The sequence below is a fragment of the Roseibium sp. RKSG952 genome, from assembly GCF_009711355.1.
The window spans coordinates 24684-82354 of sequence record NZ_SMMF01000957.1 but is presented as its reverse complement, the minus strand read 5'-3'; the positions used below and the strand labels follow the sequence as shown (position 1 = coordinate 82354).

At 55.6% G+C, this 57671-nt stretch carries 44 protein-coding genes (1 of these 44 only partly in view); 14 read left to right on the top strand and 30 right to left on the bottom strand.

The genetic code is table 11. The features are described from left to right. The 9 genes from E1297_RS38675 to napF all read right to left on the bottom strand — a co-directional run. Positions 1-1410, bottom strand: the 5' portion of a protein-coding gene (locus tag E1297_RS38675; RefSeq protein WP_155147708.1) for a GMC family oxidoreductase. It extends 210 nt beyond the left edge of the window; only the first 1410 of its 1620 coding nucleotides appear in the window; the start codon lies at positions 1408-1410; its stop codon lies beyond the left edge, outside the window. A gap of 209 nt (positions 1411-1619) precedes the next feature. Beyond that, positions 1620-1877 (bottom strand): hypothetical protein, encoded by a 258-nt coding sequence (locus E1297_RS38670; protein ID WP_155147706.1) that lies wholly within the window; start codon positions 1875-1877, stop codon positions 1620-1622. Positions 1878-1892: 15 nt separating this feature from the next. After that, a complete protein-coding gene (locus tag E1297_RS38665) occupies positions 1893-2594 on the bottom strand; it encodes a NapC/NirT family cytochrome c (protein ID WP_155147703.1) in 702 nt (233 codons plus the stop codon). 29 nt (positions 2595-2623) lie between these two features. Beyond that, positions 2624-3067, bottom strand: a complete 444-nt coding sequence (locus E1297_RS38660; RefSeq protein ID WP_155147702.1) for a nitrate reductase cytochrome c-type subunit — start codon at positions 3065-3067, stop codon at positions 2624-2626. A gap of 19 nt (positions 3068-3086) precedes the next feature. Beyond that, a complete protein-coding gene (gene napH / locus E1297_RS38655; RefSeq protein ID WP_155147699.1) occupies positions 3087-4010 on the bottom strand; it encodes a quinol dehydrogenase ferredoxin subunit NapH in 924 nt (307 codons plus the stop codon). Further along, positions 4007-4876 carry a ferredoxin-type protein NapG gene (gene napG, locus E1297_RS38650; protein ID WP_155147697.1) on the bottom strand — a complete coding sequence of 290 codons (870 nt, stop codon included), beginning with the start codon at positions 4874-4876 and terminating at the stop codon, positions 4007-4009. The genes napH and napG overlap by 4 nt, the downstream gene beginning before the upstream one ends. 29 nt (positions 4877-4905) lie before the next feature. Next, complete coding sequence (gene napA / locus E1297_RS38645) at positions 4906-7407, bottom strand: nitrate reductase catalytic subunit NapA (protein WP_155147695.1); 2502 nt, start codon at positions 7405-7407, stop codon at positions 4906-4908. Between the two features lie 16 nt (positions 7408-7423). After that, the gene (locus E1297_RS38640; protein WP_155147693.1) at positions 7424-7693 is read right to left on the bottom strand and encodes a chaperone NapD; all 270 of its coding nucleotides are present in this window, start codon (positions 7691-7693) and stop codon (positions 7424-7426) included. Further along, the gene (napF, locus tag E1297_RS51415; RefSeq protein ID WP_155147691.1) at positions 7687-8205 is read right to left on the bottom strand and encodes a ferredoxin-type protein NapF; all 519 of its coding nucleotides are present in this window, start codon (positions 8203-8205) and stop codon (positions 7687-7689) included. Before napF ends, E1297_RS38640 begins: the two co-directional genes overlap by 7 nt. Positions 8206-9024: 819 nt before the next feature. On the opposite strand from napF, the gene E1297_RS38630 reads away from it, so the two are divergent. Then, a complete protein-coding gene (locus tag E1297_RS38630) occupies positions 9025-10059 on the top strand; it encodes a glycoside hydrolase family 99-like domain-containing protein (RefSeq protein ID WP_209016263.1) in 1035 nt (344 codons plus the stop codon). A gap of 217 nt (positions 10060-10276) precedes the next feature. On the opposite strand, the gene E1297_RS38625 is transcribed toward E1297_RS38630, so the two are convergent. The 7 genes from E1297_RS38625 to E1297_RS38595 form a co-directional block, all read right to left on the bottom strand. Beyond that, on the bottom strand, positions 10277-11326 hold the full coding sequence (locus E1297_RS38625; RefSeq protein ID WP_155147688.1) for an AI-2E family transporter: 1050 nt from the start codon (positions 11324-11326) through the stop codon (positions 10277-10279). A gap of 123 nt (positions 11327-11449) precedes the next feature. Beyond that, entirely contained in the window at positions 11450-12223 is a 774-nt protein-coding gene (locus E1297_RS38620) for a TIGR03084 family metal-binding protein (protein WP_155147686.1), read from the bottom strand. A 15-nt stretch (positions 12224-12238) separates the two neighbouring features. Then, a complete protein-coding gene (locus E1297_RS38615; protein ID WP_155147684.1) occupies positions 12239-13369 on the bottom strand; it encodes a nitronate monooxygenase in 1131 nt (376 codons plus the stop codon). Further along, positions 13370-15343, bottom strand: a complete 1974-nt coding sequence (locus E1297_RS38610) for an acetyl-CoA carboxylase biotin carboxylase subunit (RefSeq protein ID WP_155147682.1) — start codon at positions 15341-15343, stop codon at positions 13370-13372. 3 nt (positions 15344-15346) lie between these two features. Continuing rightward, the gene (locus E1297_RS38605; protein ID WP_155147680.1) at positions 15347-16141 is read right to left on the bottom strand and encodes an enoyl-CoA hydratase/isomerase family protein; all 795 of its coding nucleotides are present in this window, start codon (positions 16139-16141) and stop codon (positions 15347-15349) included. Positions 16142-16143: 2 nt separating this feature from the next. Beyond that, a complete protein-coding gene (locus E1297_RS38600) occupies positions 16144-17763 on the bottom strand; it encodes an acyl-CoA carboxylase subunit beta (RefSeq protein WP_155147678.1) in 1620 nt (539 codons plus the stop codon). Further along, on the bottom strand, positions 17763-19547 hold the full coding sequence (locus E1297_RS38595; RefSeq protein WP_209016262.1) for an acyclic terpene utilization AtuA family protein: 1785 nt from the start codon (positions 19545-19547) through the stop codon (positions 17763-17765). The genes E1297_RS38600 and E1297_RS38595 overlap by 1 nt, the downstream gene beginning before the upstream one ends. A 114-nt stretch (positions 19548-19661) precedes the next feature. Here E1297_RS38595 and E1297_RS38590 point away from each other — a divergent pair, with 114 nt between their 5' ends. Together E1297_RS38590 and E1297_RS38585 are read left to right on the top strand one after the other, a co-directional pair. Next, positions 19662-20303 (top strand): TetR/AcrR family transcriptional regulator, encoded by a 642-nt coding sequence (locus E1297_RS38590; protein WP_155147677.1) that lies wholly within the window; start codon positions 19662-19664, stop codon positions 20301-20303. Beyond that, complete coding sequence (locus E1297_RS38585) at positions 20300-21457, top strand: acyl-CoA dehydrogenase family protein (protein ID WP_209016261.1); 1158 nt, start codon at positions 20300-20302, stop codon at positions 21455-21457. Before E1297_RS38590 ends, E1297_RS38585 begins: the two co-directional genes overlap by 4 nt. A gap of 8 nt (positions 21458-21465) precedes the next feature. Here E1297_RS38585 and E1297_RS38580 read toward each other — a convergent pair whose 3' ends face one another. Then, positions 21466-22461: an AraC family transcriptional regulator gene (locus E1297_RS38580; RefSeq protein ID WP_155147675.1), complete on the bottom strand. Its 996-nt coding sequence runs from the start codon at positions 22459-22461 to the stop codon at positions 21466-21468. A gap of 98 nt (positions 22462-22559) precedes the next feature. Here E1297_RS38580 and E1297_RS38575 point away from each other — a divergent pair, with 98 nt between their 5' ends. Then, a complete protein-coding gene (locus E1297_RS38575) occupies positions 22560-23768 on the top strand; it encodes an acetyl-CoA C-acetyltransferase (RefSeq protein ID WP_155147673.1) in 1209 nt (402 codons plus the stop codon). Between the two features lie 15 nt (positions 23769-23783). After that, positions 23784-25925, top strand: a complete 2142-nt coding sequence (locus E1297_RS38570; protein WP_155147671.1) for a 3-hydroxyacyl-CoA dehydrogenase NAD-binding domain-containing protein — start codon at positions 23784-23786, stop codon at positions 25923-25925. Between the two features lie 113 nt (positions 25926-26038). Here the strand turns inward: E1297_RS38570 and E1297_RS38565 are convergent, their stop codons facing one another. Beyond that, positions 26039-27001 (bottom strand): LysR family transcriptional regulator, encoded by a 963-nt coding sequence (locus tag E1297_RS38565; RefSeq protein ID WP_155147669.1) that lies wholly within the window; start codon positions 26999-27001, stop codon positions 26039-26041. A gap of 41 nt (positions 27002-27042) precedes the next feature. Between E1297_RS38565 and E1297_RS38560 the strand changes: the two genes are divergently transcribed. Beyond that, a complete protein-coding gene (locus E1297_RS38560) occupies positions 27043-28608 on the top strand; it encodes a trimethylamine methyltransferase family protein (protein ID WP_209016259.1) in 1566 nt (521 codons plus the stop codon). On the opposite strand, the gene E1297_RS38555 is transcribed toward E1297_RS38560, so the two are convergent. After that, positions 28602-29345, bottom strand: coding sequence for a hypothetical protein (locus E1297_RS38555; protein WP_196223499.1), 744 nt, complete (start codon positions 29343-29345; stop codon positions 28602-28604). The two genes, E1297_RS38560 and E1297_RS38555, sit on opposite strands and share 7 nt — an antisense overlap. 47 nt (positions 29346-29392) lie before the next feature. Here E1297_RS38555 and E1297_RS38550 point away from each other — a divergent pair, with 47 nt between their 5' ends. The 3 genes from E1297_RS38550 to E1297_RS38540 are packed head-to-tail and all read left to right on the top strand — an operon-like array spanning position 29393 to position 35444. Beyond that, positions 29393-31759, top strand: coding sequence for an FAD-dependent oxidoreductase (locus tag E1297_RS38550; protein WP_155147663.1), 2367 nt, complete (start codon positions 29393-29395; stop codon positions 31757-31759). Continuing rightward, positions 31756-34134: an FAD-dependent oxidoreductase gene (locus E1297_RS38545; RefSeq protein ID WP_155147661.1), complete on the top strand. Its 2379-nt coding sequence runs from the start codon at positions 31756-31758 to the stop codon at positions 34132-34134. Before E1297_RS38550 ends, E1297_RS38545 begins: the two co-directional genes overlap by 4 nt. Continuing rightward, positions 34131-35444, top strand: a complete 1314-nt coding sequence (locus E1297_RS38540; RefSeq protein WP_155147659.1) for an aspartate aminotransferase family protein — start codon at positions 34131-34133, stop codon at positions 35442-35444. Before E1297_RS38545 ends, E1297_RS38540 begins: the two co-directional genes overlap by 4 nt. Positions 35445-35633: 189 nt before the next feature. On the opposite strand, the gene E1297_RS38535 is transcribed toward E1297_RS38540, so the two are convergent. The 6 genes from E1297_RS38535 to E1297_RS38510 form a co-directional block, all read right to left on the bottom strand. Beyond that, positions 35634-36320 (bottom strand): ABC transporter ATP-binding protein, encoded by a 687-nt coding sequence (locus tag E1297_RS38535; RefSeq protein WP_155147657.1) that lies wholly within the window; start codon positions 36318-36320, stop codon positions 35634-35636. Continuing rightward, positions 36317-37066, bottom strand: coding sequence for an ABC transporter ATP-binding protein (locus E1297_RS38530; protein WP_155147655.1), 750 nt, complete (start codon positions 37064-37066; stop codon positions 36317-36319). The genes E1297_RS38535 and E1297_RS38530 overlap by 4 nt, the downstream gene beginning before the upstream one ends. After that, positions 37059-38045, bottom strand: coding sequence for a branched-chain amino acid ABC transporter permease (locus E1297_RS38525; protein WP_155147653.1), 987 nt, complete (start codon positions 38043-38045; stop codon positions 37059-37061). Before E1297_RS38525 ends, E1297_RS38530 begins: the two co-directional genes overlap by 8 nt. Further along, positions 38042-38962, bottom strand: a complete 921-nt coding sequence (locus E1297_RS38520; RefSeq protein WP_155147652.1) for a branched-chain amino acid ABC transporter permease — start codon at positions 38960-38962, stop codon at positions 38042-38044. Before E1297_RS38520 ends, E1297_RS38525 begins: the two co-directional genes overlap by 4 nt. 51 nt (positions 38963-39013) lie before the next feature. After that, on the bottom strand, positions 39014-40144 hold the full coding sequence (locus E1297_RS38515; protein WP_155147650.1) for an ABC transporter substrate-binding protein: 1131 nt from the start codon (positions 40142-40144) through the stop codon (positions 39014-39016). Between the two features lie 556 nt (positions 40145-40700). Then, positions 40701-42296, bottom strand: a complete 1596-nt coding sequence (locus E1297_RS38510; RefSeq protein ID WP_155147648.1) for a GMC family oxidoreductase — start codon at positions 42294-42296, stop codon at positions 40701-40703. 109 nt (positions 42297-42405) lie between these two features. Here E1297_RS38510 and E1297_RS38505 point away from each other — a divergent pair, with 109 nt between their 5' ends. The 4 genes from E1297_RS38505 (at position 42406) to E1297_RS38490 (ending at position 46531) form a co-directional block, all read left to right on the top strand. Continuing rightward, the gene (locus E1297_RS38505; RefSeq protein ID WP_155147646.1) at positions 42406-43644 is read left to right on the top strand and encodes a TRAP transporter substrate-binding protein; all 1239 of its coding nucleotides are present in this window, start codon (positions 42406-42408) and stop codon (positions 43642-43644) included. 66 nt (positions 43645-43710) lie between these two features. Next, positions 43711-44376, top strand: coding sequence for a TRAP transporter small permease (locus tag E1297_RS38500; protein ID WP_155147644.1), 666 nt, complete (start codon positions 43711-43713; stop codon positions 44374-44376). After that, positions 44376-45734, top strand: coding sequence for a TRAP transporter large permease (locus E1297_RS38495; protein WP_155147642.1), 1359 nt, complete (start codon positions 44376-44378; stop codon positions 45732-45734). Before E1297_RS38500 ends, E1297_RS38495 begins: the two co-directional genes overlap by 1 nt. An 11-nt stretch (positions 45735-45745) precedes the next feature. After that, positions 45746-46531, top strand: coding sequence for an IclR family transcriptional regulator (locus E1297_RS38490; RefSeq protein WP_155147640.1), 786 nt, complete (start codon positions 45746-45748; stop codon positions 46529-46531). 278 nt (positions 46532-46809) lie between these two features. Here the strand turns inward: E1297_RS38490 and E1297_RS38485 are convergent, their stop codons facing one another. The 3 genes from E1297_RS38485 to E1297_RS38475 all read right to left on the bottom strand — a co-directional run bounded on the left by E1297_RS38485 (position 46810) and on the right by E1297_RS38475 (position 50950). Further along, positions 46810-48387: a serine hydrolase gene (locus tag E1297_RS38485; RefSeq protein ID WP_155147638.1), complete on the bottom strand. Its 1578-nt coding sequence runs from the start codon at positions 48385-48387 to the stop codon at positions 46810-46812. Positions 48388-48727: 340 nt separating this feature from the next. Continuing rightward, complete coding sequence (locus E1297_RS38480) at positions 48728-50662, bottom strand: RiPP maturation radical SAM C-methyltransferase (protein WP_155147635.1); 1935 nt, start codon at positions 50660-50662, stop codon at positions 48728-48730. Positions 50663-50668: 6 nt separating this feature from the next. Beyond that, positions 50669-50950, bottom strand: a complete 282-nt coding sequence (locus E1297_RS38475; protein WP_155147633.1) for a hypothetical protein — start codon at positions 50948-50950, stop codon at positions 50669-50671. Between the two features lie 172 nt (positions 50951-51122). Between E1297_RS38475 and E1297_RS38470 the strand changes: the two genes are divergently transcribed. Continuing rightward, the gene (locus E1297_RS38470) at positions 51123-54029 is read left to right on the top strand and encodes an AAA family ATPase (protein WP_155147631.1); all 2907 of its coding nucleotides are present in this window, start codon (positions 51123-51125) and stop codon (positions 54027-54029) included. Positions 54030-54477: 448 nt separating this feature from the next. Here the strand turns inward: E1297_RS38470 and E1297_RS38465 are convergent, their stop codons facing one another. Further along, complete coding sequence (locus E1297_RS38465) at positions 54478-56103, bottom strand: N,N-dimethylformamidase beta subunit family domain-containing protein (protein WP_155147630.1); 1626 nt, start codon at positions 56101-56103, stop codon at positions 54478-54480. 9 nt (positions 56104-56112) lie between these two features. Then, on the bottom strand, positions 56113-57671 hold a 1559-nt coding region (locus tag E1297_RS38460), incomplete at its 5' end, for a CoA transferase (protein WP_196223498.1).

The following is a 57671-nucleotide window of genomic DNA, read 5'->3' as shown; positions in this document are numbered from 1 at the left end:
GGCGATGTCACCGACCGCCTCGACAAGCTCTGCATCGCTTTGAAACTTGGGTCCGGGCAGGATCTCTTCAGGCTGATACGGCTCAAGCGCCTTTGCTGTCATTATCTTGCGTGCCTGCTTGACCGATTTGACTGCAATAGCTTGATCCCGCGAGGCTGAGAGGTAGTTGAGCCGGATATCAGGCTGAATATCACAATCCTGGGTCGTGATATGGCTGCTGCCGATACTGTCCGGACGCAGATTACAGACCGAAACAGTGATTGCCGGGAACGGATGCAGCGGATCACCCAGCTTGTCGGTCGACAATGGCTGAATGTGGTATTCAAGATCCGGCGTTTCCATAGAAGGGTCCGATTTGGTGAACATGCCGAACTGGCTCGGGGCCATAGACATCGGCCCTGACTGCGTCAGCCCGTATTGCAGCGCGATCCGAGCCTTTCCCAACAGGCTATTGGCAATCGTGTTCAGCGTCTTGGCATTCTGCACTCGAAACACGGTACGTATCTGCAGATGGTCCTGAAGGTTTTCGCCAACTCCGGCGCTTTCATGCCGGACTGGGATTCCCAGATCGGTCAACAGATCGCCTCGCCCAATACCGGACATTTCGAGTATTTTGGGCGAATTGATTGACCCGGCTGCCAGAAGCACTTCACCATTGGTCATCGCGTCCAGAACCTTGCCCCTGTGACGAAAGCGAACGCCTCGGACAGTTTTACCGTCAAGGATCAGATGCTCGGTCATCGCTTCGGTCAGGACGCGCAGGTTCGGACGCTTCATCGCTGGTCGCAGAAAGCCCTTAGCAGTATTCCAACGCACGCCATTGTTCTGGTTGACTTCGAAGAATCCCGAACCTTCGTTGTTGCCATCATTGAAGTCATCACGTGGGAGAATGCCAAACTCTTTTGCGCCGTCCTGTACTGCCTGCAGGATATCCCAGCTCAGTTTTTGCTTCTGGACTTTCCATTCACCACCACTGCGATGCATCTCGCTGTCACCGGCATGGTGATCTTCGGACTTCAAGAAATATGGCAGCACATCATCCCAGCCCCAGCCTGTGTTCCCAAGCTGCCGCCAGTGGTCATAATCCGCCGCCTGCCCGCGCATATAGATCATGCCATTGACTGAACTGCAGCCGCCCAACACTTTGCCGCGTGGATAAGTCAATGAGCGGCCGTTCAGGCCGGCCTCGGGCGCGGTCTTCATCATCCAGTCGGTACGGGGATTTCCGATGCAATAAAGATAGCCGACCGGGATATGCACCCAGTGATAATTGTCGGACTTTCCCGCCTCCAACAGCAGGACACGGGTTTTGGGGTCTTCTGTAAGCCGGTTCGCCAGTACGCATCCGGCTGTACCCGCACCCACGATGATATAATCATAGTCGCCAGCTAGGCGCGCTGCATCCTTCATATGACGTCTCAGCATCTTCTTTTCAGGCTCATGATCTGTGCCCGAAACTGGCAAAGCCTGATCATAGGGATTTGTGTTGGTCAGTGCGGTTTGTATGCGCTGCCTTCAGACTAAACAGCAGGTTCACAGAATACACCAGCCCCTAAGGTTTGGCGTATAAACAATTTTTCCCACAGCAGAGAATTCTGAGCGCCAGCTCGACGAGGTGATCAGGCAGAAGCACCCTTGAGACGAATGGCGCACCCCAAGCTGCCTGCGATGACGCCAACGATAATTGCAATCACCAACTCCATCGTTTCGATCTGGTCGAATTTCCAACCTGAGAAGACAAGCGTTTCGACAACGCCAACAAGTCCACCCATCAGCGCGCCTAACCACAAGCGTCGTGTCATCATGCCAAGTGCCAGCCCGAGGATGCCCGGAAGGCTCAGGATATTGCCGCCGATTGTTCCAAGTATTTCAAGCATCTTATCACCTGTTTCCTATTCCGAGCGACTGTCGAGGAAAGACTGAATTGCAGTGCCATCTGCCGAGGCTTCCGCACGTATTGCAATCGGGTCATCGAAGCTCAGCGATCCGACCACATTCTGGTACTCTTCAAGGTAACCGGGTGGCAGGCTGTGAGCGATACCCTGGTGGCAATCGATGCAGGTCATGTTGTTGTCAATTGCACGCTGATGTTCGGACGCGGCGCGTGTCTCCTGAAGGGTAAAGTCCATGTAGTCGAAGTTGTGGCAGTTCCGGCATTCGCGGCTGTCAGAGGCTTTCATCTTCTTCCAAACCGCGGCAGCCATCTGCAGACGGTGATCCTCGTACTTTTCGGGCGTACTGATCGTGCCTGCCAGTTCGTGGTAGACATCTTTGACCGCCATAATCTTGGCTTTGATCTTGTGGTTCCATTCTTTCGGAACGTGACAATCGGAACAGATGGCCCGCACGCCTGAATGGTTGTTGTAGTGGATCGTTTCGCGGTACTCGCCAAGATTGGTTTCCATCGTGTGGCACGACACACAGAATTCTTCGGTATTGGTCAGTTCCAGTGTCCAGTGGAACCCACCCCAGAAAAGGATACCGCCCAGAAAGCCTGCAATCAGCAGAAAGCCGGTGCTGAACAGGGCTGCGGGTGTCCAGAACCAGGTCCAGATGCGGCGAAGCCAGCCATGATTTTCAGGAGAGTCTGCCATTTCGGTGCTCCTTTCAGACGTGCGCTAGGTTAGTTGCCGGAAGAAGGCTGAAAGACGTTGTCAATCAGCGCTGGCGCATCTGCCTGAGGCACATGGCATTGATTGCAGAAGTACCGTGTACCTGCGACCTGATCCAATTCGACACCGTCACGATCCAGATAGTGGGTCATGGACAAGGTGGGGGCATTTCGCTCACCTGCTTTGGTCCAGTCATGACAGGACAGGCACTGGTTGGTGCGCAGGTCAATTTGATATTGTTCCACCTTGTGCGGGATCAGCGGCGGTTGTTGGCGATAGTTACGCTGCATCCGCCCTTCGACATTGCGGTGAACCTGGTCAAGGGCGACAGGTTCGTCGATATCTGCACCGCGCAAAGAATCCACCTGCGAACCGGTAGATTGCGCAAGAGCGATACCCGCAGCGGCAGTCAGTGCCGCGGCAGCGAGGGCGCTGAATATGGCGTTCTTGTTCATGAGAAACTCCGTTGTTTGCTCAGGCGGCGCGACTGGCCCCGGATTTCGATAAAGGTTTCGAACGGGCCACGCGTCCTGGCGCTGAGGCAGTGTCGAAACGGTGAGAGAATTTGAAAACGTCAACCGCGCAGACGTCGATGCAACGTCCGCAATTGGTACAGTCCGGTGACAGGATCAGGGGTGTATCAGCGGTCTTTCCACGCAGCGCTGGTGAGATCACATGCATCTCGGGGCAGACCGCAAAGCAATCCATGCAATCGTCACAAGCCGCTCGGTTGACCGCGCTGACACGTAACAACGCCTTCTGACCTAAAAGACCGTAGAATGCGCCTACGGGGCAGATATGGCCGCACCAGCCTCGGCGCGAGACAAAGACATCGAAAACAAAGACAGCCAGCACAAAAGTCCAGGCGAAACCAATCCCGAAGATGAGACCCCGATGCAACATCGAGATCGGATTGATGACTTCCCACGCGATTGTTCCGGTTGCCGCGGAAACCAGCAACACGGTTCCCAAGATCCAGTAGCGGGTGGTTCGTTTCGGCTGCCAACCTTTTTGCATGCCCAATTTGTCGTGCACCCAGTGTGCGCCGTCTGTAATCGGATTGATCGGGCACACCCAGCTGCAATAAACCCGCCCACCGATTACTGCGTAGGCACCACCGACAATCAGAGCGCCGATGAGGGCAGTCATCTCTGGCCAATGCTGAGCGAACATTCCTTGCAATAGAACGAAGGGGTCAGTCAGAGGCAGCGTGTCAAAGGTTAAAGAACCATTGAGATTGCCCTTGACCCACCAGATACCGAACCAGGGGCCTAACAGGAAAAGTCCGAGAAACGTAAGTTGGGCAAGGCGGCGCATTATGAGGTACTTGTGCGCCCCCATCCAGCCCTTGGCTTCAATGGCCTCCTGTCCAACTGGCAGATGCACAGCACCACTCATTGTCCGACACTCCCGGTATCAGGCAGCGAGAAGCTGGGGGTGAAGCCGCCTTCCATTGAAGGGTCGGGCAGTGCTTCCGTCCCGTTTATGTATCCGCCGGGTGCGGCAAGGTTATCTGTTCCGGGTCCGGGCAGTCTGTCCGGCAGGTCAATCAACTCGTCGACCAATGGATCGCGGTCTTCCCATCCGAGTTTGTAATGATCCGCTGCCTCGGCCATTGCAATCCGGCGCGGCAGAACCTTGATCGCGGATTCTCCGGGCAGAACGCAGGATTTTTCACATTTCCCGCAGCCTGTACAAGCGTCCGAATGGACCACCGGCATGAAAATGGCGTGATGGCCCGAGCGTTCATTATGGCGGCGCTCAAGTGTAATGGCTTCGTCGATAACCGGACAGACCCGATAGCAGACGTCACAGCGCAGCCCCAAAGCGTTCAGGCATCTTTCCTGATCAATCAGAACGGCCAGCCCCATGTCGGCGTCATCGATATTGGTCAGTGATGGGTCGAGAGCACCGGTCGGACAAGCGACAACGCAGGGAATATCCTCGCACATTTCACAAGGCACTTCGCGGGCCGTGAAATACGGCGTGCCGGTGGCCGGTCCATCAACTCCCAGTTCCGCCAGCTTCAAGGTGTCATAAGGGCAATCGCGGACACACAGACCACACCGAATGCAGGCGGCCAGAAACTTGTCTTCATCCAATGCCCCGGGTGGCCGTATCGCCTGCGCCGGCAGGGCGCGGGCATCCAGCGTCAGGTAGGCAAGAAAACTGCCCGCCACGGCACAACCCGCCGTGACCCGCGCTGTATCCTGAAGGAAACGGCGCCGGTTCACGGGGCTTGATGTTGTGACGTTAGCGGGCATCTGGCTTGCTTACATTCTAAATGGTTGTGTCAGGCGCGTTCGACCTTGCAGGCACATTTTTTGAAGTCCGTCTCTTTCGAGATCGGGCAAGTTGCGTCCAACGTCAGCTTGTTGGTCAGCTGGCCTTCATCGAACCATGGGAAGAACACCACGCCTTTGGGCATCTTGTTGCGCCCGCGTGTCTCAACCCGCGACAGCACATCACCGCGTCGAGTTGATACGTTGATCTCTTGCCCACGCCGCAGACCGCGCTCTTTCGCGTCTTCGGGGTGCATGAAGACTACTGCAGCAGGGAACGAACGGTGCAGTTCCGGGACACGACGGGTCATCGAACCCGAATGCCAGTGTTCCAGAACGCGACCTGTAACCAGCCACAGATCATATTCTTCATCCGGAACCTCCGGCGCCGGTTCGTATGGCGCGAAGATGATGCTCGCTTTGCCGTCCGGCTTGCCGTAGAATTTTACCCCTTCACCTTCTTTTACATAGGGGTCGTACCCTTCGCGGAAGCGGTAGAGAGTCTCCTTGCCGTCAACCACAGGCCAGCGCATCCCGCGTGCCTGATGGTAAACGTCGAAATCAGCCAGATCATGCGCCTTGCCGCGTCCAAATGAGGCGTATTCCTCGAACAGACCCTTCTGGACATAAAACCCGAAATGATTGGCTTCCTGATTGTTGAAACCTTCGGCGGTATCCGACAGCGGGTATTTGTTGACCTTGCCGTTTTCGTAAAGAATTTCGTACAGGGTCTTTCCGCGGTACTCGGGCATCTGGGCGATCAGCTCTTCGGGCCAGACATCCTCGACCTTGAAGCGTTTCGAAAACTCCATCACCTGCCAGACATCCGAGCGAGCCTCACCCGGTGCATCGACTTGCTGGCGCCAGAACTGGGTGCGGCGTTCAGCGTTGCCATAGGCACCTTCTTTTTCAACCCACATTGCCGTGGGCAGGATCAGGTCGGCTGCCAGCGCGGTAACCGTGGGATAAGGATCAGAGACCGTGATGAAGTTATCCGGGTTGCGATAGCCCGGCCATCCTTCTTCATTGATGTTAGGAGCGGCCTGCATGTTGTTGGTGCACTGAACCCAGTGACAATTCAGATCGCCGTCCTTCAACCTGCGGTGTTGTTCCACCGCGTGGTAGCCGGGTTTGGGCGGGATAGTCCCTGCAGGCAGCAGCCACTTGTCTTCAGCGATCTCGCGATGCTTTTCGTTGGCCACGACCATGTCTGCAGGCAGGCGGTGCGCAAAGGTGCCCACTTCGCGCGCAGTGCCACATGCCGATGGCTGACCAGTCAGCGAGAACGGTGAGTTGCCTGGCTCGGAGATCTTACCCATCAACAGATGCACATTGTACATAAGCGAGTTCACCCACGACCCGCGGGTGTGTTGGTTAAAGCCCATGGTCCACAGGCTCATGATCTTGCGGTCGGGGTCGGCGTATTGCTGAGCCAGACGCTCCAGCTGTGCAGCGGGCACGCCAGACAGCTCGGACACGTATTCCAGCGTATAGGGTGCTACATATTCCTTGTAGGCTTCGAAATCGATCTGTTCGAGTTTGCCGTGCTTGCCCTCGTGGGCTGGATTGGCCGCTGCCTGTTCCAGTTCATGCTCAGGACGCAGGCCATAGCCGATGTCGGTGGCCGTTTTTGTGAAGTTGACGTTCTTGTTGACGAAGTCCCAGTTCACCGCATCGTTCTGAATGATGTAGTTGGCGATGTAGTTGAGGATTGCCAGATCGGTTTGCGGCACAAATATCATGCCGTTGTCGGCCAGCTCGAATGAGCGGTGTTCGAAAGTCGAAAGCACATGCACTTCGGCACCCGGTTTGGTCAGACGGGTGTCAGTCAGCCGCGACCAAAGGATCGGGTGCATCTCGGCCATGTTCGAACCCCACAGCACGAACGTGTCGGCATGTTCGAAGTCGTCATAGCAGCCCATCGGCTCGTCGATGCCGAATGTGCGCATGAAGCCGGCCACAGCTGATGCCATGCAATGGCGTGCGTTCGGGTCGATATTGTTCGAACGCAGACCGGCCTTCATGAATTTTGCGGCTGCGTAGCCTTCCCAGACGGTCCATTGCCCTGAACCAAACATCGAAACCGCGGTTGGGCCTTTTTCCTTGATGGAGGCCTTCCATTTCTCGGCCATCACGTCGAAGGCTTCGTCCCAGCTGACCGGTTCGAACTCACCATTCTTGTCGTAGGCTCCGTTTGACTTGCGCAATAACGGAGTGGTCAGACGGTCGGAGCCGTACATGATCTTAGACAAGAAATAGCCCTTGATGCAGTTAAGGCCGCGGTTCACCGGCGCCTCGGGGTCGCCCTGGGTGGCCACAACGCGACCGTCTTTTACACCGACAAGAACAGAACAACCCGTGCCGCAGAAGCGACAGGCTGCTTTGTCCCAGCGAATGTCTGGAGCCCCGATCTGAGCAGAAGCACTCTGAGGCAGGGTGATACCGGCGGCCGAAGCCGTTGCAGCGGCAGCGGTCGCCTTAAGGAACGAGCGGCGGGACGTTGGCAGAGTCATGGCTATTTTCTCCCGTTCAGGCAGAGGGTTGCGAATGAGCTTCGTTCTCGGCCGGAAGCTCTTCGAAATGGTGGTAAGTCAGGGTGACAGTCAGCACGCCGGGGATCTGGTGCATATCCATAATCTGATCAGATGCCCGCGTTGTTTCGGTGTCTTCGACGGTGACAACAATGCGCCCGTTTTCACAGGCGTGAACCTCACAGCCTTCGGCCGCATTTATGGATTTGATCACGCTGTCAGTCGTTTCGGGCATCGCGTGGACAAGGCAGCCGCAAATGTTCAGCATGTCTGTGCCTCCGTTGTTTGAAGCATTTGGACCATTTGGATTGCACCTACTGGGCAAGGCGCGACGCAGCCGCCACAACCCGTGCAGGAGGTTTCATCGATTTGTGGCTCGGCTCGGCCCTGCGTCATCAATCGGAACCGGATGGCGGACTCATCGCAGTGGTCCTCGCAACTGCGACACTGCACACCATTCTTGGCGAGGCAGGTGTCGGTGGTATCTGCACGCCAGTGCCAGGGTTGAGATTCCTCCAACGCGCCTGTCTGGCAAGCATTGATGCAATCACCGCAGAAAGTGCAAGCGCCTTTGTTGAAATCGACGACCGGCGATCCGTCCGGGGCCGATAAGATGATGCCTTCCGGGCAGGCCCGTACACAATCACCACAGCTTGAGCAGATCTCAGAAAAGCGAGAATCCCCGATCGCCCCAAATGGCCTCGGGGCGGGCGGTTCATTCTCTGCGGGCGTCGAGAATCTTCCCCGCAAAAAACTGCGTCGAGTGGCTTGGGGCGTCATGATGCGCGCGTCCTAGCTTACAAAGTTACTTTCCTTGCGTTCAGCAGCCTATTTGGTTTTTTGGATCCCAGACTTGATTTATATCATGTTTGACCAGTTAGTCTTGGAATTATATTATTCATATATGTTATGCACTTACCAAGTATTGCGAGCGCGATCAGCGAAAGGCACCGCCATCGAAACGATGAAACTACATTCTGGATCGCTGTGTGAAAAATGCGGTTTTGGAGTTTCACCACAACCTTGGTTGGTGTTTTGCCTGAAGCCCTGATGACAACATCTATCCTGAGGTCAGAGCAGAAGCTTGAGCCCTGATTTGGCCCCAACATGCACCATGTTGCCAGAAGTCTTCCATTGGTAATTCGTACCTTGGTGGACTGACCCAGACGCATCGTTGCAGCGGCTACTGCCTCTGGAATTAGGGATTGCGGAATAGCGCCATATTATTTAGCAGCAAACTCGATAGCATCATTTGAGCATGACGGAAGCATTCCTATAAGCGATTGGCATGCTTACAGCGGAAGGGCCACTTCCTCGCAGTCAGCGTCAAACGCCGTAGAATGAGAAATTTGCATGTCGATCAAAGATACCCTGCTTTTCTACCTGCTTTCAGCTGCTTCCAAATGCAGCCCTCCTCTATCCTCACGAACGGCAAGGCGATTTCGCAATTCGGCTAAGAAGCGTGATCCGAGACGGGGCTGGAATACTCAAGGCCAATCACAGCGGCAAAGTTTCGAAGCAATCGGTCGGTCTGACGAGTTTGTGCCCTTCAACCCACCTGCAGCGGCTGAACCGGCAGTCAAAGCAATCGCACATTACTTGCCCCAATTTCATCCATTCAAGGAAAACGATGAATGGTGGGGTAAAGGTTTTACCGAGTGGACCAACGTCGGAAAGGCGGTCCCAAACTATCCGGGCCATTATCAGCCGCATTGTCCAATTCACCTGGGGTATTATGATCTGCGATTGCCTGAGATCATGGTCGAGCAGGCACAGATGGCCAAAGCCTATGGGATAGGCGGATTTTCATACTATTTCTATTGGTTTGGCGGAAAGACCCTGTTGGAGCATCCGCTGGAGCAGATGCTTGCCAACCCCGACGTTGACATGCCCTTTTGTTTGACATGGGCAAACGAAAACTGGACCCGTCGTTGGGATGGGCGAGAACATGACATATTGATCGGGCAAAATCACTCCATCGAAGATTCCGTGAATCTGCTGCGACATGTGCGCAAATACATGGAAGATCCGCGCTATATTCGGATAGACGGAAAACCCGTATTTATTGTTTATCGCGCCAATATCATTCCCGATATCCGGGAAACAACGAAAGCCTGGCGAGAAGAAGCACAGCGTTGGGGTGAGCAGGGTCTCTATCTTGTCGCCGCACAGACCTTCGATATCGGAGACCCCGAAAAACTGGGCTTTGATGCCGCGATGGAGTTTCCGCCTCAACAGGTACAGCGTACTGATATCACCGACGAAATGGGCGTCTACAATCCTGAATTTACAGGTATGATCATGGATTACGAAGCGGTGGTTGAAGCCCAAATCCAAAAACCGGAACCGGATTACAAGCTGTTCCGATCTTCTACGCTGTCATGGGACAATACGGCACGCAATCAGGATGCACCCCGTATCATGGGTCGATTTTCCATCGACGCATACAAGCGCTGGACGGAACAGTTGTGCAATCAGGTTCTGGCACGGGACAAATACAGCGCTAACGAAAAAATCGTTTTCATCAATGCTTGGAATGAGTGGGCCGAGGGAACTCACCTGGAACCGGATCAGCGTTACGGGTTTGCCTATCTTCAGGCGACCTATGATGCGCTACCGAAAAAGGACGGATAGGCCCCCATCAGGGGTTGGAGCAGAGCAAATTCTGCGCAGCCGATGCCCTGCAAATAATACAGGGTCAACTGCGTCGGCATCCCTGCGCTCTGGAAGCAATACGTTGCTCAGAAAAAGGATGCTCGACATATCGAGAGCTAACTGGTGTTCGCAGGCATCGTTCCAGTTATACCGTGAACCACAATGCATGGAAACTGGGGGCTCAAAGCATGCACTCTCAATCGATTTCTCCGTTTTCGGACATGAGGATCGCGATTGGGCGTGTTGACTGGATCTGAGACAGGATGATCATCACGACCGCGGTCAGAGGTGCGGCCAGGATTGTGCCTGCGAGTCCCCACATGGCGGTCCAGATTGCCAGCGAGAACAAAACCATGAACCCGCTCAGGTTCACGGAATTGCCAACCAGCCGTGGCTCCAGCACGTTGCCGACAAACAGCTGTGCCGCCATAAGCGCCACAAAGGCAATCCCGGCATGCCAGAGGTCAGTGAACTGCACCAGACTCAGCATGACCGGAAACAGCACGCCCAGGATGGATCCGAGGTATGGAATGTAGTTCAAAAGCCCGATCAGGATGGCCCAGAACAACGCAAACTCGATCCCCAAAAGAAGCATGATCACGAAAGAGATCGTCGCCAGAATGACATTGATCAGTGTTTTAGCGCTCAGATAGCTGCCGATTTTCTGGTTGATCTGGCCAACTATTTTCAGCGACCGGCCGGCGGTTTCTGCGTTGCCAAAAGCTTGCTGTACCTTTGCTGGCATACCGTCCAGATCGGTCAGGATGAACACCATGTAGAGGATCGCCATGAACAGGATTGTGCCAAAACCCTGCACGGTGGTCAGTGCCCCTTGCAGGAAACCCATGACATCAAATTTGTCCGAAAGGGTTTTCTCGATCGTGGACCAGTCCGGCAGTTTCTCGACACCCAGAGAACCCATGATGGTTTCGACTAACGTGTTCAGGTTGCTTTGATAGCGCGGCATGTTCTCAGCAACTGCTTGCGCGTTTGCCTCAATGAACATGGCCATCAGGAAAACGATCAGGAATATCGTCAGCAGGGCAAGCAGGCGCCGCAGCCGTCGCGGTATACCACGCAACCCGGGAACGCGACCAACCGCCGAAGCGGTGGAATCCAGAACATAGATGCCGATGATGCCCAGAAGCACCGGTAACAGGATGCTTTTTCCAAGAACCAACAGCCAGCCCACCAACACAGCGATGATTAGGCCAGCGGCCAGTTTTGTCACATCAAACTGTAGCATATCCGTATTCTCTGTCCGCTTCTGCGTTCGTGTCTGACGCGTTAACAACGTATCGTCAACTTGAGCCCACTAAACCGTGCGACTCCAACAATCACGGCTAGCCAACCAACAACGCTTCTGGCGTTAGGATCGGTGACGCGTACCCACAGCAGGGGGCTTTTCCACCCCACCCGCAAAACACTGAGCGATCGACATCCACTCTGTCGCTATTGCACCTTCCACTTTCAGGGAAGTATCTCCGATGTTGCGCGTCTGGGCGGAAACCTGAGCAAACTCTACGGCAGAGCCTGTGATCTTGTTTTCACCCGGCTCACCAAACTCCCAAACTGCCCCTGATGGCGCGGTCAACTCCAATCGCGGCATCGCATCGGGTACGGGCCGACCATTGACCTTATAGGCCCAACCAAAAGTGTTCACACACAACACAACGACGTTCCTGATACGATCATGCTCGCTGCGCACAAGACCCAGAATGTCGAACACTTCCTGACCGTGTGCCCAGGTCTCCATCTGCCGGGCAGTAATTGAGGAACGTACCGACATATCCGGACCCGCCCATTTCACCCTGTGCTTGGGATCGAGATCCACCCAACGTGCACCAATGTCGGTATAAAGCGACCGCCAGGCCGCGCGCAATTCTGCCCCGCGTTCTGAGATCACCTCATTCTCTGCCGCGCGCAGGCCTTCAACCTTGGCCTTGGCGAACAATGCCCCAATTCGGGCGGTAAAGGCGTCAGGATCGTTAAGGGACAGGTCAGCCATTTGGTTCCAATAGTGCAGATGCACGAGCACATCGTTCAGCGTCCATCCCTTGAATTGGGTTACAGTTTCCCATTGATCGCCTGATACATCTGCCAAAACCGCCTGCAAAGCGTCGCTTTCTTCTAGAAAATCCATTGCCTGTTGCACTGCTTAGCCCTCCAACGTTGAATTCAGACGGTCGATAGCGGCCAGATAATCCTGCTTGAATTCCTGAACGACTGCCGTAGCCGAGGTTACCTGGTTCATCAGACCGACCCACTGTCCGACCCAGTAAGTTGAGAGCTTCTCCGCCCCCTCATGTCCGGACTGCGCCAGTTTCTCGACCTTGCGCAAAGCCGGTTCTGAAACCAGCGACTGATAGGGCATCGCAAGTGGATCCGGCCCATCAGTCTCCCACGCATCCGTCCAAGCGGATTTGAGTTGGCGGGAATGCTTGCCGGTGCGTGAACGGCTCCGCACGGTGTCGGCTGATGTCGCTGCCAGCATCTTGTCCTTGATCTGTTGTGGAGGTTCGCCCTCGGCTGTTGTCAACCAGACCGAGCCGCACCAGGCGCCCGCAGCGCCCATTGCAATTCCTGCGGCCATCTGCGCGCCATTCACAATACCCCCCGCGGCCAGCACAGGGGTGCCGTTCGCCACCGAGACGATTTCGGGCACCAAAACCATGGTCGACACTTCCCCGCAATGACCACCAGCTTCGCCACCTGCAGCTACAAGGATATCAACACCTGCAGCTACCTGCAGTTCTGCATGCTTTTTCGAACCAACCAGCGCGGCAACCGGTACACCAGCAGCCTGTGCGCGCTCCATCATGATTGGCGGAGGCGTCCCCAGTGCATTGGCGATCAGCTTGATCGGATATGAAAACACGATGTCCAGAACAGCTTCGGCACCGGTGGTGTTCATGTTGTCGGAAAGGTGCATCATATCGAGGCGGGCGTCGTCCAAACCGTCAAGGCCAACACCGTGATCGTTTAGCAGGGAATTGGCGAACTGCTTGTGTGTCTCCGGCAGAGCGGCAAGCAGGTCTTGCCCGCTGAGGGCCGGATCGCCCTGTTTCTGCATCGACGTCGGAACGATCAGATCCACACCATAAGGTTTGCCGCCGCAATGTGTGTCGATCCAATCCAATTCAGCCCTCAACTTGTCCGGTGGTGTCAAGACCGCCCCGAAAACGCCCATGCCGCCCGCGCGCGATACTGCAGCCACAACATCCCGGCAATGGCTGAACGCAAACAGCGGGAACTCGATCCCAAGTCGACGGCAAAGATCGGAATTCATCTAGGTCTCCTCAATCTCGATCATCACATCGCCCGAGGTTAGCTGCTGACCCGTTTCGACGTGGACCGCGGTGATCACACCGTCTACGGCCGCCGTGATTTGATGCTGCATTTTCATCGCTTCCAGAACAGCCAGCCGGTCGCCCTTGGCCACGTTCTGGCCAGCTTCCGCGTTCACTTCGATTAGCAAACCCGGCATTGGGGCGATTACGCAGCCTCCGGCTGTGGTTGCTTCGTCAACAGCGCCGGGGCGCAGACGTCGAAACTTCAGGCGCTCAGCACCGATGGCGAACTTGACCATGTCGCGTGTCAGATGGGCCACAACATCTACGGTCTGGTCATTGATGCGTGCTCGGATATTGGAGCCCGAGCGGTTCACGAACGTAACATCAAACTTCTCTTCTCTGACCCAAACGGTCCAACCATCCGGACGCGCGCGGGCACGAATGCTAACCTCATCCTCACCACACACCAGTTTTACGCTGAACGGCAAAAGGGCGGCGCTGGACCAGCCGAGTTGATCGCATGAGACGTAACCAGCCGCATCCTTAGCACGCGCTTGGTCGGCTTCGAGCATCAGGGCAAGTGCCAAAGCGGCGTCGCGCCCGCTGGTCTGATAAGCGGGGAAACCCTCTGGATAGATGCGATCAAGAAAGGTTGTTGTAGCATCGCCGCTGATGAAAGTGCCCTGCCCCAGCACATCCACAAGGAAGGCCGAATTCGTCACCGTTCCGAGTAACACGGATTCCTTTACTGCCCTGATCAGCCGCGCTCGCGCAGTTTCGCGGGTGGGTCCATGCGCGATGATTTTGGCCAGCATCGGGTCGTAGAACGGAGACACTTCCTGCCCGGTTTCAATGCCTGCGTCCACGCGCACTCCGGGTCCGATCGCAAACTGCCAGATGTCAATCGGACCCGTTGCCGGCAGATAGCCGTTGACCGGATCCTCGGCATATAGGCGCACTTCCATCGCATGCCCATTCAGGGTCACATCCTCTTGCGAAACCGGAAGAGCTTCGCCCTGAGCGACCGCGATCTGTATTGCCACAAGATCAAGACCGGTGACCATTTCAGTCACCGGATGTTCCACTTGCAGGCGGGTGTTCATTTCGAGAAAATAAAATTCCCCTGAAGCATCCAGCAGAAATTCAACAGTGCCTGCTCCGCGATAGTTCACCGCGCGCGCAGCCTCAATGGCGACATCGCCCATCTTTGCCCGCAATTCAGATGTCATCCCCGGGCAAGGAGCCTCTTCGACAACCTTCTGGTGACGGCGCTGAACCGAACAGTCCCGTTCGCCCAGATGGATCACATTTCCATGTGTGTCGGCAAAGACCTGAATTTCAACGTGGCGGGCGTCGGTAATCGCCTTTTCAAGGATCAGTTCACCAGAACCAAACGCATTTTCTGCCTCGGATCGCGCCAACGCGATTGCCGCGGGCAAAGCACCAGCGTCGTGAACCAGCCGCATCCCGCGCCCGCCGCCACCAGCTGCTGCCTTTACCATGATGGGAAATCCAATGTTGTCCGCGGCTTTGACCAAAACGGCTTCGGACTGATCATCGCCCTCATATCCCGGTACACAAGGCACGCTTGCAGAAAGCATTAGCCGTTTGGCGTCAGCCTTGTCGCCCATCAACCTGATTGCTTCGGGGTCGGGACCGACAAAGATCAGTCCAGCGGCCTCAACCGATCTGGCAAACTCTGCGTTTTCAGACAGGAACCCATACCCTGGATGGATCGCCCCAGCCCCCGTTTTTTCGGCAGCTGCGATGATCTTATCGCCCTTCAAATAACTTTCGCCAACGGGTCCGTCTCCGATCCAAATCGCCTCATCAGCAAGTTCAACATGCGGCGCCGTGGCGTCCGCGGTCGTATAAACAGCCACTGTCCGAAGACCGAGCGATCGCGCGGTCCGGATGATGCGTGCGGCAATTTCCCCGCGATTGGCGATCAGAAGTGTATCGAATACCATTGCTCAACCCCCTGCCCAATTGGGTTTGCGTTTGTCCAAAAAGGCCGAAATGCCTTCTTTCGCCTCGTCCGACAGCAATCGTTCGGCGAAACTCTTTGCTGCCATCTGTCGCTGCTGTTCCCGGGTTTGAAACGGCATCTCAATCAATTGCCGTTTTATCGCGGCCATGGCTTGCGGCGCTGTCGATCGGGTCATTGCCTGAATTTCTTCAATCGCGTTGTCCATCTCCTCAGGGGCGACAACCCGATCCACCAATCCCAGGCGTTTAGCCTCTTGCAAATTAACCGTAGCGCCTGTCAGCATTAGTCGCCGCGCAGCGGGCATGCCCAGCCGGGTCACTACAAATGGTGCGATCTGCGCAGGGGTCAGTCCGATGCGTGTTTCGGACAGGCTGAACCGTGTGCCTTCGCTTGCGACAATCATATCCCCGGTGCAGGTCAGTCCGAGTCCACCAGCCATTGCAGCGCCTTCAACAGCCATGACACTGAACTGTGGCAGAGCGGCCACCGCGTCGAACAGATCGGCAGCCCGCAGACTCAGGCGGACTATGTCATCTTGCGATGCCGAGCCGTCAAAGCTGGATTTGAAGGACTTCAGATCGCCGCCGGCACAAAAAATTCCTCCGCGCCCGCGAAATGTTACGCCTTGTATCGGTGCGTTTGGCAGCGCCGCGCACAAGTCGAGCAGGGCATCCACCCGCGCATTTGTCAGGGGGTTCCGGCGTTCAGGCTCGTTGAACCAGACGGTCAGCCAACTGCCATCCTGTTCCAGCTCGAGATGTTGAGATTGTGGCAGCATGATCAGAACCTGTGGACGCCGTAGGTGCTGGGTTTGACTTTTCGCGCGCGCGCCTCAAGGCAGGTTTCAAGACAGAAACCCAGTACGCGCCGCGTATCGCGTGGATCGATGACACCGTGGTCGATACAGCGGCCTGAGGTGTAAAACGCGTTCTCCTGCTTGGTGAAATGTGCCGTGATCGCTGCCTTCTGCGCCGCCAGTTTGTTTTCGTCAGGCTCGATCCCTTTTCGTTTGAACCCTGCCCGAGCGACCATCTCCATCGTACCGGCAGCCTGCTCACCCCCCATCACTCCGGTGGAAGCGTTTGGCCATGCGAACAGGAAATCCGGATCATAAGCGTATCCGCACATCCCATAGTTGCCCGCCCCAAAACTTGCGCCGATGTACAGTGTGATTTTGGGCACATCTACCGAGGTCACGGCCTGGATCATCTTGGCCCCGTGTTTGATCATACCACCCTGCTCGTATTGGGTGCCAACCATGAAGCCAGTTATATTGTTCAGGAAAATCAACGGAATGTCTGCCTGGCCACAAAGCTGGATGAACTGCGCGGCCTTGTTCGCACCGGCTGGGTCCAGCGGGCCATTGTTACCGAGGATGCCTACGGCGATACCGTTGATTGCAGCCTGCAAACAGACGGTTGCCGGACCGTAGTCCGGTTTAAAGTCTTCAAAATCCGAACCGTCCACGATACGTGCCACGACTTCGCGAACATCATAGGGAATGCGATAATCGGTTGGGACGACACCGGCGATCTCGTCCGGGTCGTATTTGGGCGGCTCTACCGTTTTATTGCGCCTCAGAGGCAGAGACTTGTTCCAATCCAGCCGCGCCATCACGTCTCGCGCCAATTCGACACCGTGCGCGTCATCTTCAGCCAGATACTCTACAAGCCCTGAGGTGGTGGCGTGCATCTCGCTCCCGCCCAGATCGCGATCATTGGCCTTCTCGCCGGTAGCTGCATAAACCAGCGCCGCACCAGCCAGAGCCGCCATACCGTTCTGCTTTACGCCCACCACATAATCGGCGAGCCCCGGCATATAAGCCCCGCCTGCGGTCGAAGGTCCGTGCAACACAGCAACATTGGGAAGGCCAGCAGCTGAATGACGGGCCAGATTGCGGAACAGTTTTCCGCCGTTAGCCCAGAACTCGACTTTGTACTCCATCAGGTTCGCACCGGCGCTTTCGACCAGATGCACAAATGGCAGGTTCTGTTTATGCGCCATGTCTTGCGCGCTCAGGAATGCCACGCCTGACATCTCGACCATCGCGCCAGCTTTGATTCCGGCGTCGTCGACGATGATCATGCATCTGACACCGGAAATGAAACCGATCCCGATAATGAGCGATGCGCCCGGCACTGATTTCTCTGGATCGTTGCTGTCGACGCAATACCCCGCCAATCCGTGCAACTGCAAAAATGGCATCCCCGGATCCAACAGATGTGCAATGCGATCGCGTGGGGTGATCTGACCACGGGCTTCCATCCGTTCGCGGCGTTGCTCGGACAAGGCCACGGGCCGCGCCTCAAGCGCGCGCATCTCATCGATCAGAGCCAGCATGTCGGCTCGGTTCTTTGCATAGGTTTCAGAGTCGCGGACGACCTGGCTTACAAAGCCCATCAGATACCTCCTTGCTCGGAATTGGCGATCAGCCGCGCCGGAATTCTGACCGGTGTGGCCAGCAGAAGCTGGGCGAAGCTTTTCCCTTGTGCATCGTTGCGCAGAGACGCGATGCCGCCTCCACCCAAAACTTCGTGCAGCAGAATGTTCATGGAATGTGTGCCGGGCAGATAAAATCGTTCAGCTTCGCCGGACAGATAATCAGAGAAAACGGCTGACACTTTTTCCTCTGTCAGCGCAGACCAGATATAAGGCATGTAGGCTGCGTGTCTTGCGATGACACCGATATTGGCCTTGTCACCTTTGTCCCCCGAACGCGCCCAGGCCAACTCCTCCAACGGACAAGACACCCAATCCATCACGTCCGCTTCTGCGGGTTCAGGAACTTCTCCTTTGATAGGTTTTGGTTCATTCGGAGTGATTTCAGATTGTTGATAGGGGATGTTTTTCCCTTCCAGGGTCACACGGTAGGAAAGCGTGATCGCGGGAACTAAAAATGAAAACAAGGCAACGACTGGCGAAGGTTTGGGGCGTCCTCCGCCAGTAAAGATGTGTAGACCCGGCGGAGCAGCCAGAGCTGCTCCAGTCATTTCGCGCAAAAACAGGCCCGCTGCGCGAGCATCATCGTGTTTTACGGCCGCCTTGAATGAAATCTCTTCGTAGTCACTGTCGCCGGGCCGCCCGCCATATGCTTCGAATGACACTTCCCGGTAGTCAGGGGCGCCCAAGCGATTCAGTATGGCGCGGGCACGATCAAGTCCGGCCTGCGCGAACACTTCGGCCTTTTGGCGAGCCTCGCGCCCGTTGATCAGGAAAGTCATCCCAACACGATAGCCATCAACCCAAGTTGCCGACACTTTGAGTTGTCCAGTTGGTGCGCACCCTCTGGCACCCGTCACCCCCACCCGGTCAGGCCCCGCCTGTTCCATCCTGACTTCTGAGAAATCGCAAACCACATCCGGCAGTATATACCCGCGCGGATCACCGATCTCATACAACATCTGCTCGCAAACAGATGCCGGTGTTACGCATCCGGTGGTGCCCTCGGGCTTGGTCAGGACCATCGAACCATCTGCGCTGATCTCGGCAACCGGATATCCGATCTGCGCGATATCGCCGGCCAGTTTCCAATCGGTGAAGTTTCCACCTGTGGCCTGAGGGCCGCATTCCAGCAGGTGTCCCGCCAATGATCCTGCTGCCAGCAGATCATGATCACCCTGCCCCCACCCAAAGTGATGCATACAGGCCGCCAGCGTCAGGGCACTGTCAACACATCGCCCTGTAACGACGATATCCGCCCCAGCTTTCAACGCGGCCACTATCGGGCCGGCACCGATATAGGCGTTGATGGACGCGATCTTTTCGGCTGCGGGCATCGGAGTCCCGGAGAACATCTCGGTACGATCCGCAAACTCCGCCGCACGCGGCAGCAAATCATCACCTTCGACAACCGCTACCTTCAGGTTCAGCCCAAGCTCAGCAATTTCAGCGCGCAAGGCGTTGGCACAGGCCATAGGGTTGACGCCACCCGCGTTCGAAAGAACTTTCACGCCCAGTTCGTCGATCCGGCTCAGGTTTTGGGTCATGACCTCGGAAACAAAGTCCACAGCATATCCCTTTTCCGAATCCTTCAGGCGAGCGCGCGCCATGATCGACATGGTGATTTCTGCCAGGTAGTCATAGACTAGAAAGTCCAGATCCGGATCGCGCAACAACTGCCGTGTGGCGTGGGGCGCATCACCCCAAAACCCGCTCGCTCCTCCGATCTGCAGAGAATGCTTCACGTAACGTCTCTCCCGCCTGTCGGTGACTCCGTACTTTACAGACCGACTGTTCTGTTTTTATGATTTGTCGATTACATCGGTCAACAGTGATCTGCCAACACGACGCCACGGAACATGACGGAAACAACATCCAAAAAGCCCAAGGCTCAGGATCAACGATCTCGGGATATGCAGGCTAGAATCTGCAACGCTACGGTCGCTTGTCTGGATCAACTTGGCTATGCCGAGACAACTTTCGCCAAGGTTCAGGCCAAGGCGGACATCTCGCGCGGGGCCATCACGCATCACTTCCCGACCAAGCAAGCACTTGTTGCCGCGACTGCAATGCGGCTGCTGGACAATGCACAGAGCCCGATCTGGAAGCAGGGCAGCACTCCCCCGCCTGTCTATGATCTGATCATGTCCTCCTGGAGCAACATCGTAAACTCTTCGGGCGGTCGTGCGATCGTCGAGATTCTGGTTGCATGCCGGACTGATGCGGACCTGTTCGAGCTGCTCGAACAGAGCCTGAGGGACTGGGACAAATCCAATCTGAACCTCATCGCCAGCCAGTACGCCAGCGTTTCAGGTGACCGAGACGACACCGAATTGTTGTGGAGCATTTCCCGGAATTTCTTACGCGGTCTTTTGTTGCACGAAAAATTCGTTTCATCACCGGAATACCTGACGAAGATGATGGGACGGTTTGCACGAATGATGGAAAGCCAGCTTCGCGTTGTTTCCCCGAACAACGCCAAGATTGAGGAAGTAGAATGACAATGCCATCCCCCTTCATGACGCCCGAGCGCGAGGCTTTTCGGCGCGATTTCGGGCGTTTTGTTGATGCAGAAATCAAACCTCACATAGAACAATGGGAAGCGGATCGCGGAGTTCCTTGGGAGTTGCATGCTGCAATCGCGGAGTTTGGCGTCTTTGGTTTTGGAATCGATGAAGAATATGGCGGCTTGGGTTTCGACAATGCGTTCATGCGTCATGACTACAGCGAAATTCTGTTTGGATGTGGCGCGTCAGGTATCGGCGCGGCAGTAGGTGGTCGTACGATCTCAATCAGCCCGATTGCACAGTTCGCATCTGAAGAGTTCAAGAAAACGGTCCTGCCGGAGATTATCGGCGGACGAATGATGTCTGCTCTAGGCATAACAGAGCCAGGTGCAGGATCAGATGTGGCCAACATTAAGACACGGGCCGAGCTTAAAAGTGGAAAATGGATCCTGAACGGCGAAAAAACCTACATCACCGGTGGGATGGATGCCGAATGGTTTGTGATTGGCGCCCGCACCGGGGGTCCGGGACTAGCCGGGATTTCCTTGTTTCTTGTTCCTTTCGATGCGCCGGGCTTCAGCCGCACCCCGCTGGGTGGCAAAATGGGTTGGCATAGTTCGCAGCAGGCGACATTGCATTTCGACGATTGCGAACTTGATGCGGACGCGCTTTTGGGGCCTGAAAATAAAGGCTTTATCGCGATCATGAATAATTTCAATTTTGAACGGTTGGGGCTGACATCTGCTTCACTGGGCATGATGAAACTGTGTTACGATAGTGCGCTTGCATGGGCGCGCGAACGCGAGACCTTTGGAAAACGGCTGATTGAGCACCAGGTAATCGGCCACAAATTTGCGGAAATGTCAGCCCGGATCGATATGAACGAGGCATATATCGAGCGCATCTGTTGGGCGATTGAGCAAGGCTTGATGCCCGTTGCCGAACTTGCCAAGGCCAAGGTACAGGCAACAAAGTCGCTGGAATTTGTCGCCTCCGAGGCGATGCAGGTTTTTGGTGGCGCGGCCTACATGCTGGGCAACCCGGTCGAGCGTGTCTGGCGCGAGATCAAGATCATGGCAATAGGCGGCGGTTCGGAAGAGATCATGCGCGATCTGGCGGTGCGACAGATGGGCCTGATGGGCCAATAGCAGCAAGTTCATAGGTCTGAGACGCGATAAGCGCGCGGTGTCAGACCAGTCCATCCCCTGAAGGCACGAATAAAAGAGCTGGCCTCACTAAACCCGGCGCGCGCCGCAATATCCTCGATGGACAGATCCGTTGTTGTCAGCAAACGCACAGCCAGATCGCGCCGGACCTGCTTACGCAGGTCCGAATAATCCACGCCTTCAAGCTTAAGACTCCGACGCAACCTGTGGCTGGGCATGTTCAGGTTGCGACCGACCTCGTCCATATCCGCAAGTCTGCCTTCACGGGTCAGAATTGCATCAATGGTTAGTGCGGCCTCAAGTGCCAGGCCTGTGGTGCCGTCCACCGGTAAAAAAGCGTCCAGAGGCGTACGCCGGGCATATGCCATGGCCTGTTCTTCCGTGCGTACAAGCGGCAATTTCATCAGGTTTCGCGGGATTGCCAGACCGCTGCTGGATTGCTCGAACCGTACCGGCGCCTGCATGAACATCGCCCGATAGATCGGCGCATGGGGCGGGCTGGGATAGTCGAACCAGGCCCGGTTGACGGCGCCTTTATTGCCCGCCAGCCAACTGAGCATTCGATTGACCAGTACCATGATCATTTCAACCGCAAGCTCGTTGAGCACCACTCGCCCGGGTATGCGCACCATCTCGAATATGGCACTCTCACCCTCTTCGCGAAACGTGTAGCGGAATGAATTGTCTATAATATCCATGAATTGAACTGTTCGACGATAAGCATCACCCAGGGTCTCGGCGTGACTTGCGTGAGCTGCAAGTATGGCTGTGCTTCCAATGCGCTGCGGCCGTTCCTGCAACCCCCCTAGTTCATCATCGAGTGTCAGCGTGACTGTGCGGACCAGTTTGACGAAGTTTGGATGAGATATTGGACGCGCCGCAGTATCCAATCCGGCATGTCTTAGAATAGCCGCGGGATCGCCCCCGCGCCGCGTCACACCCTGAAGTAGATTAACAGCAAAAATCGCCGGAATGAGAACCGCCATTCATGTAAGATAATGTCTATTTTTTTGTATCACCAGATCATTGTTGCCTGCCCATCTCGCTGTCACGCTGCGCGCTGAATAGAGTTTGGAGGTCCCTGATGGCGCACGCCGCCTATATCTACGATGCCATCCGCACGCCGCGTTCGCGTGGCAAGGCCAGCGGAACACTGCATGAGGTCAAACCCGTTCAACTTGCCGCGGGTCTGTTGCGCGAATTGCAGAGCCGTCACGATCTGGATACCAGTCGCGTTGGTGATGTGGTGCTGGGGTGTGTCTCACCCGTGGGTGATCAGGGCAGCGATATCGCCAAAGGCGCAGTGCAAGCTGCACATTGGGACGAATCTGTGTCGGGCGTACAGTTGGACCGCTTCTGTGGGTCCGGGCTTGAGGCAGTGAACACGGCAGCCGCTAAGATCATCGCCGGACAAGAGGACCTGATGGTCGCTGGCGGCATCGAATCCATGAGCCGCGTACCCATGGGGTCATCCGGCGGTGCGATGTATCTTGACCCCGATATGATCATGGATCAACGTGCCGTGCCGCAGGGCATCGGTGCCGATCTGATCGCTACCATCGACGGCTACAGCCGAGAGGACGTTGACGCCTTTGCAGTAGAAAGCCAGCGCCGCGCTGCCCACGCACGTGACAGTGGCTGGTTCGACAAATCTGTGGTTCCGGTTCGCGACGAAAGTGGCCTGACTATCCTGGAGCGGGACGATTTCATCAAACCCGACACCGACATGCAGAAGCTGGGCGCCCTGAACCCGTCCTTCGCGGCCATGGGAAGTTATGGCTATGACGACATGGCCCTGTCGAAATACCCCGAAGTAGCGCGCATCAACCACGTTCATACACCCGGCAACTCTTCGGGCATCGTGGACGGATCCGCTTCGGTTCTGATCGGGTCGGAACAGGCAGGCAAGGATCTGGGATTGGAGCCGCGCGGGCGCATCGTGCAGGCCACAATGGTGTCTACAGACCCGGTCATCATGCTGGCGGGTCCGGGTCCGGCTGCGAAAAAATGTCTGGATAAGGCCGGACTGAACGTAAACGATATCGACCTCTGGGAGATTAACGAAGCCTTCGCTTCGGTCGCCATGCGTTACATGAAAGATCTGGGTATCGATCACGAGATCACCAATGTGAACGGTGGCGCAATCGCCATGGGCCACCCTCTGGGAGCAACTGGCGCGATGCTGGTCTCAACCATGTTGGATGAGCTGGAGCGACGTGACGCCAAACGCGCAATGCTGTCGCTGTGCATTGGTGGTGGCATGGGTATCTCGACCCTGATCGAACGCGTGTAAGGAAGGATCAAATCAATGGCATTTGCATATAAAAAAGACGCCAATGACATCGTGACTGTCACCATGGACATGGACGGTCCCGTAAATGCGATGAACGACGCCTTTCTGCCGCAATTCCGCGAAGCCGTGGATAAGATCGAAGCCGAGGACGATCTGAAAGGTGTCATCTGGACGTCGGCTAAGGAAACGTTCTTTGCCGGTGGCGATCTAAACATGCTGAAATCCATCACTCCGGATGGGGTCGAAGCCCTGTTTGAGAACGTGGAAGGCACCAAAGCTGTCATGCGCCGGCTGGAGAAATTGCCGGTCCCTGTCGTCGCTGCAATCAATGGTGCGGCGCTTGGCGGTGGCTATGAAATCTGCCTGGCTTGCAATTATCGCATCGCTGCGAAGAACCCTAAAACCAAGATCGGTCTGCCTGAGGTCACGCTGGGCCTGCTGCCCGGTGGTGGTGGCACGGTTCGTCTGACTTGGCTGTTGGGCCTTGAAGCCGCGATGCCTTTCCTACTGGAAGGTCGTCAGGTGAATCCACAAAAGGCGTTGGCTGCGGGACTGATCCATGAGGTCGTCACCCCGGATCAGCTGCTGGACCGCGCAAAGGAGTACATCCTGTCGGTTCAGGGAGACGAAGCAGCAGTGACACAGCCCTGGGACACAAAGGGCTACAAAATCCCCGGCGGCCCGTCGGCATCACCCAAGAATGCACCGCGCATCGCAGGCGCTGCGGCTATGTTGTTCAAAAAAACCAAAGGATTGATGCCCGCGCCAACGCGCATTCTGGACATAATGACCGAGGCCGCGGGTCGTGTCGATTTCGATACAGCTCAACGCTACGAAAGCCGCCGCTTTGCTTCGCTAACACCGCTGGCTCCGACCAAGAACATGATTGAGACACTGTTCTTTGGCATGAACAAGGTTAATGGCGGAGCGTCACGCCCGCAGGATGTCCCACGCTCAAAAGTGGAACGCCTCGGCATTCTGGGTGCTGGTATGATGGGACAGGGCATCACCTATTCGGCGGCGATGGCAGGTATTCCGGTTGTACTTAAGGATATGACGCTTGAGGCTGCGGAACGTGGCAAAGCCTACACCGAAATGCTGTTAAACAAGCGCGTCGATAAAGGGCGCATGACGGCGGAGAAGCGGGATGCGATGCTCGCGCTGATCACGCCGACCGACAAGGCCGAAGAAGTCAAAGGATGCGATCTGATCATCGAAGCGGTTTTCGAAAAGATCGATATCAAGAATGCAGTATTGGCCGAACACGAGGAACTGCTGGCCGACGGCGGTTTCTGGGGATCAAACACCTCGACGTTACCTATCACGCGTTTGGCGGGAGAGGCGGGTAAGCCGGAAAACTTTGTTGGGCTGCACTTTTTTTCGCCTGTCGACAAGATGCCGTTGCTTGAGATCATCGCAGGCGACATGACGTCGGACGAAACCCTGGCGCGGGCCTTTGATTTCGCACGCCAAATCAAAAAGACGCCGATTATCGTAGGCGACAAGACCGGGTTCTACACCTCGCGTACCATTGGCACAAAGATGCTTGAGGCCGCACAACTGGTGGCGGAGGGACAGGATCCATTGCGCGTCGACAACCTGTCGCGCCTGACGGGTATGCCAACCGGAATGCTCTCTTTGCTGGATGAGGTACAGTTGAAGCTTGTAGATGACATTTACAACACGCAAGTACAGATGGGCCTTCAGGATCCGACAGAAGAGGTGACGCCTGAGGCCCGCAAATTGGTCCGTGAACTGGTTGCTGAGCATGACAGACCCGGCCGAGCAGCTGGCAAGGGGTTCTATGATTATACTGCGGCTGGCAAGGAAATCTGGCCTGGCTTAGCAGCGTGGCGCAAAGAGGGGTCAGACCTGCCCGATCAGGACATTCAGGACCGCATCATGTTCCGGGCTATCCTGGAAACCCTGCGCTGTCTGGAGGAAGGCGTGCTGCGTTCAGTCGCGGACGGCAATGTTGGTTCGATCTTGGGCATCGGCGCCCCTGTTCATACCGGGGGATACATCCAATTCGTCAACACCTACGGGCTGGACCGGTTCGTGGCCCGATGTGAAGAACTGTCCTCTAAATACGGCGACCGCTTTGCACCACCTGATATCCTGAAGAAACACGCAGCGGATCAATTGGAGTTCTGCTAGTATTAAATCATCAGACAACAAAGGGGGCGAGGTGCTGACAATGCGCCTCGCCCTTCTTTGCGTGCATAGTTTGGATCAATATCCGATACTCCATGGCGAGACCGATGCACCAGTTAAGAACGATCTACACTCTGGGATCCGATCTTCCCGACATATTCTGCAATATGATGTGTAAGCTTTTGTTTGGACAACGCGGCGATTGCTTTCGGTAAGTTCTGCAGTTCCCCCTTTCGGGCGACGACAGTCAGCGTGCGCGAAAGACCAACGACCGGCAACTCAAGCAGGCGAAGCTGCATGTTCTCGACCATCCCGTCAATCAACAGGGTTGGCGTCAAAAGGCTGAATCCCTGCCCTGCAGCAACGCAGGAGGTCACCATGCTCGAGCGATCGGCCTGAATGACTCTATCCGGTTCAAACCGCAGCCTGCGAAGATGTTGGGCAATCTGGCGGCCCGCGTTTGTCGTATCTCCAAACCGAACCAAAGGTAGCTTTCTTTGGATCGCCTCAAGGCTGCTGGTTGGGCCGTCATAGTCAGCGGGTAGAACCAGTAAGTAGTCTTCTTTCAGTATGTGATGCCGCTCCAGCCCGTCCATATCGAGGAACGGGTTCGAGGTGATCGCAAGATCGGCCTGTTTTGTGCGAAGAAGATGTTCGTGATTGCCACTCTGTCCTGCGTGCAAGGTGATGTCCTCGACCCCAAACTCCTGTTGGGCCAGCGTTACCAGCGACGGCGTCAAGGTAGTGGCGATCGAAGCTTGAATACCCACGCGTAACAGATTGATAGAGCCTTCCCCAATGTGGCGTAGTTCAGATTCCATATCGGAAAGGGCATGCAAAATTTTCTGGGCCCGGTTGTGCAGCCGCATTCCGGCGTGGGTCAATCGTGCTGGCCGGACACTGCGATCAATCAGCTGGGTGGCAAAGGCCTTTTCCAAAGCGGCTATATGTTGCGAAGCTGCGGGTTGGGACAGGCCCAACAACCGTGCGCCAGAACGCATCTGCCCGGTTTCAGCCACGGCAATAAAGACTTCGAGAGAGCGGATCAGGCCAGGTGATAGAGTTCGACGGTCGGGCATGAGATCATCATTAGTATAAGAATACCTAATACTGTGCGAATATGATTGGAAACTGTCAATCCGGCTGCGACGTTACGCACATGGAACGTCAGCGAAGACATAAGCGCCGAGATGTGAAACGAGCCCCCGCAGCCGAGCCTCGCACACCGTTTGTCGTGCGAAAACTCTCGACGTTCAATGTTCTGAGCGAAGCGGGATTGGAGCAGATTGAAGCCAATGCCGATCGCATTCTGGCAGAAACCGGGATGGAGTTTCAGGATGATCCAGGGATCCTGAAAATTTTTGCCGACGCGGGGTGCGATGTTTCAGGGACAAGGGTGCGTTTTGCCCCGGGGTTCTGCCGCAACAAGATCACAACCACTGCTCCGTCCGAATTTGTTCAGCATGCGCGGAATCCAGCGAACAATGTGCAACTTGGCGGAGACGCAACTGTCTTGTGTCCGTCTTGGGGGCCGCCTTTCGTCCATGATCTGGATCGGGGGCGGCGCTACGCCTCCTACGAGGATTTCACCAATCTGGTGAAACTCCATCACAACCTGCCCTGGCTTCACCATTCTGGCGGGGTTGTTTGTGAGCCGGTCGACCTGCCGGCCAACAAACGACACCTGGATATGCTGTATGCCCATATCCGATACTCTGACCGGGCATTCATGGGAGCGTTTATCGGAGCCGAACGCGCGGGCCATGCGATTGATATGGCACGCATTTTGTTCGGGGCGGATTTTGTAGCTGAAAACCCGGTTCTGTATTGCGTTTCAAATACAAACGCTCCGCTGGTGATGGATAGCCATATGTCCGGAGCGTTAAAGACCTATGCGCGAGCGGGACAGCCCGTCGCTTGCACGCCATGGGTTCTGACCGGGGCGATGTCACCCGCAACAGTAGCGGGGACCCTCGCGCAAGTGCTTGCTGAAACCATGGCGGCCATGACGCTGGTTCAGCTTGTCGCGCCGGGCGCGCCCTGCCTGATGGGTAGCTTCGCATCAACGATGTCGATGAAATCAGGTGCGCCCACATTTGGCACGCCCGAGGCTGGATTAATGGTATTGGCCGCCGGGCAGCTGGCCCGCAGACTGGGCGTGCCATTGCACACTGTCGGCACGCTCAGTTCATCAAAAGTACCAGACGCACAAAGCCAGCAAGAGGCAGCCTGGGGTTTGATGATGTCGATGTTCGCAGGGGCAAACCTGATCAATCATGCCACTGGCTGGTTGGAAGGAGGATTGGTCACGTCCTTCGAAAAAACGATCATCGATCACGATCTTTGCGGTAAGGTAGCACGTTTCTTTGACGGGATTGACCTGAGCGAAAATGCACAGGCCATGGAAGCAATCGCAGCCACGGGACCGGGGCAGCACTTTCTTGGATCAGAGCACACGCAGGCCAATTTCATGACGGCCCTGTTCCGACCCTGGACACCTGACGACAGTTCTTTTGAGCAATGGCAAGCTGACGGATCGAAAGACGCAGCCAAACGCGCCAACGCAATCTGGAAGGAACAGCTCCAGAATTACGAAGATCCTGGTCTTGATCCGGATATAGATGCCGCGCTGAAAGACTATGTCGCGCAGCGGAAATCGGAAAAACCTGATCAGGATTACTACTGATGGGCCTGCATTTCTGCGATCTCCCGCATCTCTGCATAAAACGGCTCATGATGGGCCGAGATTCCAACGTAGGGCTCGCCAAGCACGGCAAGCTGGTCTGCGGCATTCGTTTGCGTTGGTTTTCGTATCGCGCCACTTTGCAAAACTTCGCGATGCCAGCCTTTGACGGCCTCCCATCCTGCAGGTACCCGATCATCCCAGGCAAAAGCGTGGCTGGCGAAATCCAATCCGATATGCGCCCAATAGCGGCGCAGGGTTTTCTCTGGGTCGTCTCGCAATTGATCGGCCGTCAGGACCAGCGGATCATGCCCCAAAGATACCAGCGCGTGATACATGCGATGCTGCGCCTCATGCCCCAGTTCGGTCCGTGTGAACGCCGGATCGCGTCGGGCATAGGACAACGCCGCTTCGGTCGGATCACGCAGCAGAAATGCGTGGCTCATCTGTCCGGCAAAGTCCCGATCCTTCGGCAACGTTTCAGCGACATAATACGCCATATCTTTGAAGAACACCGGGCTGGCTTGCGCCTTTTCGCAGATCATCTCACGAATGTCGGCATAGGTGGTTGGATGCCCCGGTTCAGGCGCAAAGTCAGGAAACAACCTGTCCGTGGTGGTCAGATAGTGATGGTACATGAATGGCTCATGCAGCACGGCCAGATCGCCTCGTTCACGCATAATGCGTTCGAAGGCCGTAGAGACCGATCGCGGATGACACCAGAGAGCGTGAATTTTCATAAGGCAAAATCTGGAACAAGACGCTGCAGCGGTCAACGGAGTATTGCATGAGCCGCATACTGATCATCGGCGGCGGGGCCATCGGATTGAGCCTTGGTTATCACCTGACCAAACGTTGCGCGTCTGACGTCACTCTGCTGGAGCGGAACCAGCTGACATCAGGCACATCGTGGCATGCGGCTGGGATTGTCGGGCCGCTGCGCGCCACCCCGAATATGACGAAACTGGCTATGGCAGCGCTGGACGTCTTTCCCGAACTGGAGGCAGAGACAGGCCTTTCTACAGGTTACAAACGAACCGGCGGATACTGGTTGGCCCGTGAAGAAGCGCGACTGGACGAGTTGCACAGGATTGCAGATCTGGGAATCACTCAGGGCCTTTGGCCCCGTGTGGTCAACGCCTCGGACATTCCATTGCCAATGCTCGACCTCAAGGATCACGCCGGGGCGCTATACGTCCCGGAAGATGCGAACGTAAACCCGGTCGATCTCTGTATGGCCTATGCCCGCGCGGCCCGGGATCGGGGTCTGAAAATACGCGAAGGTGTTCAGGTCAAGCGATTGCTGGTCGAAAAAGATAGGACCAGCGGTGTGGAATTGTCCGACGGATCGCAACTGGCGGCGGATCATGTTGTTCTCGCCACCGGTGCGTGGTCTCGTGAACTCGCCGCAACCGCAGGCGTCGCCCTTCCCCTACAGGCTGTTGAGCACATGTATGTGGTTACTGAGCCCATACCGGATCTACCCAACCCGTTCCCAGTCATCCGGGATCTTGATCGCGGCATCTACATCAAGGGAGACGCGGGCAAACTGGTAATCGGTGGATTCGAACCCAATGCAAAGTGCTGGGATGCCTACGGACCCGAAGGCGACCGTGCCTTTCTTGAACTTGCTGACGATTGGGATCAGTTTTCCCCGTTCCTCGAAGCCGCGCTGGATCTTTGTCCGGATTTGGAGAGCGCCGGTATCAAGCATTTCATGAACGGCCCCGAGAGCTTTACTGCCGACACGCGCCCGCTGGTTGGGGAAACATCCGTAGATGGGCTTTATGTTGCTGCCGGAATGAACTCGGTCGGTGTGATGAGTTCCGCTGGCATCGGTCGTGCTTTGGCGGACTGGATCATCGATGGACATCCGTCGATGGACATGCGGGAGGTAGATGTGGCCAGGATTGACCCTAAAACGGCAACCCCTTCCCATATGGAAGCACGCATGAAAGAGGCTGTTTCTGATCTGTTCGCGCTGCATTGGCCTTATAAACAACCAACGGCCGGGCGGGGACTACGCAAGACCGCACTGCATGACAACTGGGCAAAGGCTGGCGCCATGTTTGGTGCTACAGCGGGCTGGGAACGTGGTTTGTGGTACGGCGATCCGCAACCGTATTCGGTTGGCGCGCAGGGTTGGTGGCCCATAGCTCGGGCCGAAGCGACAGTCATGGCTGAAGGAACAGCTTTGATTGATCTGAGTCCATTCACCAAGCTCGACATTACCGGTGCTGAAGCACTCGTGGGATTAAACCGGTTGAGTACGGCGCAGCTGGATGTGGAGCTCGGTCGCTCAGTCTATACTCAGTTGCTGAATGCGCGCGGTGGGATAGAGATGGATGTAACGATCACTCGGATCGGAGCGGAAGCCTTCCATCTTACCTCAGGTGCAGCAACCCGGGCTCGCGACCTTGCCTATTTACGCCGCAACCTGCCGAACGGCACCCACATTGCCGATGTCACTGAGCAATTCTGCACCATCGGTGTCATGGGGGCGGGCAGTCGCGACTTGTTGGAAGGACTGGGGAGTTTGCCGGAAACGCCTTTCGGCCATTCCCGCAAGGCCTACCTTGCTGATGTCGAATGCCGCGCCACCCGGGTGAGCTTTGTGGGTGAGTTGGGTTGGGAGTTGACGGTTGCAAACGCCGAGGCACCAACTCTTTTTAATGCTCTCAAAGGGGCTGGAGGCCATCCATTGGGGCATTTTACGCTTGACGGTTGCCGCCTCGAAAAAGGGTTCAGGCATTGGGGCCACGAGTTGGGGCCAGAAGTAACCCCACTGGAGGCCGGGCTGGGTTTCACGATCGATTGGAACAAAGACTCTATTGGCAAATCAGCTCTACAGGCGCAACGCGAGGATGGCCTTCATAAGCGCCTGGTTCTGATGCAGGTCGAGGGTGATGCATTGATGCTGCATGACGAACCTGTGTACGAAGCAGGGCGACATGTCGGGCTGACAACCTCGGCTGCGCGCGGACCCCGTACTGGTCTGAACCTGTGCTTTGCAATGGTTCAGACTGCGCCGGGTAAATCTCTGGCCGAGACATGTGCGCGCAATTTCAGCGTCCGAGTTGCTGGCCGCGACTATCCGGCAATCCCCCTTATCCGGGCTCCGTTTGACCCCAAAGGTGAAAGGATGCGCGCATGACCAAAGCGCAGGTAGTGATTATCGGCGGCGGGGCGATGGGTGTCTCGCTGATGTATCATCTGGTGAAGGCTGGCTGGTCGGATGTGTTGCTGGTCGAAAAAAACGACCTGACCCACGGATCAACTTGGCATGCCGCAGGACTTTGTACACATTTTGCGCATAACCCGACGATTCAGGAACTGCGCGCCACCTCGGTCAGGCTCTATCGTGATATCCTGCCTTCAGAGACAGGCAGGGATTGCGGATTTCACAGGTCTGGCGCGATGCGGATCACGCGCAATCCGGACCGTATGGACGAATTTCGCCATGTGGCGGGGCTGTCAGAGTTCACTGGATATCCACTTGAGATACTGACCCCCGAACATATCGCTGAGTTGTTCCCGCTAGCAAGGCTCGATGGATTGCTGGGTGGTATCTACGAACCCGATGATGGCCACGTCGATCCGTCGCTGGCAACAAACGCAATGGCCGAGGTTGCCCGTCGCGGTGGCGCTGCGATCTGGCGCAACTGTCCCGTGACAGATATTCGTCGTGAAGCGGAGGTCTGGAGAGTCGAGACTCCCAAAGGCCCAGTTCACGCCAATCATGTCGTCAACGCGGCCGGCACCTGGGGCTGGGAAATTGGGCAAATGATGGGGCTGAACATCCCCTCGGTTCCGGTGCTGCATCAGTATCTGGTGACAGATACGGTGCAGGCAGTCAGTGATCGGATCTCTGCAGGCTTGCCCGAACTCCCAATCATCCGCGATCCGGAAGAAAGCTGGTATGTCAGGCAGGAACGCGATGGCCTGATCCTTGGTCCTTACGAGAAACAGGCACAGGTATGGTCGGTTGATGGTGTGCCGCCGGAATTCGGGGCGGATCTTATGCCGCCCGATCTGGACCGGGTAGAACACATTATCCTGGCTGCCATGGAACGTATCCCGGCGCTCGAAACCGGGGGCGTAAAATCCGTCATCAACGGCCCGATTACCTTCACACCCGATGCCAATCCGTTGATCGGTCCTGCCCATGGATTGCAGAATGCATGGTTACTGACCGGTTCTTCCATGGGTGTCATGGAGGGTGGAGGTGCTGGCTGGTTCCTCGCCCATTGGATGACCCATGGCGCCCCGCCGATGGATGCGCTGGCGGTGGACAGTCGCCGCTTTGGATCATGGGCTGATCGTGAATACCGCGTCGCGAAGGCGATCGAGTGTTTCGGTCTGCAGTTTGGCGTGCACTACCCGAACGAGGAACGGCCCGCCGGTCGCGGATTGCGGCTGTCGCCTTTGCATGAAGTGATGATCGAACGTGGCGCGGTAATGGGTGCCGCCCATGGGTGGGAACGGCCCAACTGGTTCGCGGATACCCCCGGCATTACCGCAGATGAGACTTTCAGGCGCTCGAACTGGTTTGAGCCTGTCGCTGCTGAAGTTGATGCCGCCTCAAACCATGTCGCCATCGCAGACCTTTCGGTCTTTTCGAAGTTCGAAGTAACCGGGCCTGAAGTCGTTGAGTTTCTGGAAAGACTTGGAGCTAATCGTGCTCCAAAACCTGGCCGTATTGGCCTGACCCATGCGCTTACTCCGGCGGGTGGGGTGTTGTCAGAATTCACTGTAAGCAGACTTGGGTCTCAACATGCCTACATGACCTCCGCTGCCGCCGCCGAAGAGATCGACTTCGATCTCATTTGCGCCTGCGCCAAAGATCTTGAAGTTCAGGTTTCAAATGTCACAGCAGACTACGCTGTAATCGGTGTCATGGGTCCGAAGGCGGTACAGGTATTGCCCGACCTAATCGATATGCCCTGGTTGACCGTTCTCGAGACCACGATTGCGGATATCCCGGTTCGCGCCCTGCGTGTTTCGTATATCGGTGAAGCTGGCTGGGAACTACATGTACCTGCCAACAAAGCGGTACAGCTGTTTAACTGGCTGGAACAGGCTGCACTTCCGTTCGGTCGGGGTTTTTATGGCGCTTATGCCGCCAATTCCATGCGGTTGGAAAAGGGTTATCGTGGCTGGGGTAGCGATCTCACGACTGAACGCAGCCCTCTGGAAGCCGGGCTTAAGCCTTTTGTAAGACCGGATCTAAGAGATAGCCTTTCCCGTGAAAACCCCTGGGAAATGGTCCTGCTCGAGATTGAGGCAAACGATGTTGATCCGTTCTATGCCCACACAATTTGGCAGGATGACAGCCCTGTAGGCATCGTCACATCAGGCGCCTATGGCCACCGAACCGGAAAGGTGTTGGCGCTGGGATATCTGCGGAACCCATCTGCCCGCACTGGGCTGACTGTTTCGATCCTTGGTAAGCACTGTGCCGCGACCATCCTGCCTGAACCACCTTTTGACCCGAATAACACTCGCCTGAAGACCGGAGGCCTTTCATGACCGATCATGCTTTGCACACAGAATGGGATTTTGACGCGACCGCCGCGCGGCGCGATCAATACTATGCGGCGTCATTGACCCGGTTCACCCCATTTCGTGAACCCATCGTATTTCGCAAGGGCCAAGGTCAATATCTGTGGGACACGGACGGTCGCAAATACACCGACCTACTTGGTATGAACGTCTGCATCTCTGTAGGTCATTCACACCCACGCGTTGTTTCCGCCGCAATGGAACAGGCTCAGGATCTGACCCATTGCACCACGATGTTCTACCATCCTACTCCCGCGCATCTCGCCGAGGAACTGGCCGCCACGATGCCGAAAGACCATGAGTGGGTAGTGCATCTGACCAACTCCGGGTCCGAAGCGGTTGATCTGGCGATGACCATGGCGCGCACTTACACAGGCAATCTGGATCTGCTTGCTTTGCGAACCGCCTATCATGGCCCGACGGCGGCGGCGCAGTCCATCACAGGCATTGCGGGCTGGCGCCATCCGGGAATGCCAGGCAACGTGGCCTTCGTCCCGGAACCCAACCAGTATCGCGGAATCTTCGGTCCCGGCACGCAGCCCTATCTGGATGAAATCGACCGGACGATAGCCTCGGCAACCTCGGGCCAGATTGCCGGGATGTTCGTTGAAAGCGTACAGGGCTATGGTGGTATCATCGAAATGCCTAAGGGGTATATGTCCGGCGCTGCTGAGCGAGTGCGCGCAGCAGGAGGACTTTACATCGCCGATGAAGTTCAGTCCGGATTTGGTCGTACTGGAGACAACTTCTGGGGTTTTGAGGCGGATGGCATTGTACCGGACATTGTGGTGATGGCCAAAGGTCTGGGCAACGGCTTTCCCATCGGTGCCGTAGTAGCCAAAAAACACGTTGCCGCCCCTATGGCGGAAAAATTCATGTTCCACACATATGGTGCTAACCCAACCTCAGCTGCTGCAGCCCGTGCTGTGCTATCGGTAATGCGAGATGAGGGTCTGCAGGATAGCGCCCGTAAAGTGGGGGCTGCCTTGCTGGAGCGGTTGCACGATCTCAAAGACAAACATAAGGCCATCGGAGATGTGCGCGGCAAAGGTCTGATGCTTGCGATCGAAATGGTCAGTGACCGCGGCGACAAAACACCCGACAAGGAAACGACAACAGAGGTTTTTGAGGCTTGTCGTGATCAGGGGATCATCCTGTCAAAATCGGGACCCTTTCAGTCTTGTCTGCGTATGGTGCCCCCGCTTTGTCTGTCCTTAGAGGATGTGGATCATGTGGCTGAGGGGTTGGATCTGGCGTTTAAAAAAGCAGCGGGCTAGGTCTCGTGCCTTCCATTACATTGCACGAAGTACATGAATGATGAGCCACCGGTTCAGATGACTACCGTTTCCGCGGCGTGCGCAAACTGGTTTTCAATCTGGGTTACCAGCTGAGGTAACAACTCGATTGGTGAGTCCTGCTCTTAATCGAAGGGTTGGATAGCGCTTTCTGATGGGGTTCAAACCCCATCAGACACCCACAAATCTCTCGGATATTTCAGGCGTCAGATCCGCCATGGCACCTGCCCAAACCGTCTTACCGCGTTCCAGTATCACTGCTTTGTCTGATACGGCTGCCAGTTCCTTCAGAGATTTGTCGATCAACAGAATAGCAACGCTGGTTTCCTGTTTCAGACGGCGCAAGGCCGCCCAAATCTCTTGCCGGATGATCGGCGCAAGGCCTTCGGTTGCCTCATCAAGGATCAGCAGGCGTGGGTTGGTCATAAGCGCGCGGCCAATTGCAAGCATCTGTTGCTCTCCGCCCGACAAAGATACCGCGCGTTGACCTTCCCGTTCACCAAGCCGTGGAAACAACTCAGCCACCTTGGCCATGTTCCAATCCCCGGGCCGAGCTGCAGCGACAAGATTTTCCCGCACGGTAAGATCGGCAAAACAGCGACGTCCCTCCGGCACAAGACCCACACCCTTGCGAGCAACTTTGTGGCTGGGAAGATCATGCAGATTTAGCCCATCCAGGGTAAGTGTCCCTTCGGACCTGATCATCTGACAGATCGCCTTTACGGTTGTCGATTTGCCCATTCCATTTCGCCCCATCAGGGCCGTCACTTCACCCTCGGCCATTGTCAGATCCACTCCGAACAATGCCTGGCTGACACCGTAAGTGGCGGTAAGGTTCTGGACGGTAAGAAAGCTCATGCCTCGTCCCCCAGATAGGCTTCGCGCACTTCTTGACTGCTGCGGATTTCATCAGCAGTTCCTGTGGCGATGACCTTGCCATAGACCAAGACGCTGATCCGATCCGCCAGGGCAAAGACCGCGTCCATATCATGTTCCACCAGCAGGATTGGTGCTTCTTCGCGCAATCCATCCAGAAAACCGGTCAGCCGCTTGGAACCTTCTGCCCCAAGCCCCGCCATCGGTTCATCCATGATGAAAGCCCTTGGCGACAGTGTCAGCGCGACAGCCACCTCCAATTGCCGACGTTGGCCATGGCTTAAGTTGGCACAGCGCGTGTTGCGTTCTTCCGCTAAACCGACGCGGTCCAATGCGGCTTCAGCTCTTTCCAGAAGTGCATCGGTCTTCAAGGCGCTGCGCCAGAATCTCCAGGCGACCCCTTGGGCACCCATCGCGCCCAGGACCGCATTTTCCAGCACTGTATCTTCCATGCACAGGTCGGAAATCTGGAAAGTTCGCCCCAATCCAGCGCGCGCTCTGACTTGGGTGGTTTTGCCGGACACGTCCTGCCCACACAGTACCACTCGCCCTGAATCCGGCCTTAGCCCACCGCAGATCTGCTTGATCAGTGTGGATTTTCCTGCTCCGTTGGGCCCGATGATCGCGTGAATTTCGCGGGGCATTAGATCAATGGAAACGTCGTTAGTTGCCTTGAGCGCGCCAAAGCTTTTGTTCAGACCATGAGTTGCAAGGATCGGTTCAGACATGCGCCCCCTCCTTACCGGTCAGAAGACCAATCAACCCGCCGCGTCCGAACAGGACAATGCACAACAGAATAATGCCCAGATAGACATGCCAGAATTCTGTGAGTTCACCCAGAAAATGCTCTAGCGCGACGAATACACAGGCACCAATCACTGGTCCCATCAGACGCCCTACTCCGCCGATAATAATCAAAACGATCAGTTCGCCCGACAATTGCCAGCTGAACATTGTAGGTGAAACAAAGCGGTTCAGATCAGCAAACAGCGCACCCGCAAGCCCCGTGATGGCACCTGAGATGACAAATGCCAGCAGTTTGAGATGCATGGGGTTTAAGCCAACAGTCTCGACCCGTGCATTGGTTTGACGCGCTGCGTTCAGTGCCAGACCAAAGGGCGATGACTGAAGTCGTGAAAAGAGAAAGAGCACGATGCACAGCAGGGCGAAACATATGCCGAAGAACTGAATTGGAACCAGCGTGTTCAGGCCCGGGAAACCATTTCGAACATAAATCGAAAGCCCATCCTCGCCACCGTACTGGGCCCACGAGATTGCGAAGTAGAAGAACATCTGGCCAAAGGCGAGTGTGATCATGATGAAATAGACACCGGATGTTCGCAGAGACAAAAGGCCAATGAAGAACGCCACGATCGCTGACATTATCATTGCAACAAGCCAGATAACCGGCATTGAATTGGTGCCATCTGTCTCAAAGAACCCGAGGTCGAGCGCAGTATAGGTCTGTGCGTGATAGGCAAGGATACCCATCGCGTAACCGCCAATGCCGAAGAAAACGGCATGGCCAAAGCTAACCATCCCGCCTATGCCCAGAATGAGGTTCAGACCGACCGCTGCCAATGCAAGAATGACTGCACGGGTTACCAGCGTGATCGTGAAAGGTTCATCCGTTGCCAACGCCCAAAGTGGCAACGCAAGCAACCCGATCAGCACGAGACCGTTGATATAGCGTTCATCAAGCGTCATGCACGTGCTCCGAACAAGCCGGTGGGACGCCAGATCAAAACCAGTCCCATCAGGATGTAAATTCCCATGGATGCGATGGCCGAGCCGCTTTTCTGTGCAGCGCCTGTATCCATGAACAATTTGAACAGTTCGGGCAGAAACACGCCGCCCAATGTATCGGTTAGACCCACCAGAAGCGCCCCGATGAATGCCCCCCGGATCGACCCGATGCCCCCGATCACAATGACGACGAAGGCAAGGATAAGCACAGGCTCACCCATACCGACCTGAACCGATTGAATTGCACCCACCAAGGCTCCGGCCAGACCAGCCAGAGCGGCCCCAAGCGCGAATACAAGCGTGTAGAGCTTTGAGATATCGACACCCAATGCCGCGATCATTTCTCGGTCATTTTCACCGGCACGAATTTGAATCCCGATCCGTGTACGTTCGATGAGCAGCCAAAGCCCCCCCGCCACAGCCATCCCGATCAGGATCAGAGTCAGACGGTACAGGGGATATTCGATCCCACCGGGCAAAGTCACGGGACCGGACAGCGCCTCTGGAATGTTCAGGAACAGTGGAAAGGATCCGAAAATCCAGCGTGTACCCTCTGAAAAAATCAGGATCAGAGCAAAAGTAGCCAGAACCTGATCCAGATGCGCGGCATCATAGAGCCGCCGTATGACAACCATTTCGATGATTGCACCGGCCAGAGCAGCAGCCGCAAGAGCAGCGATCAAACCCAGAAAGAACGAGCCCGTTACACCTGCCGCAGCCGCCGCAGCGAACGCCCCGACCATATACAACGAGCCGTGGGCAAGATTGATCAGACCCATGACCCCAAAGATCAGTGTCAGGCCGGCAGCCATTAAAAAGAGCATAACGCCGAATTGCAGTCCGTTGAGGATCTGCTCAATAATCAGGATCGAAGACATGGAAACTCCGGGTATCTGCCCGCCCTCAGTCAGAAGGCAGGCAGGGATCGATCACATTTTGCAGTCGGCCGCGTAGGCGTCAGAATGACCTTCCAGCGCTGCACCGATGATCTTGTTCGTAAAGACGTCGCCTTCCTTGATCACTTCGCGTGCATAGATCGTCTGCACCGGGTGATGGTTCGGGCCAAAGGCGAAATCCCCGCGTGTGCTGTCGAAGTCAGCGGCCCGCAGCGCTTCGCGGAATGCATCTGCATCCGACGGGTCAGCTTTCTCAAGCGCCGATAGCAACAGGTTCGCAGTGTCAAACCCCTGGCTCGCATAAAGCGATGGCAGGCGACCGTACTCGGCCTGGAAACTTTCGACGAAAGCCGCATTGGTTGGGTTGTCGATGTCCTTGTTCCATTGCGACGTATTCACAACACCAAGTGCTGCGTCCCCGACGGCCTGAAGGATGCCCTGGTCAAAGCTGAACGCAGGACCAACAACTGGAAGGTCAATACCGCTGTCGGCATATTGCTTGAGGAAGGAAATCCCCATGCCGCCGGGCAGGAAGAAGAACACGCTGTCCGCATCACTTGCCCGGATCTGCGCGATCTCGGCGGCATAGTCCGTCTGACCAAGCTTGGTATAGACTTCACCGGCCAGATCACCCTTGAAGTACCGCTTGTAGCCGGTCAGGGCATCAGTGCCCGCCGGATAGTTTGGCGCCATGATGAAGGTCTTTTCATAGCCCGCTTCATTGGCATAAGCCCCTGCGGCCTCGTGCAGGTTGTCGTTCTGCCACGCAACGTTGAAATAGTTCTGGTGGCAGCCTTTGCCTGCAAGCGGGGAAGGCCCGGCATTGGGCGACAGGTAGAACACATTCTGGTTCACCGCCGCTGGGACAACCGCCATAGCAAGGTTGGACCAGATGATCCCTGTCATCACATCAACACGCTCGGACTGGATCATTTTATCCGAAAGCTGAACCGCAATATCCGGTTTGCGCTGATCATCTTCGATCACGACCTCAATGTCGTCACGGCCGGACTGTGCAATTGCCAGCATGAAACCATCGCGGACATCAATTCCAAGACCCGCACCACCACCGGACAGAGTGGTGATCATCCCGACCTTGACCTCAGCCAGTGCGCCTGTTGCGCACAGGGCAGATGCCGCAGCGGCCAATAGCAGCTTTTTCATTTGTTTCTCCCTTGTTGGTCTTTCCTATTTCATACAAAACTCGGGCGTTCTGAACACCCGTTCGAGGCCTTATTTTCAGACGAAATTTCAACACGGTGTTGAGATATCCGGGAAACGAGAGTGCACAAGGCCATCGAAAGCGCGCTAACGACCCTGTCAGCGACCTCTATTGGAGCTATGCACCTGCCATGCAGAGCAAAGGCAGGAAACTCTTGGCCAGATCAATAAAAGGTTGGTTGGTGTCGCAGATCAGTCGAAACCTCACATAACGGAAATGGCTCCAGCGGTTAAAGCTATTTTCGAAACCCCTAGCCAGAGTAATCGGCCAGCGGTTCAACAAGTTAGGAAAGCGGCATGCGTTCATCCGATTTGATCAGGCGACCATCAATCTGAGCTTTTTAACGCTTATTGAACGCAGGAAAATGCAAAGCGACAGCTCGCCCGACATTCTGCTGGTCGCGATGCACTGCATTAACTGTCGCCGCGATGAGCAGAGGAATTCCCTGATCTGCAGCGACAATGCAAACCAGTTCAAGGTAATGTCAGGACGACACACCTAAGCCCTGTCAGAAAGCAGTTCGCTTGCTTTCTCTCCAATCATGATAGCTGGGGCATTGGTGTTCCCACTAACGATTTCCGGCATTATTGAGCAGTCGGCAACCCGCAGGTTTTCGAGTCCGTGCACCTTTAGACTGGAATCTACGACTGATCTGTCGGACGACCCCATCGCACAGGTGCCGGTGGGATGATAAATCGAAACAGAATTAGATCTCGCCCAATCCAGGGTTCCACTGTAGTCGTCAGTGGATAGTTCGGCTGTCGGCCTAAACTCTTCCGAAATTTTTGACGCAAGCGGATTATGACGCGCGATCTTGCGTGCAATATTCACTCCATCAACGATGGTGCGACAGTCAACTTCGGTAGACAGGTAGTTCGGGATAATCTTCACGTGTTGAGTAGGGTCTGGACCATTCAGACGCAACTCTCCCCTGCTCTGGGGGCGAAGCTGACAGACCGACATCGTGAAGGCCGAAAACGGATGCACGCCCTCACCCGGGCTGTCTGCAGACCATGGTTGCACATGAAACTGAATGTCAGGCGTTTCCACCTCAGGTCTGGTCTTCAGAAATCCTGTTGCAAGGCTGGCCGCCATTGTCATCGGACCTGCCCGGAACAATGCGTATTTCAGAGCAATACGAGCCTGATTGAACAGGCTGCGCACTTCGTCATTCAGCGTGGGCTCATTACACTTGAACACCAGACGCGCTTGCAAATGATCCTGCAAACCTTTCCCGACACCGGGCAGCGCGTGCACGGGCTCGATTCCGTTTTCCTTCAGGTGTTCGGGGTCTCCGATGCCGGACAACATCAGGATCTGTGGAGAGTTTATAGCCCCGCCGGACAAGATGATTTCACGACGGACTTTTATCGTTTTCTCATTCCCTGCGCGGTCTCGATACACAAGCCCTGTGGCCTTTTTGCCGTCCAGCACGATGCGACTGACCAAGGCATGTGTCATGATATTCAGGTTTTTCCTGTTTCTAACAGGTTTCAAATAAGCAACGGCGGCACTGCACCTGCGACCGTTTCGCGTAGTTAGCTGAAAGTAGCCAACACCCTCCTGCCTTTCACCGTTGTAGTCAGGATTGAACGGATATCCCGCAGCCTGCGCGGCGGTGACCCACGCGTCACAGATTGGTCGCTGAATCCGCATGTTGGAAACCGAGAGCGGGCCGCCGATTCCATGGAAATCGTCCTCCCCGCGCTCCTGATCTTCGCTACGTTTGAACAGGGGCAACACGTCATCCCAACCCCATCCCGTGTTACCCATTTGGCGCCAACGATCATAATCTTCTTTCTGGCCACGAACATAAAGCAACCCGTTCAGCGAAGATGACCCGCCCAGCACCTTACCACGCGGCCAGTCTATCGATCGTCCGTTTAGACCCGGATCCGGTTCGGTGCGATAACACCAGTCGAGAGAAGGGTTATGCATGGTCTTGAAGTAGCCGACGGGAATGTGAATCCACGGATTGGTGTCCGGTCCTCCTGCCTCAAGCAAGGCGACCGTCGTCTGAGAATCGGCACTCAGTCGGTTGGCGATGACACAGCCCGAAGAACCGGCTCCGACAACTGCATAATCTACCTCCATGATGGTCTCCTCCCAAGGTCACTGAAAAAAACCCTATGCAAATTGCCGGAACTATACTAGCATTTTTTGATACAAAAAGTCTCATTAATTGCGATCAGGGAGGTAAGCAATGGAGATCGGTAAGAAACTAAGCGGTATTTCAAGGCGGGATTTTTTCCGTGTGGCTGGACGCTATGGCATGAGCTCGACGCTGCTGGCCGCAGGTGGATTCGGCGGGGCGATGAGTCTGGCCAATCTCGCGCAAGCAGCTGAATCAACTTACGAAAAACGGTTCTCGAAAGAACCAAAGCACACACTGAAATTCGGTGCGTCCGGCTTCAACACCCGCAACCTGTTGATCGAGCGGGCGGGCGCTATCGAGTTCGCTCGCGACCTGGAAGAGCGCACCGATGGCGAGATTCGCATCGAGTTCATCGGTGACAACCAGATTTGTGGACAGCTGAGTTGTGTGGAGAAGACACAGCAGGGAATCGTCGACATCTATGCGGCCTCGACCCAGAACTCGGCTGGTGGCGCACCTTATCTGAACGTGCTGGACTATGCCTATATGTTCCCCAGCCGTGCAGCTCAGTACCACTTCTTCTATAGCCCGGCGAGCCAGCGCATCCTGCGTGAGCCACTTGAAAAACGGCATGGGCTGAAATTTCTGTTCACCCACTGCGAACTGCGCGGCCTGCAAATGGGCTCGACCTTTGCTGACAAGCCGACCGTTACCAAACTGGAAGAGCTATTTGGCACAAAGAACCGCGTGACAGGCACACAGCTTGGCCGGATCGCCATGCAGCTTCTGAACCTGAACCCGGTTCCGGTTGCGTGGGAAGAAACACTGGACGCTCTTAAAACCGGCCTGATCGATGGTGCCGAAACGTGGGCATCGGCTGTTGCCTACGCCAATATGGCGCCTGTGGTTTCGCAGTCAGTAAACCTCAAGTTCTTCTGCGGAACCGAGCATACGTCGATGTCGGCAAAAGTGTTCGATAGCCTCGGAGGCGAACTTCAGGATGCAGTGATGGAGTCGTCGTATTTCACACAAGCCCTCATCCAAGGCGCGAACGAAGCTGCGCTTTTGAACACGGTCGGTTTCTCGGAGCCCCAGCTTCCCAACACGATCTTCGCCGAAAACGGCGTTCGTCCGGCCTTCCTGCCCGATGATCAGATCAAACTGGCCGAAGAGATGTGCGCCCCGAACTACAACCCTGAACCGTGGGCACAGTGGCGCGAACGCCTCAACAAGTGGGCCGGTGGTATCGACACCTACCAGGAGATCTACGACATCGCGCGCGAGATCCCCGCAGACACCTTGCCGGAAAATGTTGAACCACGCCGTTGGTGGATGGGCCAAGCCTGATTAATCTGAGCGAGCCGGCCTCAAAAGGGCCGGCTCATTCAAACACCGACTGGGAGGACGGGGTTCATGTCATTATGGGCAGATATCGGCGCTATTTTCAGCGCCTTGCTCACTCGCGATTCATTCGAGATTCAAATCGCCTTGGAATCTGATGCCGCTTGGATTGTCGGCACGATTGTTGCAGCCTTAGGCGGCTTTCTGGTGATGCTGATCTATCGCAAGGTGCCCTTTATCGAACGCCATCTTGAGCGTTCGGTTATGGTATATTCCTACCTCGCCATCGCATTGATCATCTTTTGGGGCGTGATCGACCGGTTCGTCTTCAATGATCAGGAACCCTGGTCCACCACCATTCCTCCACTTCTGTTCATGGTGATGGCCTGGTTTGGTGCCTCCTATAATGTGCGCCTGCGCACCCATCTAAGTTTCAGCGAATTCCGCACGGCGATGCCGCGAAGCGGGCAGTTGGCCTGCCTGATACTCGATGCCGTCCTGTGGTTCATTTTTGCGGTGATCGTCATTGTGACCACGTCGCGACTGGTTGCGCTGTCCGCCTCGAATTTTCAGATCGTGCTTGGGACCGACAACATCATGCAGTGGTGGTTCCTGCTGGCCGCCCCGCTTTCATTCTTCCTGATGGTCGGGCGCGTTTTTCAAAACCTAGCAGATGATCTCAACAACTGGAAAACCGGCGAGCCGCTGATCAAGCAGGCCGTGATAGGAGCAGACTGATGACAGACGGTACATGGGTCACTCTGATCTCTCTGGGGGTCACGTTTCTGTTTATGCTGGGCGTGCCGGTGCTGCTGGTTATCGGCTATTGGGTGATCGGTTGCTCATTCGTTTTGGGACTGACACTCGACAACATGGGCGCCGAGCTGCTCAATGTTTTCAACAAAGGATTTGCCCTGCTGGCTATGCCGTTGTTCATCCTGACAGGCGACCTGATCAACAAATCTGGCATTGCCCGACGGCTTAGCGATTTTGCCTATGCCTGTCTGGGCTGGATACGCGGCGGGTTGGCGATGGCTTCGTTGGGGGCCTGCGGGCTGTTTGCTGCGATCTCTGGATCGAACTCTGCGACTACCGCGACAATCGGGTCAATGTTACACCCCGAGATGGTCAAAGGCGGATACGACGAACGTTTCAGTGCCGCAACTGCAGCAGCTGGTGGCACCGTTGGGATCATTATCCCACCGTCGATCATATTCATCGTCTACGGTTTCCTGATGAACCTGCCAATCTCCGAGCTGTTTGTAGCTGGCATCCTTCCAGGTGCACTGATGGTGTTCGGCATGCAGTTTGCATGCTGGATCATCTGCCGGATCAACGGCTGGGGTCACCTGATCCCTTTGCAGCTGAACCGAGTTCTCAAAACTGCTTTCGGTGCCTGGCTTGGTTTCTTTGCGATCGGGCTGGTCTTGTGGGGCATCTACACTGGCAAGTTCTCTCCGACCGAGGCGGCTGGTGTAACTGTCGGGTTTTGCGTGATTGCCGGATTGGTCAGCTATCCGATTAATCGCATTATGGGTGCTCGCGGCGATATTTCACCCTCTGAAAAAACCTATGCAGAAATGCTGGTCGTCGAAGGTTTCACGATCCCTGAAATCCCCTCGATCGTGATCCGGTCTGCACAAATCACGGGAATTCTGGCCCCCTTGATCGCCATTTCTGTCGTCATGCAGCAAATTCTGTCCCTGCTCGGCGCCCAGCAGACTATTGGCGATTTCGTGACCTCAATGGGCGGCTATCACGCAGTTCTGTTTACATCGATGGTGATTGTATTCTTCTCGGGAATGGTGCTGGAGAGCTTACCTGTCACGATCATCCTTGCACCAATCCTTGCCCCTATTGCGGCCTCTGTCGGGATTGATCCGATTCACTTCTCGGTCATCTTCCTCGTTGGCGCCTCGATCGGTTTCATCACCCCACCATATGGCCTGAATCTCTATGTTGCATCTGGCGTGACGGGTGTGCCGTATTTCCGCCTGCTCAGATACACAGTTCCGTATCTCGCAGCGCTGCTTTCGGTATGGATTTTAGTCTCTTTGGTACCTGATCTGGCCTTGATCCTACTACCAAACAACTAGAATGTAACGGGATGGTATCTACGGACGCATCACAACGTGAAACCCAAATTCCCACGAACTTGCGGTTACTTCTGATCCTAGAAGAAGTGGCAAGGCGCGGTGTTCCCGTCAAACCGGCAGAGTTAGTTGATACGCTCGGTCTTGCGAAACCGACAATTCACAGGCTGCTTCAAACCGCCGAAGCTGAAGGGTTTCTTCAACGCGATCTGGATGGCAGATCCTACGGGCCCGGTCCGCGCTTGCGCCAGCTGTCGGTCAACACAATGTCGGCAGAACACCTGCGCACCGCGCGGCTTGCGATTTTGCGTGGCATTGCCGACGAAGTAGGAGAAACCTGCAACCTCGCCATCCCCGACCGGGAGGGTATGATTTATCTCGACCGGGTCGAAACAAAGTGGCCACTTCGAATTCAGTTGCCAATTGGCACCCAAGTACCTTTTCATTGCACGGCAAGCGGAAAGATGTACCTCTCAACCCTTCGCCAGAAGACGCTTGATGGCTACCTGTCGGCTCGAAAATTACTTCCCCAAACCGACCATACCTTGACGAGGCCCAAAGCGCTGCGAGATGAGATTACCCTTATCTCCCAAAACGGTTACTCCACAGACAACGAAGAGTTCATGCTTGGGATGTCTGCCATTGCAGTTCCAATTTTTGACGCCAATAAACGTCTCGTTGCTACTTTGTCGGTACACGCTCCAACTCAGAGGCATGACGTAGATGGGTTAGTTCTGTTTCTGGAAACTTTACAGCGAGGGGCAAAGAAACTTTCTAACTTGCTTTCTTTTGATCAATAACAAGCGAGCTTCCGGCGATCAGCGTCAACACCGAAAGTCAGAATGGCTGTTGTTTGGATCAGAGTAGATCAGCCCCGCTCGCGAATGTTTGCGAAATTCTCGAACGGCACTCAAAGCCGACCACCAATCCTACAAGCCCAATACCACCTAGTGGCAGTTAGGGTTAATGCCTGACCAACGAGAGGCGGTTCTGTGCAAAATCGGAACAGAGGTCTGCCTTAAGCCGGTCGATGGGCAGGTATACGACGGACATTAAACAACGCTATCAGGAAACAGAGTCAGACACGGATGAAACGAGAAGGTTCGTGTTCACCAAACAGCTCAACTACGATACTTCCCGCTTTGCCACTCGCTAGATCTTCGAATGTCAGCATTGAGCGCGATCCGGGTGGAGCGTTTTCCGTAACAAAGTCGAAAACCATGGTGGCTCCGTCCCACGGTTGCAGCAGGTAATCCTGCGAATGCGGTCCAACTAACAATACCAATTGCTCTCCCGTCGCCTGAATCTCCACAGTCCCAAAATATGGGTGGCTGTACTTGCCGACAGCGGTTTCGAAATTCAGAAGAACGGCCGCGTCGACAGGGGGAAAAACGCCCACAGTATGTCCGAGTGGGTCAAAGAACGGTTTGAACAATTGAGAATAGCCTGCATACCAATCGCGGGTCTGATTTCCAAACTGAGCCAGATCGGTGAATTCCGCTGCGATGGATTCCACCGCCCCTACCGGAGATGCATTCGACAATACGACGATGCCAAGATCTAAAGAGGGAATGAGAGAGAAGCAGGTGCCCGTGCCCATTACAAAGGCCCCGGAGTGGCTGAGTTTTATTCGCCCGGAAGGTTCGGTGCTGACATTGAAGCCAAACCCATAGAACCCGGCGCGGCTGTCTGGGGATGTAGGTGGTGAAGATACGGTTTGCGGACTGATCGCAGGAAGCAGGGCCTCGGGCGGAATTATCTGATCGTCACCGTAACGGCCATTTGCCAGAATCAACTGCATCCATCTGGCCATATCGTTGGCAGACGAACTGACACCACCTGCTGGCGACTGCGCGTCAGGCATACGCTGAAACTGCGGGAGAAACACTCCATCGCTGGGCGTATGAGGAATGGCCCGGTCAGTGACCGCCATGTAGTCAGCGAAACGCGAACTTGTACGCGTCATGCCAAGCGGCTGGTAAATCGCCTGCTCAGACAACGTTGCCCAATCGATCCCCGCTTTTTCCGCTACTGCTTCAGCGGCGGCGGTGAGGCCGAAATTGGTATAGGCGTAAGATGTCCGAAATGGAGCGAGCGGCAGCAACCTCAGATGCTCCAGTATCGTTGTGCGGTCAAAGCCCAGATCTTCCAAATCATCGCCTGCGTGATCTGGCAGACCGGACCTGTGACTGTACAGGTCCCCAATGGTCAACAACTCACTTCGCGCCGGGTCCGACAGACGAAACCATGGCAAGAGTTCATGCATGGGGCTGTCCCAGGAAACAACTCCTTGCCCCACTTGCTGCGCAACCACTGTGGCCCCGACTGATTTTGATACGGAAGCGATCTGAAACACGGTGTCCGGGTTGATAGTATCCGATGCCCCCACGCGACGCAGACCGTAACCGTTGGTCAAAACTGTTTCACCCTTGTGCACGACCGCGACGGAAACGCCAGGGATACCGCTACGCGCCATGATCTCGGCAACGATTTCATCCAGTGCCGCGATTGCGGTCGCAATCTGACCAGGCGGCACCGCAATGCCCGCCATTTGAGACGGCGATGGCGTCTGGGCATACGCCGTCAGAGGCATACCGACCAGCGAGGCGGTCGCAGATCCAAGGAAAAACCGACGGGAAATAGAATTGGTTTGCATAATAAATCTCGGCTAATTCATACAGGTAACTCTAACCATAGTTTGGTGAACTGCATAGATTCAGGACCGATTGATTTGTTTGCAGTCTGGCCGTCGGCAGCGTTCGCGCTTTCACAGGCTATGTCGCAAATTAGCTGAAAGTCCGGATCGGCGTGATACGGGACGAACTCATCCAGCGATCCCGACAAAAATCCGAAAGTCCGAGATTATAGCTCTGTAGAACGACCGATCCACCAAGCCTCTGATAGATGCATACCAAAAATGATCTGAGACACGCCGTGGCGAACTTGGCAATTCATCCTTGCTGCGGTTAGAGAAACCAAAATATAACAAGCCCTTATCAGACAAAATCTTCGCGTCGCTGCACAGCAAAAGCCAGGTGCGGACTGTTCCGAATAACACTCCAATCGGGGGCTCGCGTGAAACCAGGCGTCCTGAGCACAAGCGACAGTAAAGCGTCTTGTTCGACAGTCAGCAGGTTAAGCTCACACAACCGCTCAACCGCTTTGCGCACTGAATTCCGGCCAAATTGAGGGGCTACACGCTCCTCCAATTGAGTGGCCCCAACAATAGTGGAGGCATGCGCCAGGACCGCACAATCTGTGGGCGATAGCTGATGCTCAATTCGCTGATCTCGGCTCCGTGTGTCAATCACAACATCCTTGTCCAGATACAGCTCGGCAGAGCCGGCATCGTTCTGCCAAACCGTCAGCGCCTTGAGTGTGGGTTCTGCGCGGTTCTGCGCTGTGGTGTCTGATTTATCAACGATGTCAAAGTGATAGGAAAACTGTGTGAGATCCTCTTTTGGAACATCAAAGATATATTTATAGGGCGTTGCCGGTCGAACCTGAATGCCATAGGCTTCGGGATAGTCGTAGTAAGGGCTGAAGCGATCAGCCCGGACGGGGCCGACCGAGCCCGGAGGTTGCAGGTGGTGTAGGTGCGGTATCAGGTGCGCCATACGTTCAAAACCTTCGGGATTTTCACCCGGGAATCCGAACAGGAAACACCATTCGACAAACACACCGGCTTCGGCACAAAGTTTCAGAGTCTGAATGTTCTGAATCCCAGACACGCCTTTGCGCATATGCGTCAGGGTTTTCGTATCAAATGTTTCGATCCCCGGCTGAACCTTTCTGACACCTCCGTCTGCCAAAGAGGCAATCACGGCAGGTGAAAGGTTGGATTTGACCTCATAGTGCATCAGAAACGGGCGTTCATCCTGCGCCAATTTAGGAATAAGCGTCCTGAGATAGCGATGGTCCAGAATGTTGTCGACCACAACAAGGTCCGGGCCATACAAATCGGCCAGCTCACTAAACTCTGCAAATGCCCGATCAGCAGATTTGCTGCGATAGGTCATGGACTGGCCGTTGAGGCCACAGAATGTGCAATGGTGTTTGGCACCCCACCAGCATCCACGAGAGGTTTCAATTGTCGCCGATGGTTTGAACAGATCCGGCAAACCGGGCGTATTGTTAAACCTATCAAAAAACGAGGTGAAGTCCGGGACAGGCAGCGCATCCAGATCGGTGACCAGAGGGGCCGTCGCATCTTTGAGCGGCCGCGTCTTTTGTAATTGCGTCAGTATGCCCGGCACATTTGGCAGATCATCACGCGACCGCAATACACCGAGAAAATCGGGGAATGCCTCATCTCCCTCACCAATGCAGACTGCGTCCAGTTCAGGGTGGGCTTGCAACAGGGCCTGACCGAGCGGCCCTTCGCAATTTGCACCGCCCATCACGATCACGACATCCTCAGATCGCCGGCGTACAGCCTTGGCGATGGCCAATGAAGACATCACTTGCTGAAACGACGATGTGATGCCAACTACGGTCGGTTTGTCCTGAAGGATTTCTTCGGCGCACCTGTCCACAAAGGCACCGACCTGTTCGCGGGCCGAAATGGCGTCTTGCATCACGGTCAGCCATTCCACACCTGACACGTGATCAGCCAGAACCGTCGTCAGATACTCAAAGGCAACGGCTTCACTCCGGGGATAGATCAGGTCACTGAAAACCCATTCGCCCAAAAGCGCCTGATAATACCTTCCGTCCGATAAAAGCGAATAGCGATCCAGCCCAATGAGTTCTGCGAAATCAAAGCTAAAGAACTTTTCGCTTGTCCGGGCACCTGCTCTGCGGGCCAGTTGTGCAAGCAACGCCAGCCCCAGGCCAGGATGCTGAAGCGATGAAAACGGCATCGACACCAGACACAGACGATGATGTTCCGCGCCTGCATCAAGTGTCGGGCTGAGTGCCGTTTCTGTCATTGCGCGTCAGGCGCAGCGAGGCCGGATCACACCGTCCGAAGACACTTCGTATGCTTTCCTGATATCGGACATGGCAGCCTGTACATCGGCGCGACCATCGAAGACAGCGCTGATCGCTTTCAGCAGGTCAACCGCGCTACCGTCCTCATCAACAGAGATGCCCAGACGTTTAACGACGTCTTCTGGGTCAGCAATAAATTCCTTACGAAAAGATTCATCAAGAACGCCTCGACCAATGATCATCTGAACATCTTCAAGCGTTAATCCGTGTTTATGTTTGTCTGTCACGTCAATCCCTCTTATTAATATTTGTATACGGCTAGTCCATTAACCATGACGTTTCAATTAATTTCAATCGTCGGGTTTATCGAAAGGCCTGCGGGCCAGATCTTTAAGGTGCTATAATCTACAAGAATTTTTAACGTAGCGAAGTTGTACATTTTAACAGGACTTTGACAGAATGACAGGCAACGTTCAGATAGAACCGACAGAGCGCAAAATGTGCACTGTCATGTTCGCTGACATAGTCAAATCTACAATGATGATCGGCTCTCTCGATCCCGAAGATGCTGTTGACCACCTTGGACCAGCAATTGAGCTGATGATGTCGACCTGTGAGAGTCATGGCGCGACGACACTATTTACCGGTGATGGAGCCCTGGCAGTTTTTGGGGCGCCTGATGCAGATGAAGATCATGCGATCAAGGCAATCGCAAGCGCTCTGGAAATCATCCAAAACCTGTCGAAAATGGACGGCGCGCAGCCAGATATTCGGATTGGGCTGCACTGTGGCGAACTGTTGGTGAGTCATCTCCAGCACACGCTGGGTGAAGAGCAAGCATTCCTTGGCCCAGTCATGAATATTGCCAGCACGATCGAAAGCCGTGCCCGTCACAACGTAGTTACTGTTTCCGGTGCAGTGATCGAACACGCGGGTGGGGTATTCGAACACGAACCTGTCGGCGAGCTTGAACTCGGCAATCAGGCGGAACCCATTAGATTGTACGAGATACGGGCGCGTAAAAAACAGGTCTCGCGGTGGCGTTCACGTATCCGAAGGGGCAGGTCGCCGTTTGTCGGCAGAGCGCAAGAACTGGAACGTATGTTCGACGCCTGGAACACGATCCGTTCCGGTCAGGGCAATGCAGCTTTGCTCATAGGAACCGCGGGAATTGGAAAGTCCCGATTGTTGCATGAGTTCGCCGACAGCGCTTTCCTTGGCAAACACGAAACGCTGGAATTCAATTGTACATCACTGGATCAGGAAGCTGCGTTTCTGCCGATTACGCGCGCGATTACGTCCTATCTTCAATACTCTGATCCCACATCCAAAATCGGGCTAGAAGCCAGACTGTCTAACGTGTTGGCAAGCCTTCGTGATCTCGGCGAAGCAACAAGACAAGAGCTGTTTTCGTTATTCACGCGAGTTCAGCCACAATCCGAGATGGGTGTGGCCGACCATTTGCACCGCAGAAAGCTTCTGGTCGATGCGCTTGCGCGGCTCGTTTTGGCTCTTGGATCCGGGGCGCCAATGGTGCTGATTGTTGAAGATCTGCACTGGGCCGACAAAGGTACGCTGGACGTAGTAGACACTCTGCTGGACAAAATTGCGGCACAGCGCGTCCTGATCCTGTTGACGTCACGCAATGCAGATTTCGTTTCATCCGGACCAAAACCTTTGTTGGACGTCATCCACGTACCCCCATTGGAAGCTGCGGCTTGCAAAAACCTGATCAGATTGCTGCTTGATAACAGTGGCGTCGATCAGCTTGTCGCCGGATACATCGAGGAATTGAGTGACCGAACTCCGCTGTTTGTCGAAGAGTTTGTGTACAATATCCGCGACCGCCTGGACGATGATAAACATCCCAACAAGCTTCCCGATACTGTGGATGAGTTCGACATCCCCATAAGAGTGCAGCCTTTGATTGCCTCGCGTATCGATGCACTTGATCTTGAAGATCGAAAGGCGTTGCAGATCGTTGCTGTCGGCGGAATGCAATGGAACCGGGACGTATTGTTCAACACCCTTCAAAGTGAGTTCCAAGATGCGCAGGCGCGGGTCTACAGCCTGATTGAACAGGGTCTGCTCGAGTTTGCGGTGGGCGGAAATGCTCAAACCATTCGGTTCCGCCACGCACTGATCCAGAAAGTCGGCTATCGCAGTGTTCCCAGGCTGCGGCGGTACAAACACCACCGGACCATTTTCTCAACCTTGAACAAGGATGGGGATACCGACAATCTCGACCACATGCAGTCGGTCGCCCGTCATGCGGATGGTGGTGAACTCTGGCTGGACGCCGCAAATGCCTATAACCACTGTGGTGAGTTGTCGATCAAGCTCTATTCGTTTGAGGCAGCCGTATCATTCTTTGAACACGCTCTACGCTGCATCGATAAGATCCGTCACGAGGCTGATGCATTTTTGGTGGCCAAGCTGGGGCTGCAAGCGCGCAGGGGCTTGCGTGTATCTTTGGTGGCCAGCGGGGACTTCGAACGTATCCTGAGCATTTCGCGCGAGGCTGAGGACTTGTGCAAAAAGATCGGAGATACATCGTCCCGTATCGCCTCGCAGATTGACCAGGGGATCATGCTTTCGGTTCTTTCGGACGTGCGGGATGCTATAAGAGTGTCGCAGTTTGCATTGATAAACGCCGAAACGTCTGGCGATACGATGCTGCAAGCCAAGGCCGCCTTTGCTCTGGCCCAGGCCGCTTGGTTTCACGGGGATTATCTCAGCTCGGTATCTGCAATAGACCGTCACGAAAACCTCTTTGCCGAGACATTTCGTACTGTGGACATAGGTACCACGGGTTCGATCTCGGTTTTGGGCATTGCGACGCGGGCCAATGCTTACAGTATGGCCGGACGGTTCACTGAAAGTGAAAAGGATATTCGCACTGCGCTTAGCATCGCCGAGGAAACCGGGAAAGCCTATGACCAAAGCTTTGCGCTTGTCGCCCGAGGAATACAGTCTTGCATGAAGCGCGAGCTGGACACTGGAATAGCCGCTCTCAGACAAGCGCTTCGAACGTCGGATTCGGCCGGAATCGATGTGCTGTGCTGTTTTTCCGCTGCTCCTTTGGCTCGATTGCTTGCGCTAAAACACGAATTCGATGAAGCACGGACTGTTCTCAACAAGGGTCTTAATCTGGCTCAGTTGATGAAAATGGATGCGTTTGAAGCCTGGCTGCTGACGGCAGAGGTCCATGTTTTGCTGGAGGAATCCCGACATTCTGAAGCAAGAGAATTGGCAATCGACTTGTTAGATCTTTGCAGCCGAAACGGATATTCCGGTTTCCGGAACGAGCTTAAGATTTGCATTGAAATGCCTGAGTTCGGTGATCACTGGTTCGCTACGAAGTGACGGTTGTTGTGCGTGGGCTCTTTCACCTTGCAGAAATATGTATCGAGGATCGAGCGAGGTGTATGAATATCTGATCGCCCTCACCAACAGTGTGATGCCCTTCGATCCGAACAGTTATGGGTTGGCTTTGAAACGCAGCACTTGAGTATTACAGTGTTTCCGCCCCAAGTGCTTCAACTCATTCGACACGGGCAGGAACATCCGCGTCTTCGGGATAAGTAAGGCCGAGATGTTCGGGGCGAAAGCCAATTGTTGCCGGACCACGAAGTGCCGAAGACTCATCCGCTCCGCAGTTTCGCGCCAGAGCTTGCAGTTCTCCATCACAATGGGCCTTCCAGGGATACCAAGAGCTTTTCTGGCGATATCGCTGTTTCCTAACGTCTGGTCATCACAGGCGGTTTCCTCTCAACACCTCGCGTCGACGGCACCTACCGAGGGATATTCAAGATCACCCAAACCTCTCCAACACGTTACGGGTGACTTGCTCAACTTGCCAATCCCGGCGCGTCAATCCCATGACCCATTCACAGGTCGCCGCGTTGAACACCTCGCCTTTGCCACGTACCCAATGAACGATCACGCCATTGCCGCGAGCGCTGCGATCCACGGTCTCGGGCGTAACCTCACCAAACACAGCCTGTGCCTTGAACTGCGCGTCAGCGTCACCGATATAGGCCGTCTCGCCCCACACCCCATGTGATGGCTCCACGTTAGTTGCGAGCCCCAGCGCCAGTATCTGTATCGCCTGATCAGCCCCATCGCTGCCGGTAGCAAAGGGCAAACCGTCCTCCATCTGGTAATCAACGCCGTCCACCTCATAGCCAAAGATACGTGATCCTGCGCCCAGTTGATCGCCATACCCTAGCTCTGTGTTCCGGAAGGCCCAATGCTGCGGTCGATAGACGGTGTAACCGCCGCTGCCCTGCCCCACGCAGCGGCCCAGACCAGCATAGACACCTTTCAGTCCGCTTGCACCGAATGTCCTGGTGCCCGGCCAATTCACCGGGGCGACCTCCCAGGCCGCAGTGACCAGATGCGCCTGATCCGTCCCCACCAGAGGATCGCGGTCTGCTGTATATTTGTAACAGATTTGGGTCCTACCCTCGTCTTCGATCCGCGTCTGCCACAGGAAGTTACCGCCAAATCGAGCAACCCGCCCTCCACCATCGACGTAGCGATCCACCGCATGGCGCATATTGGCGGTCCAGTACTCATCATGGCCGACAAAGATCACGCATTTATGGCGGCGCAACAACTCCGGATCGGCCTCTAGATCGTGCTGCGTGGCAAAGTCCAGTTCGAACCCCTGCGCCTCTGCCCAACGGGCGAAATGCCGTTCATAGCTGGCCCAGCCAGCTGAGGCGTATTTCTTGGAATAGCCATAGGCGTATGCCCACTCCATATAGGGGTAACGCACCATTCCGCCGGGGACATGGGCACCCTCTGGCACTGCGCGAGGGGCACCCTCCGGCAGCTTGCAGAACCCCCGCGTCCATGGGCGTTGGGTTGAGACGATCGGGGAGAACGCGTTGCCTTTGGGTCCGGTAATCCCTTCGTAGTGGTTTGATCCACCCCAGCAATTGTAGGCCAGCCAGGTTCCGGTGGCGCAAACCAGTAAGTAAGGCGTCGGTGGCTTTGAGGGTGCTCGGCGCAGTAGGATCAGGTGGTGTTCCTCGATCCTGTCTCCGTCACACTCGGCGCTGAACGTGATCAGGTAACCACCCTCGCGCCAGTCGTCGGGGATGGTGAATTCGTAGGCGATATCCCAGTCACACCCCTTTACCGAACAGTCGGACGGCGTGTCTTGGTGTATTCCCGCAAGCCCCGACTCGCGTAGCAGCGGCTCATAGCGTTGTCCGTCCCGGCCAATTTCCAAATCCCAGGTTTCCGCAGTTGTTGACACTCGCAGCGCCACCCGGTCACCCGGGGCATAGGTCATCCGGTCAGTATATCCCCAAATCTCGAGCACCGCGTCATCACGCGACGGGCCGATGTAGTAGTTATCGAGGATGTGCCGCGCCTTAGCCCGCGTGCGGGGCGTCGTGGCAGGACCTGAAGTTTCCGAATGGGTCATCTCGACATCCTATTCCGGCAAGTACTTTCCGGACCAGCTTTCCGCTATCGCACCGGAGGCGATCATGGCGTCGATCTGATTACGGGAAAAGCCGATTTCGCCCAGAACCAGGCGAGTGTCGGCTCCATATTTGGGCATCGGCCCGGGGATGGTAATGGCCGCACGCGCGGGACGGACCGCATTGGGTGCCACAAGATCACACCAGCGGCCCATAGGGTGCTGGTCATGCCGGATCACACTGAAGGTTCCCCGGGTCAGATCGATCCGGTCATCACTTTCCGGCTGCAGAACTGCATCACGTGTGTCGTGCAGCGAACCCAGTGGCATCACGGTGCTAGAAGTTCCGGCAAATGCCTGCGACCAGTAGGCTACGTTGCGCGTGGCGAACTGTTGTGAAATTGCAGCCACCATTTCTGCCTCGGGCATCGCGACCAGATCAGCAAATTCCGGCAGGCGCGCCAGCGCCTCCCTCCCTTCGGATGGCGCAGCAAAGAACATCCAACCATCCGCCGCGCGGTAGCAGTGATAAAACGGCCCCCAACCCAGAGCCTCGCGCCCCGCAGGCTCGTCGAAGGCTGCGCGCCCGTCGAAGTCATACATCAACTGGGCCTGAATCAGATTTCCTGCCCCGGCCAGCGCTGCACGCGCGATGCCACCTTTGCCAGTTTTCTCGAGTCGCAGCAGCGCCGCGCCAAGTGCCACACAGGCACAGAATCCGGTCAGGACGTCGATGGTTCCGAAATGCGCATGTTCTTCGGGCGTTTGCATACCACCGCCAAAGCGTACCATGACCCCGGTCGCCGCCTGCGCCAGATCGTCATATCCCAGATGATCAGATTTCGGCCCGCGCGCCGGCCCCCCAAAGGCGTCGAGCTGCACCAAGATCAGCCGCGGGTTGATAGCCGCCAGCTGCGCTTCGCTCAATCCCAAGGCGTCACGCTGTTCGTCGGTACCGTTCATTGTTATCACATCCGACGCCTCGATCAGTCGCCGTAAAGCCAACTGACCGTCGTCCGAGCGCAGGTTTAGCAGAACGCTCTTTTTTCCGCGATGCGCGTGCAGCCCAAAGACCACCGTATTCCAAGGATCAACCGAAGGATCCACTGGCTGAATCGAGGTCACCTGCGCTCCATACCGGGCAAGAGTTGACCCGATGGTCGGGCCGGCAATAACGTTAGTCAGGTCCAGCACCTTTAGTCCATCGAGCCACCCGCCCTCTCCGTCGCCACCTGCGGCTGTTCGGGGAACCTCGGCCAGTATGTCGGATAGAGGGGCGCTGTCCGGTTCAGGCCCAGGGCTTTTTTGCAAAGCCCCCGCATCCCCGGCGAGCCAGGCCACGTTCCCCATCTGCCGCATCTTGCCATAGCGCGGGTCATCGACCTCAAGCACCAGACCCGAGGCCAGCGCGTGGGGGTCTGCGAGCCATTCCTTTGAAAACCGCTGCGCCGTGGCCGGTGCCTTGGCCGCTCCGAACAGTGCTTCCCATTCAAATGAAGGCTTGGTCAGGAATGCAGCCTTCATTGCCGACGACACCCGCTCTCTGTCACGTTCGCCAACGGGATAGTTTC

What these genes read in the sequence shown, in the direction of transcription:
- E1297_RS38670 (WP_155147706.1), bottom strand. Translation starts at nt 1,877, where the DNA reads ATGCTTGAAATACTTGGAACAATCGGCGGCAATATCCTGAGCCTTCCG.
- E1297_RS38665 (WP_155147703.1), bottom strand. Translation starts at nt 2,594, where the DNA reads ATGGCAGACTCTCCTGAAAATCATGGCTGGCTTCGCCGCATCTGGACC.
- E1297_RS38660 (WP_155147702.1), bottom strand. Translation starts at nt 3,067, where the DNA reads ATGAACAAGAACGCCATATTCAGCGCCCTCGCTGCCGCGGCACTGACT.
- napH (WP_155147699.1), bottom strand. Translation starts at nt 4,010, where the DNA reads ATGAGTGGTGCTGTGCATCTGCCAGTTGGACAGGAGGCCATTGAAGCC.
- napG (WP_155147697.1), bottom strand. Translation starts at nt 4,876, where the DNA reads ATGCCCGCTAACGTCACAACATCAAGCCCCGTGAACCGGCGCCGTTTC.
- napA (WP_155147695.1), bottom strand. Translation starts at nt 7,407, where the DNA reads ATGACTCTGCCAACGTCCCGCCGCTCGTTCCTTAAGGCGACCGCTGCC.
- E1297_RS38640 (WP_155147693.1), bottom strand. Translation starts at nt 7,693, where the DNA reads ATGCTGAACATTTGCGGCTGCCTTGTCCACGCGATGCCCGAAACGACT.
- napF (WP_155147691.1), bottom strand. Translation starts at nt 8,205, where the DNA reads ATGACGCCCCAAGCCACTCGACGCAGTTTTTTGCGGGGAAGATTCTCG.
- E1297_RS38625 (WP_155147688.1), bottom strand. Translation starts at nt 11,326, where the DNA reads ATGCTACAGTTTGATGTGACAAAACTGGCCGCTGGCCTAATCATCGCT.
- E1297_RS38620 (WP_155147686.1), bottom strand. Translation starts at nt 12,223, where the DNA reads ATGGATTTTCTAGAAGAAAGCGACGCTTTGCAGGCGGTTTTGGCAGAT.
- E1297_RS38615 (WP_155147684.1), bottom strand. Translation starts at nt 13,369, where the DNA reads ATGAATTCCGATCTTTGCCGTCGACTTGGGATCGAGTTCCCGCTGTTT.
- E1297_RS38610 (WP_155147682.1), bottom strand. Translation starts at nt 15,343, where the DNA reads ATGGTATTCGATACACTTCTGATCGCCAATCGCGGGGAAATTGCCGCA.
- E1297_RS38605 (WP_155147680.1), bottom strand. Translation starts at nt 16,141, where the DNA reads ATGCTGCCACAATCTCAACATCTCGAGCTGGAACAGGATGGCAGTTGG.
- E1297_RS38600 (WP_155147678.1), bottom strand. Translation starts at nt 17,763, where the DNA reads ATGGGCTTTGTAAGCCAGGTCGTCCGCGACTCTGAAACCTATGCAAAG.
- E1297_RS38590 (WP_155147677.1), top strand. Translation starts at nt 19,662, where the DNA reads ATGACGGAAACAACATCCAAAAAGCCCAAGGCTCAGGATCAACGATCT.
- E1297_RS38585 (WP_209016261.1), top strand. Translation starts at nt 20,300, where the DNA reads ATGACAATGCCATCCCCCTTCATGACGCCCGAGCGCGAGGCTTTTCGG.
- E1297_RS38580 (WP_155147675.1), bottom strand. Translation starts at nt 22,461, where the DNA reads ATGGCGGTTCTCATTCCGGCGATTTTTGCTGTTAATCTACTTCAGGGT.
- E1297_RS38575 (WP_155147673.1), top strand. Translation starts at nt 22,560, where the DNA reads ATGGCGCACGCCGCCTATATCTACGATGCCATCCGCACGCCGCGTTCG.
- E1297_RS38570 (WP_155147671.1), top strand. Translation starts at nt 23,784, where the DNA reads ATGGCATTTGCATATAAAAAAGACGCCAATGACATCGTGACTGTCACC.
- E1297_RS38565 (WP_155147669.1), bottom strand. Translation starts at nt 27,001, where the DNA reads ATGCCCGACCGTCGAACTCTATCACCTGGCCTGATCCGCTCTCTCGAA.
- E1297_RS38560 (WP_209016259.1), top strand. Translation starts at nt 27,043, where the DNA reads ATGATTGGAAACTGTCAATCCGGCTGCGACGTTACGCACATGGAACGT.
- E1297_RS38555 (WP_196223499.1), bottom strand. Translation starts at nt 29,345, where the DNA reads ATGAAAATTCACGCTCTCTGGTGTCATCCGCGATCGGTCTCTACGGCC.
- E1297_RS38550 (WP_155147663.1), top strand. Translation starts at nt 29,393, where the DNA reads ATGAGCCGCATACTGATCATCGGCGGCGGGGCCATCGGATTGAGCCTT.
- E1297_RS38545 (WP_155147661.1), top strand. Translation starts at nt 31,756, where the DNA reads ATGACCAAAGCGCAGGTAGTGATTATCGGCGGCGGGGCGATGGGTGTC.
- E1297_RS38540 (WP_155147659.1), top strand. Translation starts at nt 34,131, where the DNA reads ATGACCGATCATGCTTTGCACACAGAATGGGATTTTGACGCGACCGCC.
- E1297_RS38535 (WP_155147657.1), bottom strand. Translation starts at nt 36,320, where the DNA reads ATGAGCTTTCTTACCGTCCAGAACCTTACCGCCACTTACGGTGTCAGC.
- E1297_RS38530 (WP_155147655.1), bottom strand. Translation starts at nt 37,066, where the DNA reads ATGTCTGAACCGATCCTTGCAACTCATGGTCTGAACAAAAGCTTTGGC.
- E1297_RS38525 (WP_155147653.1), bottom strand. Translation starts at nt 38,045, where the DNA reads ATGACGCTTGATGAACGCTATATCAACGGTCTCGTGCTGATCGGGTTG.
- E1297_RS38520 (WP_155147652.1), bottom strand. Translation starts at nt 38,962, where the DNA reads ATGTCTTCGATCCTGATTATTGAGCAGATCCTCAACGGACTGCAATTC.
- E1297_RS38515 (WP_155147650.1), bottom strand. Translation starts at nt 40,144, where the DNA reads ATGAAAAAGCTGCTATTGGCCGCTGCGGCATCTGCCCTGTGCGCAACA.
- E1297_RS38510 (WP_155147648.1), bottom strand. Translation starts at nt 42,296, where the DNA reads ATGGAGGTAGATTATGCAGTTGTCGGAGCCGGTTCTTCGGGCTGTGTC.
- E1297_RS38505 (WP_155147646.1), top strand. Translation starts at nt 42,406, where the DNA reads ATGGAGATCGGTAAGAAACTAAGCGGTATTTCAAGGCGGGATTTTTTC.
- E1297_RS38500 (WP_155147644.1), top strand. Translation starts at nt 43,711, where the DNA reads ATGTCATTATGGGCAGATATCGGCGCTATTTTCAGCGCCTTGCTCACT.
- E1297_RS38495 (WP_155147642.1), top strand. Translation starts at nt 44,376, where the DNA reads ATGACAGACGGTACATGGGTCACTCTGATCTCTCTGGGGGTCACGTTT.
- E1297_RS38490 (WP_155147640.1), top strand. Translation starts at nt 45,746, where the DNA reads ATGGTATCTACGGACGCATCACAACGTGAAACCCAAATTCCCACGAAC.
- E1297_RS38485 (WP_155147638.1), bottom strand. Translation starts at nt 48,387, where the DNA reads ATGCAAACCAATTCTATTTCCCGTCGGTTTTTCCTTGGATCTGCGACC.
- E1297_RS38480 (WP_155147635.1), bottom strand. Translation starts at nt 50,662, where the DNA reads ATGACAGAAACGGCACTCAGCCCGACACTTGATGCAGGCGCGGAACAT.
- E1297_RS38470 (WP_155147631.1), top strand. Translation starts at nt 51,123, where the DNA reads ATGACAGGCAACGTTCAGATAGAACCGACAGAGCGCAAAATGTGCACT.
- E1297_RS38465 (WP_155147630.1), bottom strand. Translation starts at nt 56,103, where the DNA reads ATGACCCATTCGGAAACTTCAGGTCCTGCCACGACGCCCCGCACGCGG.